Below are 57,671 nucleotides of genomic sequence, written 5' to 3' on the forward strand. Positions count from 1 at the left end.
ATTAACACTAAAAACATATTTATTAGAGGCTTTCATCATCAAATCAATAATACGAGATGCAGAGAAATAGAAATACCCAAGAAGTCGCAAAAGAACTTAAATAATTATTGCTACTAATAACTATTTTTATTCAAGAAACGCTATCATTAATCATCACTATTTTTTTGTTCCAAAAGATGGCCAACAGTCATTCTTATAAAACCAAAGAACAGCGTTATATAACAGAAAAATCATAGAATAAATAAGCTAGGATAGCCATAGACAGTTCAAGATATGTCGGTTCAATTTAGAGGTAGTACAAGACAACCAAATATAAAGATATATTTAATGTTTAAAGCGAGGCTAAAGCAGTCGTACTTTTATAGTGGCGGGACAGGTATCTTAACCCTCCTATGTATTGAAGCAACTATAGCCATTAGAAGAACCATGGTCGCATACTCAACATGCTCTAGTTATTTTTAATATTTCATGCACAAAAAAAAGCCTCACTGTTAAGTGAGGCTTTTTAGAATTTGGAGCGGGAAAAGAGATTCGAACTCTCGACCCCAACCTTGGCAAGGTTATGCTCTACCACTGAGCTATTCCCGCTAATTATCAAGTTATAATAGTTAACTACTACGTCTCGATAGGATGGCTATTTTAGCAAAAATTCTGAGTGTGTCAACACCTTTTTCAGTATTTATTTCTAATAAATTTACCGACGTTATTTTCTTACTATATAATATCAACTAAGCATTTGATTTAATGACAAATACCTACCGTAAGAGAGTAAAAATAATTTTACGGTAATAAAAGTAGTCTAAGACTATCTAATCAAAAAAGTACTAAATAACATGTATCGCCATCACTTGATTCTGTTTTTGAAGAGAACAAGGCATAAATATTACGTCTTTCTCCTAATTTCATGCTTATACATGGCTGTTTTGCTTACAATCATACCTTGTATTGTTACTTTTTCTACATTGGTTTTGCTGCATTCACATTATTATACTTAGATGGAGCTTGTGTCTTAAATTCGCTCGCTAATCATCTAAATAAGCTAAAAACTAAGACACGCCCTAATAACAGTTCAAGTGATTTTTTATAATTGAGGCAGAACAACATATGTTAGCCAATTATCGATAATTAACTGACTTTCGACTTATGCTACCTCCCCATACTTTGTTCAACTTTTCCTTTTATCATTTACAGCGAGGATGTTTTTATGAAAAAACTACTGACTACTACCGTCATGGCAGTATCATTATCAACATTGACTTTAGCCGGTTGTACTAGCACAACTAATACAGGTACCATTGGAGTTGATCGTCAGCAGCTGTTATTAGTTTCTAGTGAGCAAGTTTTAGAATTGTCAGCACAAAGCTATGCTAATACGATACAAGAAGCCAAGTCGAGTGGCGTACTAGATACCGACTCTGCACAACTCAATCGCCTAAAAATTATTGCCAATCGTTTGATTGGTCAGGTTGGTGTCTACCGCACAGATGCGGCAGCGTGGGATTGGGAAGTACATACCATCAAATCCGATGAGCTAAATGCTTTTGTGGTACCTGGTGGTAAGATTATGTTTTATTCAGGGATTATTGATCGCTTGAGCCTAACTGATGATGAGATTGCCGCGATTATGGGACATGAGATGTCACATGCACTACGAGAGCACTCACGTGAGCGTCTCTCTCGTGAATATGCAACGCAAACAAGTATCGGTGTGGCTGCCAGTATATTTGGTTTATCACAAGGACAAACCGAGTTAGCAGGTACTGCCGGTAATTTAGGCTTAAGCTTACCTCATAGCCGTACTCAAGAGTCTGAAGCCGACCAGATTGGTCTTGAGCTGATGGCGCGTGCAGGTTATAACCCACAAGCAGCAGTTAGTTTGTGGCAAAAAATGCAGAAGGCAAGCGAAGGCGAGCCGCCACAGTTTTTAAGCACTCACCCATCTAGTAGCAATCGTATTTCTCAGCTGCAGTCCCTAATGCCTAAAGTGATGCCACTGTATGAAAAGGCTCGTCGTTAATTTATTATGTCGTTGTAGACTCTGTACACTAAGTCAATACGAATTACGCTTTAAGAGCAGAGTGCACCTATCTATTGTGCCCTGCTCTTTTTCTTTTTTAACAAAATATGATAATACTCAAAAACCTTGTTGCTTATTACCATATTTTGTAGCAACTTGACTCAAGTAATGATTGAACATGACCGCAAGGTATGCAAATTAATAGCCCACTGTTCAAATAACGACGTCTGCTATAATACATATAATATATTATTCACATAATACTAATGGCTATTAGGGCATTTCCTCAACTTAATCGATAATTATCTCACTCATCTAAAAGTGAGGTCACACTCTAAGTAAAATATATAAAAGGACTGCTATGAGTACCACACCAATCGCTGATGCGCTCAATACCGAGCTACAATCTTTACAGCCAAAACATTTAGAATTGATAAATGAATCGATGGATCATGCTGGCTATTTTGACGGCAAAGAAAGCCATTTTAAGCTCACTATTGTCAGTGATGCTTTTGAAGGTAAACGATTAGTCGCACGCCATCAGCTCGTATATGAACGGGTTAATTCACTGCTAACATCACAAGGTGGTCAAGTACATGCATTGGCTATCCATGCCTATACACCAATCGAGTGGCAAGGACAAAGTCCTAATAGCCCATCATGTGCCGGACAAAATAAACAATAAAAAACTAAATAGATATTAAGGTCTGTTGAACGTTCAACAGACACTATTTGAGCAACATTTTTTAGACGATAATTGAATTCTATAAACCAGCTAAGAACATGCCACTTTAAGGAAAACGATATTCAATGAAACATTTACATATGCTCATAGCCTTGCTGATCGTTGTGCTATTCTTATATCAAAGTTATTTGGTATTAAGCGCGAATAGACGAGCACCACGTCCAGTTAAGATAATCTCTCATATGCTCTATGCCTTTTTGATTGTATCAGGGGCTGTTATGCTAATGCAGCTAATGAGTGTCAATGCGCCTGTACAGTGGGTGTTCGCCAAAATAATTTTACTCTTTGCAGCTATTAGCTCTAGTGTAAAAGCTTTTAATAATCACTCCACACCTAACCAACAGAAGGCAGGTATTCTCATTGCTGGTATCGCATATCTAGGTATTGTGGTACTTGCCTTTGCAAAACCTGGCAACTTATTTTGATAGCGCTTTAGCAGGATGATATGCTCTATATTTGTAGAAACAGCTATACTACTAAGAGCATTTAGGGGTGTTGATTATTCAACCATGGCACTGACAGAGACTATTTGTGAATGTTCAACACGCCCTATATTTAATAGTCGATATATTTTCATTATCTTAATTATGTTATTTTTGCTATCTTAAATAAATACAACTACAACCATTTAGCCTCATGGAGCTACGATGAAAACTCTTGCGACAGCGACACTACTTGCGACTACTGGCATTTTCGGGCTCTCAGGCTGTGCTTCTACCGGCAATGTAACGCCACAGTATGTACCACCAAGCACTTATCAAAGCTACGACTGCCAAGCACTCAACCAAGAGTATGCCCGCGTCAATCGTTATGTGGATGCAGCGCTAAACGAGCAATCAACTCTATCTAGTACTGGTGTGGGTATCGGTGTCTCGGCAGGTAGTTGGGGTATTTCCCCTAACATCAGCTTTGGTCTGGGTAAAAGCGAAAACACCAAAGCACGCGATGCAAAATTATCGCGTCTCTATGGTGAGCGTGATGCAATTGTGCAATCTGCCCGTATTCAAAACTGTGACTTTGTCGATGGTATCAAAATTTATGGCGAGTAATACTCAAAGTAGTATCACTGATGGTTCACATTGAACTTAGCTTTACATTGTCATCACTAAAAAAAGCCAATACGCGATATGCATATTGGCTTTTTTGTATTTATATGATGATATCAGCAAAAAATCCGAGCCTTATCCTAAGCCTTTAAGCTCTGCACCCACCGGACGATTTGATCACTTGGCAACGCACCTGATTGTCGTGCAATTTCTTTACCATGTTTAAAGGCCACCATGGTTGGCAAACTACGAATATTATAAGGAGCGGCCGCTTGTTCGTATTTATCGGTTTGTATCTTCGCAAAAACGACCTGCGGTAGTTGGCTAGCCGCTTTTTTGAACTGCGGTGCCATTATAATACAAGGCTGACACCAACTTGCCCAAAAATCAACGATAGTCAATACATCATTTTTATGAATGATTTTGTTCGCAGTTTGCGTATTCATTTCGTGAGGACTGCCGGTCAATAAAAGCTGACCACATTTACCACACTTCGGCGCCGCATCTAGTTTTACTGCTGGCACACGGTTGGTCGCTTGGCAGTGTGGACATACCAAATAATAGTCTTGCATCTTTTTTTCACTCATATGATGACTCCTATACTGACCATGTATGTCTTGAACAGAGCTACTTTGACCCACACTCTTAACTTGTTTATTACTTTATCATGACATCACTTAGTAAGTGATTCATGTTAACGTTTACAAGTATTGGCACCCAACATTTTGTATAGTGGACAGAAACGAAACAATCCCGTCAATAGTGGCACCAAACCAACCACACCCCACCAACTTTGATAATAGACACCAACCGAAATAATGATGACACCAGCGATAATACGAAGTGTACGATCTGTACTACCAACATTAATACCCATGACAATCTCCTTAACAAGACTAAAAAAACAACAGTGACGATAAACATTCAGTCGACAATAAATCATGCTTGAATGCAACAAACAGATATTATGACAACTGACTCTCACCTTGTACTTACATAAGATTTCAGTTCTTACTTACGCTTATATCAATTCACTGTCCAAGAACATTAATTGGTACTTTCAAATAACGAGTGCCATTGTCTTCTGCCTTTGGAAAATGACCCGCATCAATATTGACTTGTACGGATGGAATAATCAGACGCGGCATATCAAGAGTCGCATCACGGCGTTCACGCATTTGTACAAACTCTGCTTCATTGATACCATCTTTTACATGGATATTGCCCATCTTCTGCGCAGCAACAGTAGTGGTTGGGCAATGCTTGCGACCTTTGCTCGGATAGTCATGGCACAGATACATAATCGTATCTTCAGGTAGTGCAAGTAGCTTTTGAATTGAGTGATACAAAGTTTTGGCATCTCCACCCGGGAAGTCACAGCGAGCCGTACCCACATCAGGTGCAAACAAAGTATCGCCGACGAAGACCACTGTTTTTTCATTGTCAGAAGCCACATAAGCCATATCAGCCGGCGTGTGGCCAGGTACATACATGACTGTAATGGTGATGTCGCCAAGTGTAAAAGTCTCACCATCATCCGTTAAAATATCAAACTGACTGGCATCAGTGCGAAAGCTGGTGTCAAAGTTAAAAATCTGCTTAAATATTTTTTGTACTTCGGTGATATGTTGACCTATGACGAGCTGCCCACCAAGTGACTCTTTTACGTGAGCAGCAGCTGATATATGATCTGCATGGGCATGGGTTTCTATGATATAGCTCAGTTTCCAACCATGCTCACGCACAAACTCAATCACCCCATCAACGCTAATAGTACCAGTACGTCCTGACTTGGCATCAAAATCTAATACTGGATCGATGATGGCACATACTTGATTCTGAACGTCTGCGAGTACGTGAGTATAGGTTTCTGTATCGCTGTGTAAGAAAGAATGTACTTGCATGGCTACCTCTTTTCTTTTGTATGAATATTTTATTTTTTTATAAATTCTTAAGTATAATATGCGCTTGGTTATCGTATTTACCATTACATACTGACTTACTATGTATGCTAATATAGCAATTACCAAACAATTTATCAATTTATATAATGTAAATAAACATAACTTGATATGCCTTACAATATCATCGATAATTAAGTATGTTTATTCATAAATTTCAAACTTCACCATTTATACTCTATATAAGGAGCTCGCTCTGAATACCTCAGTACTGAGCACATCGAACATTAGCGCTAGCGACAATATCTCACCCAGTGAAGCAGACCTTGTACCTTCAGACCTTGCTGAGCAAATGCAACAAGCCTCTATGCAAGCTAGCCAGCTACTAAAGTCACTCTCGCATCCTGATCGCTTGTTACTCCTATGTCAGCTGACTCAAGGAGAGTACTGCGTCAGTGAGCTTGAGAAACTGGTTGGCGTTGGGCAGCCAAGCTTATCACAGCAACTAGGCATCCTACGTAAGGATAAGCTCGTCTCAACACGCCGCGAAGGTAAGCAAATCTACTATAGCATCGCCAGTGATGATGCTTTAGCAGTACTAGACCTACTTTATCAACGCTTTTGTGCCAAAATAGACGGATAGTTTGTACACTAAATACCCAGATATGGTTAAATTTTTTCTTATGATGGCGACCTATTGTTATGCCTTCTATTGCCGCTCGTCTAATACCTGCTTGGCTACGCCAATACAAGCTGTCTGCGCTGCCGACTGACGTCATCGCAGGGTTGGTCGTTGGTGTGCTTGTAATTCCACAAAGTCTGGGCTATGCCGTGTTGGCAGGACTGCCTCCAGTTTATGGCTTATACGCCGCTATAGTGCCCGTTATTGTTTATGCTTGGATAGGATCAAGTAACGTCCAAGCGATAGGACCTGTGGCTATCACAGCAATCATGACGGCCAGCAGTCTACATCCCTACGCATCAGATAGTGCTCAGCAATATGTGTTGATGGCCAGCTTACTGTCATTAATGGTGGGGGCGATGTTATGGCTAGCAGGTTGGCTCAAACTTGGCTGGATTATGCAGTTTATCAGTCGGGGCGTTTCTGCTGGTTTTATCAGTGGTGCTGCGGTACTTATTTTTATTAGTCAGCTTAAATACTTGACCGCCATCCCTATCTCAGGGAACGGATTATTCGGTTATTTATCGAGTATGCAACTGTATTTCCATCAGCTACATCCGCTAACCTTGCTTATCGGAATCATCGCTTTTACTTTACTCATTGCTAATCGTTATGGCAGTAAATGGGTATGGAAATCTTGGTTACCACTAGCTTATGCCAAATGGGCAGAACGTTTATTTCCGCTTATTCTGCTTGGTATAACGATTATCTTAAGTATCAGCTTACACTGGCATACGAGCGGTGTGGCAACGATTGGTAGTATTCCGCAAGGACTACCCAATTTCACCCTTCCCTATGTGCCAAACTTTGATGTCGCGCTGAACCTATTACCTAGCGCAGGACTGATGGCACTGATTGTATTTGTTTCAAGTAGCTCAGTTGCGAGCAATTATGCGCGCTTACGTGGTGAGACCTTTGATGCCAACCGCGAGCTAACTGGATTGGGTGCTGCTAATATTGCGGGGGGATTTTTCCAGAGCTTTGCTGTCGCCGGTGGCTTTTCACGCACCGCAATCAATGCTGACTCAGGTGCCAAGACGCCTGTGGCCAGTCTGGTGACTGTGATAGTTATGCTGGCCGCTTTAATCGCTTTTGGCAATACCTTATCACCACTTCCTTATGCCATATTAGGCGCGACCATCATGGCCTCTATCATTGGCCTCATTGATATAGCAACCTTAAAATCAGCATGGCAACGTGACCGTATCGATGCGGCTAGCTTTATGGCAGCCTTTGCTGGTGTTTTGATGTTTGGGCTAAATACTGGCTTAGTGATTGGTTTGATGGTGTCTTTTGCTAGCTTGATTTGGCAGTCAAGCAAACCGCACGTGGCCATTGTGGGGCAATTGGCGGGCACAGGACATTTTCGTAACATCAATCGTCATGATGTGGTGACATTCGACAACTTATTGATGCTACGTACTGATGAAAGCTTGTTTTTTGGTAATAGCGAAGCGGTTCATCGCCGTGTGATACAAGCCACTCAGCAGTATCCAAAAGCTCATGAAATCATCCTTATCATGTCAGCTGTCAATCACATTGACTTGACTGGACAAGAGATGCTGATCAGCCTTAACAAAGAACTTCTCAGCCAAAATAAGCACTTAAATTTTAGCTTTATTAAAGGGCCTGTCATGGATATCATTGAGCAGACACCTGTGATCACTGAACTCTCAGGCTATGTTTATTTGAGTACCATGGATGCAGTAGAGGCTCTAAAAGATAGTTAATTCTAGCCATACTAAAAGCTGTGTTATGCTACTCCCTAAAAGTACAATCTAAATGACAACTTTAAAAAACATTCTATATTCAAATGCCTTTTAATATCTGCGACCGAAGTAATTTATGACCGATAACTTAACCATTTATAAGCAAATTTATCCAAGCCAATGTAACAAAATTGCCGATCTTGGCTACCGCTCTGTGCTTAATATCCGTCCTGATGCTGAGACAGAAACGCAGCCAAATAGCTGTGACTTTGTCCATGCAACTGAAGATGCCAACTTGACCTATCATCATCTACCGTTTGATGATGAGCGCCTAAGTATGAAAACGATAGAGCAATTTGCCAGTTTTTATCACTCTATGCCCAAACCGATACTTATGTTTTGTGGTACTGGCGCACGTGCCAAGCTGCTTTATCAAAGTGCATTAATGCAAGGGCTACTATAGCCTATACTCTGTAGTATAGTGATAATTTTTACATTACTGAGCTTTAACGTTTTGCTGGTTCAGTTTAGGCTTAGCATGATAATCACATAACAAACTTATCACTTACTTATATAGAAAATAATAAGGAGCTTTTATGAGCCATCAAGTTAGCTTTACCGGACAAATCACCCCAGACCAAGTACCAATGATTGCCGAAAACGGCTTTAAAACCATCATCAATAACCGTCCAGATGGTGAAGAACCCAATCAACCTACCAGTGCAGAGATTGAAGCAGCAGCAAAAGCAGCTGGCCTTGCTTATAAAGAGGTTTCTTTTGCAGGTAGTGAGCTGAACCAAAACCATGTCGAAACCTTTGCTGACTTTTTCAATCAAGCTGAGCAGCCAATATTGATGTTTTGTCGTACAGGAAACCGCTCTAATGGTATTTATGAAGCCGCCAAGCAAATGGATTTATTAGACGATTGAGTGATCACTCATAGATTGTAAATAGTTATCACACACTATCGATAATTGCGCCCGTCCAAAATTTGGATGGGCGTTTGCGGTTATGACCATTTCGATAATAACCTCAGGCAGTTTTGGTAACACAAAAGGCAATGGATTATTAGCATTTGTTAAGGCAGTCATCTGCCCTAAACTGCTTTTAGCCACAACGGTTATTCCCTGTCCTGTCAGTACTAGACTACTTATTGCGCCAACGCTATTCGCGCTACAGACCACTTGGCTAGCAACATTGATTTGGCTTAAGCCTTGAATAGCGGCATGATGGAAATGGCAACTTTCATCAAATAAAATCAAAGGCACACCAGAGTTATTATTATAGCTTTTTGCCAAGTGACTCGTGTTGCCATCAAATGCCCAAACGCCTTTGTCTTGCTGCAAAAACTGCCCTGCTTCTTTAGCGGATGAACGTGACACGATAGCAGCGTCCAAAGCACCAGTGCTTAATAGCTCACGTAAGCGAATTGAATTATGACAATGAATATGTACGGGCAAATTAGGTACGCATGCCTTAATATATTGGATAACTTTAGGCAGAATTACCTGTGCATAATCATCAGGACATCCTAACTGTAAAGGTCTAATAATCTGTTTGCTCTCATGCATTTGTCTCAATGCATCATCATGTAAACTAATGATATGACGCGCATAGCCAAGCAAAAACTTACCGTCTTCAGTCAACTCAAGCACACGTCCTGACTTAGTGAATAACGACTTATTTACCTGTTCAGCCAGTTTTTGCATTTTTTGACTCACGGCACTTTGACTACGGTGCACCTGCTCGGCTGCCTGCGTATAACTGCCTGTCTCTACCACTGCGATGAAACAACGTAATGCCTCTATATCCATTCGCCAATCCTTTGCATGTCAATATTTTGTATGTATTAGAGATTAGCACATTGTCATTTTTAATAAACAAAACTAACGCTGCGAATCTCTTATAGGTACTATTAATATTTTGCACTGGCAACCTACAGTTTGTGGAGACATAATAAAACTCCATTCAGCAGATTATAGGGAATTGATATGCAAAAACCTCTACTCATTATCGGTAATAAGAACTATTCGTCGTGGTCGTTACGGGCTTGGCTGTTGCTCAAGGCTTTTGGTATTGATTTTAATGAGCAATTGATTGAACTTTTTGATAATTCCGCACGTCCTATTCTCGACGAGCATGCACCAACGGGAAAGGTGCCCGTTTTGGTTTATGGTCAAGGTGATAATAAAGTCACGGTATGGGATACCTTAGCGATTGCCATTCATGTCAATGACTATTTGACAGATAAAAATATTTGGACCGGATTAAGCAAGTCTGATGCTGATGCTCACAACAGCAGTCAGCATAGCATCAGCAAAATTAACAGCGCTTACTGCCAAAGTATCGTATCAGAGATGCACTCAGGGCTGATGGGTATGCGTAGCGAGATGCCGATGAATATTCGAGCCACTGCGAAAATAAACCCTAGCCCTGCTTGCTTGGCAGACCTTGACCGCATTGAAAGTATTTTTTCCGACTGCCTAACAGGGCGCGCAGAAGACAGCTTTTTATTTGGCCACTTTACAGCGGCAGATGCCTTTTTTGCACCCGTGGTACTGAGGCTACACACCTATGCTAATGCCTCGGACATCACATTAAAACCAGTGACTAAACAATACTGTGAGACAATGCTAAACAACCCTCATATACAAGCGTGGCGAGAATCGGCATTAACAGAAACCCGCATCATTGAAGAAGATGAAGCTGGTCAGATAGTCTCATTGGCTGGAGCATTGGCAGGTTAATATAAATCCAACCCACATCAAACATTAGGTGAAAGGTTTACTAAATTTTTAATAACACTTAAGATGTTAGAGGCACAAGGAATGTGTCTCTATTTAGAAAGTCATTTTAATATGGCTTTTAATTTTACAAGGAATGTTTTATGAGTGGTACTGCACTGGCATTACTCCCACTGGCGCTTGCCTATATTATGTTTACTTTAGGCACAGGGCTAAAACCCAGTGACTTTAAGGTTATTATTAATCACCCCAAAGCCTTTGTTGTGGGCCTCATCAATCAAGTTATTTTTGTGCCTTTGATTGCGTTAGCCGTGGTCTTAGTAATGGCACCGCCGCCCGAAATCGCGTTTGGCATCATGCTGATTAGCTTTTGTCCAGGCGGCGTCACCAGCAACATGCTCACCTATTACGCCAAAGGCAATGTCGCGCTGTCAGTCGCCCTCACTGGCGTGGTCAGCCTGTTATCAGTCGTTACCTTGCCTATTCTAATCACCTTAGCGTTTAACCACTTTATGCAAGACCAAACTGGCTCTATCAGCGCGGTAAAGATTGGTGCTGTCATGTTCTTGTTGACGACGTTGCCCGTCACCCTTGGTATGCTCGCTCGCTATAAATTTACTGATTTTATGGTACGTAGGAGCAGTATTCTAAATGGCTTGGCCAGTATCTTTTTCGTATTGATCGTCTTCGCTGCCATCGCTTCTAACTGGGAGCTGCTAAAGTCACAACTCACATCAATGGGGCTTGAGCTGGTTCTTATTATTATGGCTTTATTTATATTCAGTATTTTAACCGCTAAGTTATTAAAGCTGAGCTGGTTTGACACCAAAACCATCTCAATAGAAACCAGTATTCAGAACAGTACGACTGCGATTACTTTAGCACCTATCATTATGGGAACAGCCGTTGGCCTGCCTGCCATCGCCTTACCTGCGGCGGTATATGGCGTGTTGATGTATGTGATTGCATTGCCAGTTATTGCCTTGATTCGGAATAAGAACTAGGCTTGGCCTCTCTTGTAAATTGAATTAAGTATATTTAATCGCAACATTAAAAGAGACTTTTGATGGCAGATTGTTTCTGCTGCCATCATACTTTTTACATATACTATTTAATAAATATCTTTTAAAGGATAATCTTTAGTCTCTTGATAGCCTTTATCTTTTTGATACTTAATATAGTAGGCACTGTCTTTATAGTTTTTGCCTTTGTTGTATCCATCAACGGTTAATTTTAGAGTATAAAAACCATTAACTGTTTTGCTGGTATCAATATCTAGATTAGCTGTCCTATCATTACAAAGACGTTGCCCCTGACCCCCGCAACTATCTGAGCCCTCACTATCAAAACCTGCACCAATCCAGTTTTCTATAATGCCATGGCCTTTGGGCGTCAATACAACATAGCTAGTGCTAGTATAACCTTGATGCGTGTCACTATGCTCATTTACAAAGCCCCATGTATTAGGTGCAAACTTCTCTAAATCCCAACCTCCTAGGCCAAGACCATAATTACCGGCATTCATATAAGGATTGGCCGACTCAATTTGCCAGCCTCTACCTTTAGGCTTTAAAACGAACATACCGACTAAGCCACTATCAGCATGACCTCGTAAAACCTCATCGCCATTTTCATCGAAGCTAACATCGCCTGTAACCAATATATATAAGCGTTTACCCTTATCCGTCTCTACTACTTTTTGCCTATCTATATCTATACAATAGCCAGCTGTATCAGGTTCTCTAGTTAAACCACTGACAGAGCCCGAGGGTGCAATCGCACCGTGACACTGTAATGCTTCATTATAGAGCGGATAATACGGCTTTAGGATATCCATCACGCTATCGGCAGCAGAGGTATTTGTGGCAAAACCTAATAGTGCAAAACTAAAAAAAAATCTTAAACTAATTATTGATCCATATAATTTGGCGTGGCTCATACATACCTCAATTGAACAATTAAATGACATCACTATAGTGGATACTTCTCAGGCGCTTGATATCCTTTTTTTGGCTCGTATTCTATTCTATAGACCTGATTTTTATATGTCTTTTTTTCTGAACCGTTATAGTTATACTCATAACCATTGACTGTAATCTCTAGCGGATAAAAACCATTTATCAGTGTCGTTTTATCGATATTGAGTTTAGCTTTAAGCAATGTGCAATAATCTACATTTCTATCTTTACTACAGCCAGATGGCGCTATAGAATTGTTTTCTGTTGTTACTTTGGCAGCTATATGACTAGCTATCACTCTTTTTGACTTAGGGTCTGGTGTCAATAATACATATTCAGAAAAAGATTGAACATAATGCGAGTCACTATGAATATTAATAAATCCCCATTTGTCAGGAGCAACCTGTATTAGCTTCCAGTCTTTTAAGCCTTTACCATAGCTACCTGCATTCATCACTGGATTAGCGTATTCCACCTCCCAGCCTGAACCTTGTGGCTTTAGAATAAACATACCTACTAGACCAGTATCAGCGTGAGAACTATATGACGCGGCACCACTTTCATGAAAAGCGACGTCACCAATGACTGATATATATAACCGCTTACCTTGCTTGCTTCGTACCTCTAGTTGTCTATCAGTCTCAATGCAATATCCGCTTTGATGCGGTATTTCTTCGCCAGATGATGAACCGTTATTGGCAATAATACCTCGGCACTGCTTAGCTTCATTATAAATAGGATAATATTCATTCAAAATTTCATCGACCGTTTGTGCTGCATAAACGTGAGTAACACTGAATATTAGAGAGATAAAAACCACGTATTTGAGCCAATTTCTTTGTTTAGTATTTGAGTATTCGTCTTCCTGTTTCATTCTTTCAAGTTTCTCTTAACATTTATTAATAAACATAAGTTAATTTTTAAGATTTCACAAGCCATAAATCATTTTCCATAAAAAAACCACCTCAAAAGAGGTGGCTTCTTAGACTAACTTTAGTATTTTACGGTTTGGATCTGAACAGCTTATTGCATGACTAAATACTCGAACGCTGCTAATGCTGCTTTACTACCTTCACCCATCGCAATATTAATCTGCTTAAATGGTACAGTCGTTACATCACCGCAAGCGAAGATACCTTTGCGATCCGTACGGCAGCGCTCATCAATCTCAATCTCACCGAAACGATTCAAATCAACAAAGCCTTTGATAAATCCAGTATTCGGTACTAAACCAATTTGTACAAATACCGCTGCCAAATCTAATTCTTTAGTATCACCAGAGTTGCGATCTTCGTAGACAATAGAGCTAACTTTACCGTCTGTGGCTTTAATTTCTTTGGTAGCCGCGCTGGTAATAATATCAATATTGGCTTTTTCTTTGGCTTTATTGATGAGTACCTGATCTGCTTTTAAATCATCAGCAAATTCAAACACTGTCACATGGTTCACAATACCTGCCAAATCAATCGCGGCTTCAATACCAGAATTACCACCACCAACAACTGATACATCTTTGCCTTTGAAGAAAGGACCGTCGCAGTGAGCACAGAACGCCACACCTTTACCGATGTTCTCTTCTTCACCTGGTACGCCAAGCTTACGCCATTGAGCACCAGTGGCTAGGATAATACTGCGAGTCTCAAACGTCTCACCAGTGTTCAGATGAATACGATAGTTCTCATCTTCAGTTTCGCTGATGTCTTTTACGCTTACATGCTCTTTCAGCGTGATATTGTACTCATGCAAATGCTTAACAAAGTTGTTTGATAACTCTGTACCGTTGGTTAATGGTACTGAAATCAAGTTTTCGATATCTTGCGTATCTTTAACCTGCCCACCGATACGGTCAGCAACCATCGTTACTTTTAGACCTTTACGAGCGGTATAAATCGCAGCTGCTACCCCTGCAGGACCGGCACCAATAATAGTCACATCTTGCTGCTCTAGTTGCTCAGCATCATCTTCATCGGCATCGCTTAACAAATCAGGGAACTGCTCTTGCAATTTCTCAATCAATTTACCCGTGTCAATCTTACCATTGGCAAACGGCTTACCGTTCAAGAACACCGCTGGTACACCTTGAATGTTATTGGCATCAACTTGCTCTTGAAACAATGCACCATCAATCATTTCGTTACTAATACCATCGTTGAGCAGTGCAAACTGATTCAGCGCTTGCACAACATCTGGACAGCTATGGCAAGAGAGCGATACATAAGTCTGAAACTGTAGCGGTTTATTAAAACGTTTGACCAGCTTTTGGATGCCTTCGTCTAGTTTTAACGTATGACCACCCGCTTGCAAGATTGCCAAAATCAGCGAGGTAAATTCATGGCCCCCAGGGATACCACTAAAGACGATACCCGTGTCAATCAACGCATCATCAGCATGACCGCGAACTGCAAAACTGATCGGGCTAGGTAAGCTGTCATCGTTCACCGTCGCATCAAAATCAATCTTATCTGTCGTACCAGCGATTTTAGTCAAAAAGTCAATCAATTCGGCACGCTTACTATGCTCACCGCTACCCAATACAAAGGTGATAGGACGAGTCATGTTTTCACTATAGCTCTTAATCGCGTCTAATAAACTTTGGTCTATCATGTTTGTTCCTCATTATTACTGAATATGTAACGGCAACTATTATATTGCGCGTTTAAATAAGATTTATTTACTACTAATAGTTTGATCTGAAATGTTATAAGCAAGAGACTTATGCCCTTTGATGTCTCTATTATCATAGCTTTCAGCGTTTTGGGCAAGCTGATAAACTCAAATACTATGTTTTGTAAAACAAATCATAAATTATATTTAACACCTAATTATTAAACCATTAGCAATATGATAGTCATGGTACATAGTCCATTTTTTCGCTACAATCGAGTTAAGCAAATAAGAAAAATTCTTATTTGTCTCGTGACAGACTGGCTGTTTTACAGATTTATACAGAGCCTTTCTGCTAGTATTAAGCCTTATCAGTAATGATTTAGTATTTCGGCTTAATATAAATCAACTCTCAAAATCATAACGACAATGCGCGGATGCTTATTGTTAGCTTGCGCTTCATAACAAGGATGAACACATGAGAAAGACTGATACGTTGCAAGACAATAAAGATATTATTACTGAACTTAGGCAGAAAGACAGCCATTTCGCCAGTATTTTTGATGAGCATACTCAGCTTGATCAACAAATCAATCAGCTTGAAAAAGATTTGGTGAAGCATGCTAGCCGTGATGAAGAAATAGAACAAATGAAACGGCGCAAGCTGCAATTAAAAGATGAGATTTATAAGATAATTGATAAAAATGAACTACAGTCTCAGGCTTAGTGCTTTATTGATGATTAAGCAATAAAGAACCTGATTAGAGCGTGTCCTCATTTTGAAAGTGGTGATAAAAATGAGATAAATGGTAGCCAAACAAGGAAATTAGTAAAGATAATATCGAGATACTAACAAGCTACTTGACGCAGTTTGGCAAAATTTAGCCATTTTTAGCCCATTTATAGTCTATTGTTCAGATTGAGGACACGCCCTAGCGAACGACATAAAAAGACCCCATCAGCAATCGCTAATGGGGTCTTTGTTTATAGCATTGATATAGTCAATATCTCTATATACAACACTACATACATCTAAATCGTTTGACTAATTTAGCCAATATTTAGATTTTACCAACTAGATCTAGACTTGGTTTTAGTGTTTCTGCGCCTTGTTCCCAAGCAGCTGGACAAACTTCACCGTCGTTCTCACGAACATACTGTGCTGCTTTTACTTTACGTAGCATATCTTTTGCGCTACGGCCGATACCGCCAGCATGAATTTCAGCAACTTGGATTAGGCCATCTGGGTCTACTAAGAACGTACCACGTTCAGCTAGACCAGCTTCTTCAATCATAACGTTGAAACCACGAGTGATTTTACCAGTAGGATCGCCGATCATTGGGTAGTTTACTTTACCAATAGCGTCTGAAGAATCATGCCATGCTTTATGCGTGAAATGAGTATCCGTCGATACTGAGTATACTTCTACGCCAAGGCCTTTTAGCTCATCGTAATGAGCTGCCATGTCTTCTAGCTCAGTTGGGCAAACAAACGTGAAATCAGCTGGGTAAAATAAGAAGATTGCCCAGTTGCCTTTTACGTCTTCTGAAGTAACGGTTTTGAATTCGCCGTTTACATACGCATCTGCTGAAAATTCTGGGATTTCTTGATTGATAATAGACGCCATGAGTGGCTCCTTTATAGTTAAGTTAATTGGAATTTTTGGTATAAGTATCTTTGTTAAGCCTTTAATAATTTGGGCTACCTGACAAACTATACGCGAATTTTATTGTTAATCCAGTTAAAAGTTTTTAATGTGATGTTTTGTTTTATTAAACTTGTTAAACTATTATCTCTATTTTTTATCATCAGTGCGTGATATGTCATTGATTATATAACCTATAGATTACATTAAGATGAAATCGAGTGCAGAAATCTCATTGTCACACTACATGAGTCAACACATATATCGCGTTAAAAGCCCATTAATAGAGAGATTTTATGATTACTTTACGTCAGCTTGAGTTTGCCTTAGCAGTGGCTAAACACCGTCATTTTAAACGTGCAGCGGAAGACTGTAATATCTCTCAGTCCGCGCTGAGCTTGGGTATTGCCGAGTTAGAAAAACAATTGGATACGCAGATTTTTGAGCGTAATAATAAACAGGTATTAATCACTCCTATTGGTGAGGATATTTTAGCGCGAGCACAGCGTGTGTTTTCTGAAGTCCATGATCTAACCACACGTGCTCATAGCCATCAATCGCCGCTTGCTTATCCAATGACTGTCGGTATCATCCCAACGATTGCACCGTATTTACTACCAAAAGTATTACCAGCCTTACGAGCCAACTATCCAGAATTCCGTATGACCATCGTCGAACAGCAGACAGAACGCTTGTTAGAACAAGTACGTTACGGTCATATCGATACCGCTATTATTGCCCTACCTTATGCAGTAGAAGGCTTACACAGTTTTGAGTTTTGGACAGAGGATTTTTTTGCAGTATTTCCAAAAGACGATGTACATGCCCAGCTTGAAACCATTAATTCCGATGAGCTCGCAACTGCCAATCTCATGCTGCTCGGTGAAGGTCACTGCTTGACTGATCAAACGCTCTCTGTCTGTCATTTCGATCGTGCACAAATGAAATCAAGCTTTTCAGATGCCAGTTTAAACACGCTTATTCAAATGGCACTTGCCAACATGGGGACGACATTGGTACCCGAGATGGCATTGGATCAGCTTCATCTACAAAACCAAAACGCTGTCGCGGTACCACTAGCAGAGCAAGGACCACATCGCCATATAGCCTTTGTCACTCGTCTAAATTATGCTCGTGTCGATGACGTCAATTTGCTTGGCAAAGTATTTAAGCAAGCGCTTGAAGAAGATGCTAATAAAAAGTAAATATGAATGAGATCTCTCAAATAAATACTGAGTTAAGCAATCATTTTTACTTGCACCTATCTGCTATCGATAGCGATATCACGCCAGAGAAGTCGCAAGCCCTTTGGCAGGATATCGCTGGGTATTATGATGAGCGTCAACGCGCTTATCATACCTTGCAGCATATTCAGCAGTTATTTTCTCAGTTTGAACAGGTTAAGCACGATCTCAATGAGCCACATATTATCGCTTTGGCATTATACTATCACGATGTAATATATGAGCCGACACGCTCAGACAATGAGCTAAAAAGCGCAAGACTTGCAGTAGAAGTGTTAGAACCTTACTTAAATATTGAACAATGCCAATATATCTACGCGCTGATTATGATGACCGCCTCTCATCAAATTAATGATGAGATGGGTTCTAACAAAAATAGCGATGCGGCTTATTTATTAGATATGGACTTGAGTGTTTTAGGAATGCCGTGGTCAGAGTATGAGCAGTACGCAAAATCCGTACGCCAAGAGTATGCGCATGTCGCTGATAAGAACTACCAAAAAGGACGGACTCACGTATTAAATCAGCTTTTGGCACACCCAACCTTATATCTGACAACCCACTACCGTAGTCGACTAGAAGCGCAAGCTCGGGATAATATCAAGCGTGAAATCATGCTTTTACTTGCATCGTAACAAACATCTCATTACCCTGACGCGCAGCATGTGAGTTATAGCTAGACTCCATAATTTCAATATTAAAGCGTGTTTCAAATCGCTGTTGGTATTCAGCTTTTGTACCACCAAACGGCGGCTCATTTCGCCCAAAATCTTTATCAAACAATAGACCAACCAGCTGACCTTTAGGTTTCAATAGCGCAGCCATTTGCTCGACATACTCATCACGACGTGCTGGATTTATCGCACAAAAAAACGTCTGCTCTAATACCCAATCAAACTGATGTTGCTCAGGTGATAAACCAAAAAAATCTGCGCAGATTAAATGCTCAGTCGGAAAGTCAGGATAACGCCGAGCAAAGGCCTCAATCGGAGCAGGTGCAAAATCAACCAACGTAACATTGGTAAAACCTTGCTCATATAGGTAGCCGACTTCATAGGCATTGCCCCCACCTGGTACTAAAATGGCCTGACCTTTCGCGGTCTCAGGTAATTGATCAATATAAGCTTTAAGCGGTGGTGAGACTTCTCCCATATCCCAACCAATACTATCTTGCTCATAACGCTGCTGCCAAAAACCAGCCTGATTCACACTTTCCATATGACATCCTTATCTATCTAGTTTCATCATTGAAACACCAAAAATTATAACAGCACAAAATGTGCTAATTGATAACACACCCTAGCTACCCTGTTTTACCTGCCAGCATATCATGCCACCGCTGATAATCTGGCATCGCTGTCGCTACTGTCTGCCAAAATGCTGGACTATGATTGGCATGATGCAAATGACACAGCTCGTGGACGATGACATATTCCGTACATTCAAGGAGATAGGCAGGAAGGTAGACAGATAACCAGACCCGACGCGCACGCGTATTGCAGCTACCCCAGCGTGTGTGCATTTTTTTAGACGTATCTCATTGGCTTGTGCGCCGACCACTGGTTGCCATTTTTCCAACAAGGTGGGGATTACCAAAAGTAATTGCTCACGGTAATGGGCAATTTTTTGATCATGACTCAGCGTAGTTGATTGCTTTACACCCCATAAAAAAAAAGGACTATCAGCAGTTGAAGATTCGCTTAAAGAGTGCTGTTTACGCTTGTATTTCTCCAATACTTGCCCATGGTTATCGATAGCCCACGCCACGCGTTGAGCCACAGCCTGTGCAATCTGCACTGTATTCATAAATAATGGCACAGACACCATTAGCAGATAAGGCTTCAAACGAAAATTGATATTTTTAACACGCTTTTTAGTAACCTGTAGCTCAATGCCTGCTTGTGCAAGTTGTTGCTTCGAGAGTATTAATAACGATGCCGTCTCCTGTATAGCCATCGTTATACCCTACCACGCTCACTGATCACAACAGTGCCTGCAAATGGTTATCGAAAGACATTTTATGGCGTTCACTGTCTTTAACAACACTATTAGCTAACGCCGTTCTGTCAGCTGACTCTTCATCTGGCTGGATTTCCATTTTCGAGGATGAAACCACCGTCAAAGTTGTCAGTTGCCCTTGTCCATCACTGACGATAAAACCTGATCGCTGTTTATTTACTGTCTGGCTGCCAACGGACTGACTATCATAAGATAATACAGATGCACCTGCACAATCTGGCAGACTAACATCATCAATCAACTGCCGAGTATTTAAATCATACACCGCTGCACATCCACCAATCGGTGTCGTCACACATAACAGGTTACGCTCACTGTCCACCGCCACACTAGCGATATACTGATGAAAACGTTGCCATTGATTGTTTGGCATCATGAGGGGCTTAAAGTCAGTATCACCGCGCTGATGCGTAAGTACCAAAGGTACGTTAATATGACGCTCACCTTGAAACTGAATGCCAATCATCACAGTACCGTCGTCATGCATAGCTAAATGGCGTACGCTCATCTGATTGTGTACAGGAATGACCTGTTCGAGCAATGCCCCATTATGACGGTTTAGATACACCAGTGATGGTCGCATAGTATCTAGATTAAGCTCCTCACGAGAGGCTTGCTCAGTCTTGATACCACCATTGGCAATAACAAGCGTCTCACCATCTGGATGCATAATCAGCTCATGTGGACCGATACCATATGAGTCAAATTCCTCAACTTTTTGATAACCTTGGCTAACATCGTAGATACCGATTTTACCCGCTAGATTGACGGTATTGTTTTCGGTTACATATAACAGCATACCATCCAAACTGTAACAAGCATGTCCATAAAAATGACGATCAATAGATGCGTCAATAGCGAACTTTACTTGCCCAGTTGCCGTATCCAACACCCAAAATTTCTCACTAGGGCGACGACCCATAACGACGACATCGCGAGTTGCTTGGCTATTAGCGTCATTTAAAAATGGCTGAACAACAATATCATGTACACGCTCTGGCATCGTCGTCTGCCACACAATCTGACGATCTGCATCAATACCGACGACCCCATAGCCATCGACAGAGTCTTCATCGCTCGTTAACGTCGCGGCTTGTGGCATGGATGCCACACCACTCACCCAACACACTGGTCGCCCTAACATGGTCGTCGTATGTACTGCTGAAAAATTTGAAATTACACCAGCACTATCAACATGGCTATGACTATCATGATCCATACCCGATGGATAGCTTTGATAAGCCTGATGCCAAGCATTGGTAGCCTGCTTATAGGCGTACTGTAACCTTGATAATTGTTGCGTAGCAGCTGACTGGGGCGACGTCACTAATGATAGCTGTGATGACAAATGTAACGACAGTGACTGCCATTGCGCACCCACTCCTATCACATAGTCTTGCAAACGCGCAGATGGATAACGTTGCTTACGGTAACGATGATGCACTCCAACTAGTGCTGCCGTACTAAGCGCTGTCAATGCCGAAGTTTTAAACAGCTCATTCTTAAAGCAGCTATCTAATAGACCTACAAGCTTGCGACTGTGTGTTTCGGCAGCTTCTTTTGCTGTATCACCCTGTGTCTGCATTGTTTAATCACCATCTGTGCTATTAAATCCGACACGAATACCGAGTGTTGGGATTAATTGACGTTTAATCAGGCGTGTTATCGTCGTTAAATGGTCATACAATGCTTGTTGCGTGTCTTTATCTGCAGTCGCTAAATCCTCTGGCATTTGCGCCAATAGCGTGGTGGTTTCAGCCAAAGCAGTTGATAAGTTATCACCCACCGCACTGTCATCATTGCTATTTAGTATCTCTGTTAATACTGGATCCGTCAGCGCTTTATTCAGCGTGGCCAACTTCGCATTGATAATCGCACGGCTTTGTGCAGCTGTTGCAGCAGGTAAATGACCTTTTGCTTTACCAGTTAGACCCAATGGCTGATCGATAGCATTAGACTTCATGGTTTCAACCAACGAAAGCAAAGAGTTGAACCATTGATTCAATCCTTGGTCGCTGTCAGCCACTTTGTCAATGGCCAATAGCTCAGTTGAGCTCTGCTGCCAGTTGGCTTCAATCTCTTTTAAACGTGTGCTTAATGCACTGCTTGCACTGATCACATAAGCACATTGACCAGCATCCAAACTGTCATTGGCATATAGCGCTTCTTCTAGTCCTGGTACACCTTGAACAATCGCACTTTCATTAGCCAAATGCTCAGGAGTCAACTTGGGGTTAGCAGCGATTAGATCTGCCACGCCACTATGTACCAAACCGCGTTCGTCGGGATAATAATTGATATACAGGTTGCTCATACTGGCAGTCGCAGGACCAAAATTGATCATCTCAGCACGTGCCCATGCCTGTGCCAAAACTAGCCACTGATCGCGCAGCGCTTGCAATTCATCTCCACTGACTGACTCTGACTGACAATGGGTTTGAGCTAAATCATGCAATAAATCACTTTGTTTGGTCACATCAGCATACGCTGGAATGACAATATCATTAGCCACATGGGTCAGATAAGCGGTTTCAGTATCAGTACTGATGTCTACTACATTAATTGTAGCAGTAATATCATTATTCTCTTCTGCTGAACTATTAACACTGTCTTGCGCGACCTCTTGGCTATCCGTCTCTGGTGCTTTATTTTCATCAGCAGGCTTGGCACAGCTGATAAGCAACCCAGCACTTAGGGCAGACAATGCCATTGCTAAAGCATGATTTATTTTCATAGGTTTCTCGGTATTTATATAAGTAATTGTATCTATAATAGATAAGGCAGATCATCTGATTAATATCTGCCTATTTAGGGATTAACAGCGAATAAACAACAGCATTTTTATAGAGACTGTAAGAACGCATTCAATTCAGCACGCCCTTGTTTATCAAGCTTAAGCACTTCTTTCTGTTGTTTTTCAGCTTCTCCACCATGCCATAGAACCGCTTCCATCAAAGTACGCGCACGACCATCGTGTAAAAATGTCGCTTGCGAGTCAACAGTCTGCGCCAGACCCACGCCCCATAAAGCAGGTGTGCGCCATTCATAAGAGTTGGCCAAAAACTCAACTTGCGCATCTTTAGGTGGTAGATTGCCAGCAATCGTACGATCAGCAAGACCATCACCCATATCATGCAACAACATATCGGTATAAGGATAGATCACTTGTCCATGCTGCTCAAGACGATCATCGTTAGTGTGTGGCAACTGATATCTAGGTGTATGGCAGCTTTGGCAGCCGATGTCATAAAAGCGTTTTTTTCCAGCTAAGACCAATTCATCATCAGCATTACGACGATGCGGCACGGCTAAATTACGTGTATAAAACTCAACAAACTTGGTCACTTCATCATTGACTTCTACAGGCGGTTTACCATTACCTTGCTCATCAGCACCCGTTGTTGCATTCACACAAGCCGTCTGCGTTGGCATACAGGACTCATTAGGACGGATATTTGATGTTAGTCCCATATCTTCATTAAAGGCACTTTGGTTTTGGGTAATCAGCTTGGTTTGACCTGCTTTCCAGCCAAAGCGTCCGAGTGCCTTCTCGCCAGTTTGTGGATCCATCACCCAGTTAAATTTTCCGCTAATATCACCGTCTGCCTGAGTAGCTTGTTGTTTAATAGCCTCATCTGGAATTTGCTCGAGCAAACCAAGCCCAATCATAGGTAATGCCACACGTGGTGAAACCATTAATTCATCATCGAACTTACCATAACCTGGTTGGGTTAAGTTAAAAGTAGGATCACGCAACGTTTCGACATAGCCATCAGCAAAAGTAATTGGTTTGTCTGCCCACTGTACTGAAATTTTTGCCTCAGCAGGCACACCTTGAATACCACGGTCTTGAAGCTGACCACCATACATAGGGTGCACGACTTTTTCGATAAGAGAGTTATTTAGCTGTTGACGTTGTTCATCAGTGGTCGCAGGCATAGCAAGACGAATGAGCAAGCTATCGGCATCATCATCAGCATTCATTGGTGCATGCCCTCGACCATCTTTTATATGGCAAGATTGACAAGCAGCAACATTAAACAATGCACCCAAACCATCGCGGCTATCAGTACTGGCAGGTGCAATGACCCAAGGCTGCTTAAAGAAGGCATTACCAATAAAAAACGACCCTTTACGTGAGGCGGTCAAGTTAGAAGAAGGTTTAGAGTAGCTCTCTGCACTACTGATACTGATACCTGTATCACCACCCTGTTTGACCTCTTGCGGATCAAATTTCACTAACTGCTGCATGGATACGCCAGCGAGCTTTTCTATCGTTTGGAGACGTTCAGGGACTAAAGCTTGAGATTTTTCATTACTTTCTGTAGCTTGCTCTTCATTAGTAGTATCGTCAGAATTACTGTCATTCGGCTGACAAGCGCTGAGAGATAGGGCACACAAGATACCAAGGGTCAGTTTTGGTAGTACACCATTAATGATGGAAGCAGAATAAAATGAGGCAGATTTTTTGATTTTTAAAACGTTTGCGGTGTTCATAGAAAAAGTACCTTAGTTCTAGCGTAGAACCATTAAAATCGCATGCTGTAAAGTGTTTCACTTCTAATCAATAAGGTTCAGCGAAGTACCAACCTATCAAGCTATTTTAATACGGTAAAAAAACACGTTGCCAACTGTGGTCGACAACGTGTTTATTATACCTAAATTACTATGCTATGAAAATAATTCTCATTAGCTTATAACAAACTCTTCAGGCATTAATAAATAACATGTAGCTGTTGGAGTTCAGATGTTTCAACTTAAAACTGTGAGCCCGCATCAGCATCTAAATTGTCGATACCGACGGCTTTAGCAGCATTTTCAATACCAACGGTCAGCTCTTGCAAACCAGTGATACCAGCCTCAACCCATCCGCGGCGAACGTTTTGTTCTTCAGCAGAGATACCGTCTTTGCTCACCTGACCTACGGTAGCGATCATTTGATCAATCTTGATACCCTCTTTTTCACCTTTTTCTACGAGTACATCAAAGGCAGATTCTACTTTAGCAAAATCAGCAACCAATTGGTCAGCTACCGCTTTGTTGTCAGTATCAACGAGATAGTCTTTAAGACCGTAACCGCCAACTGTTTGACCATCGACTGTTTTATAGCTACCGTTAAAGACGTTTTGAATACCGCGAGCATTATTCGCATAGCTTAGATGTGTCAAATCACTAAAGCACTCATGCTCATCTTCAGTAGAACCAGTAACAAACGCGACCTGCATACGCTCAGATGCAAGCTCACCTAGTGCAAGACTGCCCATTTGATACATAATCTGGCGTAAACCATTATCATATTTACGTGCCATCAGATCGCTACGCAACGTGTTTTCACTTTCTGGCTGCCACTCGGCTTCCATCGCCGTTAGATCATCTACCAATAATTGAGCAGCGGCTGTTAAGAATTCACCACGACGCTCACATATACTGGCATCATCATTGACAGTATCGCCACTAGTACATTGACCTGTTTCTGTTGCATAATCCGTCACAGGGCGGTTGCCTGCACCTTCGCTAACACCGTTTGTATCTTGACCCCATAGCATAAACTCGATAGCGTGGTAACCAGTTGTCACATTGGCTTCACTACCGCCAATCTCATTCATTTCTGCTAACAGTTCAGGAGTAATGCTACTGGTATCCTGCTCGACACTACCAACCGTAATACTGTCGCTATTGATGATATTGTTTTGACTATCGTACTCACCTTCGTAGCTGTCACTAACATAATCAATCAATGCTTCATCAAGTGGCCAAGCATTCACTTGTCCTTCCCAGCCATCAACGCTGCCAATTGCACGCTGATCATTGGCAGTGACGAAGCCTTCGTCAAAACGGAAAACTTCCGTTTGCGAGTACGGCTGACGGGCAACTTTATAGGCAGCTTTTGCTGCTTCTAGATTTTCCTGTGTTGGTGTGGCTACATATGCCTCTACTGCAGCTTGCAACAATTTGGCAGTATCTAAAGAGTCTTTATAAGCCGCATGTGCCATGTTTGCATAGCTATCCATCAATCTATCAGTATCGGCCTGCTCAGTGGTTGACAAGTCTGTAGTATCGGCAGATTCTGTACTTTGTACTTCTGCTTGAGTCTCAGTATTTGCATCTGTATTTTCTTCGGTTTGTTTGGTACAACCTGACACCATCAGTAACCCTGCAAGCGCAGCAGCTAAGGTAGTTGGTAAAATTTTACGGTTCGTTACTGTAGTAATCGTCATACATATCCTCGGAAATATAGCAAAAAAAGTTGATGTTTGTGACTCGTTATCAATGATATTAGTGTGTGTTGTCACAAGATATTCTAACGATGTATATGGTGTATTTATCATGTGCGATAAAAATATTGTATTGCAACGTTAAGAAAACTTTACAAATTATAATATTATTGATAATCATTATCAATATTTAATTTTAAATAATAATATACTTAATGATAGAACAATAAGGCAGTGCCTTAGAAATACGTTTTAAACAAATAACGATTATCAACAACTTCATATCAACCATGCTTTAGGCATATAAAACACGTTAAACCAAATCATCCAATGAAAGACATAAAAAAAGACCAGCTGAACGCTGATCTTTCTTATATTGGCATTTGATACATCTAGCCATCACATAACTATCGTTATGTAGTGAGTTAGTTTACACTCTGTGGCGCATTAACCGTTAGCTCAACACGACGGTTTTGCTGACGGCCATAATCTGTACTGTTGTCAGCTACTGGACGTGACTCTCCGTACGCTACAACATTAATACGGTTAGAAGCCACACCCTGAGCGGTTAGATAGTTTGCTACTGAGTAAGCTCGATCACGTGATAGACCCATGTTATAAGAATCTGAACCTTGGCTATCAGTGTGACCTGCGATAGTAATAGTATTTTGGTTATATTGATTCATGGTGCTAGCCAGCTTATCAAGTGTTGGCTTGAAAGATGAATTTAGCGTTGCATTGTCAAAAGAGAAAGTGATGCTACCTGGCATAACTAAATCAATATTACCTGTTGTGGGATCTTGCTCAACAGTCACACCTGTACCGGCCATTTGCTGCTCAAGCTGCTTAGCTTGACGCTCCATATAGTAGCCAACACCAGCACCTAGCGCAGCACCAATAGCGGCATCACGGCCAGTCTCTTCACCGCCAGTCGCTTTAGAGATAGCAGCACCACCAAGTGCACCCGCTAAACCACCAATTGCAGTCTTATTCAGACGTTGTTGACCATCTGCGGTAGTGGTACAACCACTAAGGACTAAACCTGATGCTACTGCTGCAATCATTAATTTATTACGCATAATATTTCCTCTGAATTTTAGATAAAAGTTTAAATAATTGTGAACAAGCCGTGCTTTTTTTAAATATTTTCTATTAGTTAGGGACTACTTTTTACAGGTACTCTCCATTATTATGGCAATTACAATCTAACTATATGTAATATTTTGTCACAACTGTGTATGAGAAGTGCGGATGAATTTTTAGGTATTTACGCCCTTCTCATTTGTTATGACCCATCATAAGTTGCTATCGTAAGTCACGTTTACACTCTTACACTCTAATTGATTTCTGCTAAAATTACGTCACGCTATTTATCAGCGCTAAGCAATACAGTCGATTCAATTTAAAAGTAGTACGAGGCAAGCGAGGTCAACGCAGTAATGTTTTTATAGTGGAATGACTATACAAATTACCTTATCGACTAAATACTCGTCTTTAACGGTAGTTTCAGGTTTTTCTCTAGCCGTCTAAAAGCATAAACCTCTTTGAAAGCCTTTTGATAAAAGCAGTATCAGCAATGGATAACTTATAGACTCGTAAGATAGATCAAAAAGGATTTAGTATGCGCCTGACCGCTACTATTAAAAAAATACATCAAAGCACGCCTAAATTAGGAAAAGCTATCTCGCTAGCGACAGCCACAGGCGTCATTGCGGCCAATAGTTTTGGCGGCAGTATTCCTCTATGGTTGATGGGCATGGGGAAAATTATCACGGGCGCCCCTATTGCAGATAAAACTGTGATTAAAATTGCCACTCATTGGATTAGCAGTAATAATGCTTTAATTGATAATATGCTACCACGCAAAGACTGGCGTATCAATTTGCCTGACGAGGTGCATACCGATGGTAAATACTTACTCGTCAGTAATCATCAATCTTGGGTCGATACTAGCATCGTGCAGTATATTAGTGAAAAGCGCTTGCCATTAACGCGATTTTTTACCAAATTTGAGTTAATTTACATTCCAATTGTGGGGCAAGCCTTTTATTTTTTAGACTTTCCAATGATGCGTCGCCATTCAAAAGAAGCCGTGGCCAAGAACCCTTCATTAAAGGGTAAAGATATTGAAGAAGCAAAACGTGCTTGTGAGCTGTTAAAAGACAAACCTTTTACTTTGTTAAATTACTTAGAAGGTACCCGTTTTACCAAAGCTAAACATGCTCAGCAGCAATCACCTTATACTCATTTATTAAAACCACGAGCAGGTGGTTTATCGCTCGCCATAAATGCCTTAGGTGCAGATATCGATGGCATATTGGATATGACTATTGTTTATCCTGATGGCGTACCAACATATGCTGATCTGTGGAAAGGTAATATCAAGCGCTTGGGGGTTGATGTCAGATATATCGAGATACCTGACTCGTTGTTTGTCGGAATTCAAAACGGTGGCTACGAAAACGATGAAGCTGTAAAGAAGCAAATGTTTGATTGGGTTGAGCAAATATGGTACAACAAAGACCAACGGATTACCGAGATGTTGGCTGATTTTGAAACCAACCCTCAAGCCTAAAATAATTAAAAAAACAAAGTCAAAAAACTGCCACGTTATTTAAGACAGATTAAAGTCTGTTGAACATTGACGATGTTAATAGCGCTATACTGCGGCATGCCTTCAAGCTGACCATTGAGCTTTAAATAGGGTGAATTTTACCAAACTGCGTCAAACAGCTTGATCATACCTCGATATTATTTGTGCTATTCTGTTCGTTTGACTATAGTTTATTGTTTAACTACAGTTTATCCCAGTTTCATCATTATCTTCCAAATAAGAACACGCCCTATACCCACTGCTTATTTTTTATACCATTTATTATTTATAAGGTTTGACTGTGCCCGCCTCTATGACAACTACTAACCCGCAGCTCGACTCAGCACCAATATCTAATCAATCACATCACCTCTCGAACAATCAATCACCGCAACCCCACCACCCACAACCAAGTCGATTAAAACTTACTTATGATATTTTGATGATTATCATCATTAGTATCGACCTGTTGTTGATTAGTGTTGATGCAATATTGATGAGTAACTTTAGTACTCATGCCGCCGAATGGCTGACGATTGGTGAGTCATTAAGCTGGTATCAAAATACTGTGCATGTTCCATTACGTACTGCCGGTGGTTTTTTTACCATATTCTTAATCGCTGAGTTATTTGTGCGTTGGATGATTGCCATCACACAACAAACCTATTACCGATGGTTCTTTTTTCCTTTTGTACATTGGTATGAAGTATTGGGTTGTTTTCCGCAATTACGTGCGTTACGTTTGTTTCGAGCAGTGGTCATCGGACATCGTTTATACCAATTAGGCTACCAAGTACTACCACAGTCTTGGATCGATCGGATTAAGTTCTATATTGATCTATTGCTAGAAGAGCTCTCTGACCGTGTCATCTTGACAACCATCCAGAACTTCCGGCAGGAATTGACCAATTCAGATACTCACAAATCATTTATCGAATCTACAGTTGCACGAAATCGCGATGAGATTGAAGCGGCATTATTGTCTGTACTACGTACCGAGCTGGTACCAAAACTACAGGCGTTAACGACCGATTCAGGCGGTGGTAATATATTGGCCAATGAAGTGGGTAACGCTATTGAAGAAGGTTTGGCTAATACACCTGAACTACGTCGTTACTTACGTATGATTCCCATTGCCGGTGGTCTGATTGAGTCACAGTTGCAACATGTAGGACATAATATAGGTGAAAACGTTGTTTATGCCTTAAATGAACGGCTCCTTGATCCTAAGATTCTAGACTCATTAATGGTAGAAATTGCTCGTGGTGTGGCACAAATAAATACTGATAATACAGCGCTAGACACCTTAATTTCTAGTATCATTGATGACAGTTTGACGGAATTGGAAGCGCAGGTAAAAGTACAGCAATGGAAACATCAAGATATGCTCAACCTATAGTCGGTACGTCTAAGGCTTGTCTTCATTAAAAAAATGGAGGCACAAATGAGACAAACGGTCAGCAAACGAGAAAATCAGCACAGATAATATCGAGATATTAACCAACTGTTTAGCAAATTTAACCATTTTAAAGTTCTTTGGCTATAACAATAAAGTATGACCCAATAATAAAAACAGCACCGTGAACACAGCGACAGAATTATTTCTTGAGGATTTATATATGACAGTTTCAGATAACGAAGGCCAACCCTCGAACGCCGCACCAGCGTTAGCATTTTATGGAAAAATGCTGACTTTTTCACGTTTACAGTTCAATACAAATGATCTAAACACAATTGAAACACAACTTAATGAGACGTTTAGTAATAAATCTAGCAACATACCTATTCTCATCGATAGCGAGATAGAGCAAGATTTATCAGCATTGGTAGAGTTGTTATGGTCGTATGGCCTTCAACCCATCGGTGTGGTAACCAGCACAATGGACTCACAGGCACGTGAGCTGCACTTGGCAATATTCCCAGCTGATGGCAAACGCATCGAGCGTATCGTATCCACTAAAAAAGCCGCTACTCAAAATAGCAAAGTATCAGAAAACAGTAGCGCAGATGCTGCTACTAATGAGCAAACCACTGTCGTCAACGAGTCACCTACTGAGACAACGATATCTGAAGTCTCAACAGAGTCTCTAGTAAGTGACGAGCAGATGAGCAGTATGATTTATGATCAAATGCTACGTTCAGGACAAAGCCTCAACCACGTTGGTGGCGATCTGATTTTGACCAATAGCGTCAACAGTGGTGCTGAAGCAATCACTGATAACAGTCTGCATGTTTATGGTCGCGCTCAAGGTCGCTTGGTTGCAGGTGCTACCGGTGATAAAGATGCACGGATTTTTTGCCAGGTTTTCAACCCTTCATTAGTATCGGTTGCAGGGACCTATTGCCTACGAGACAATTTACCTCCGCATGTTGTGGACAAGGCTGTACAGGTCAGATTTGTAGAAGGCGAAGGATTGGTATTTACCGTGATAAATGAAGCATAAGCCGAAAAACTTTAAATAACATAGCAAGTTTATTTAACAAAACTGTTCTATGATGAATCATTGTTTATGACAATATTTATACTTTTCATGAGCATTTATTTTATTATTCATCATAGACAGTATTGACTAACAAATTTTAGGTAGCAAAGCCTTATAGCTTATATAGAAGTTGTTTGCTTGCTTTAATACAGACTCGCTATAAATTTTTGTTTATTTATGCTAGGCTAGCTTCGCAGGGAGTACATATATATAATATTATGAATAATATACAATTGTGCTCTTTTACAAAAGATATCCCATTGATTCATAGGAGTGTGCCATTGTGGCGAAGATAGTTGTAATCACTTCAGGTAAAGGTGGTGTGGGCAAAACCACAACAAGCGCCTCTTTTGCTGCTGGTTTAGCATTGCGTGGCTATAAAACAGTCGTTATCGATTTTGATGTAGGTCTACGTAATCTAGACTTGATCATGGGTTGTGAAAATCGAATTGTTTACGATTTTGTTGATGTTATTAACGGTAACGCGCGCTTGTCGCAAGCACTGGTTAAAGACAAACAGCTTGAAAACCTATACATATTACCTGCTAGCCAAACACGTGATAAAGATGCCTTAACAGATGAAGGTGTAACAGAAGTTATGGATGAGCTGTCTAAGCAGTTTGACTATATTATCTGTGACTCACCTGCTGGTATCGAACGTGGTGCGCAGTTAGCGATGTATCATGCTGATGAAGCGATTATCGTCACTAACCCTGAAATTTCTTCAGTGCGTGACTCGGATCGTATTATTGGTATTTTACAAAGCCAAACTAAAAAAGTTAAAGAGAATCAAGGCTCTGTACGTGAGCATTTGGTTATCACTCGTTATAATCCTGAGCGTGCAGCCGCTAATGAGATGATGGATATCGATACGATTTCTAACGACATCCTAAAAGTGCCTTTACTGGGAGTTATCCCTGAAAGCCATGCAGTACTTGAAGCTTCTAACCATGGTGAGCCAGTTATTCACTATACCGACTCTGTTGCCGGTCAATGTTATGATGACATTGTCGCCCGATTCTTAGGTGAAGAACGTCCACTACGTCATCTTGACGTGAAGAAAAAGAGTTTATTACAGCGCTGGTTTGGGGGTTAATAATGAGTAAGAAAAAAGGATTCTGGAGTAGCCTATTCGGCACTGACGACAGTAGTAGTAAAGGTAGCGCTAATTTAGCCACTGAACGTCTTAAAGTAATTGTTGCTAGCGAAAATCGCCTAAACAACCGCTTAACTGTTGATCGTATCGAAAAAATGAAACGTGAAATTTTAGAAGTCGTTAATAAATATGTCAACGGTGTACAGATTGATGATGTTAATATCAATCATCGCTCTGAAGACAGTTTGGATGTGCTAGAGATGAATATCAGTTTGCCTGAGCATAAAAAATAAAGTCGTAGTAATTGACTTAAATTATTATAAATTATCCTAAAAAAGCCCTAAGTAATTATACTTAGGGCTTTTTTTTAGGATATATCATGATATTTTACAAGAATAAATTTTTGAAAGTACACTATTTCATACGTGCCATTAAATTGTCTTTTTTGACAAACTGATGATACAAGGCTGCACTGATATGAACAAACGTGAATGCAAGAATGGCTTGCCAAATAACATCCGTATGTAGATTATTATAGAATCTTGCCAAACTTCTATCAGGTGTGACAAACACAGGGATTTGAAACAAACCAAAAACATCAACAGGTCGGCCACCATAGACAGACATCAATAGACCGACCATTGGCATTGCTATCAACAAGGCATATAATCCAAAATGAGATAAATGAGACAATAATAATTGCCATTTAGGCATCGATATAGAGGGTGGCGCTTTAGTAACGACACGGTTAATTACCCGCGCTATCATCCAAAATAATAGACTAACACCAAAAGATTTATGCAATCCAATATAAAGGCTGTTATCAAAATTATTGTTCAAAAACATCATTGCCCAGGTGATCAATAATAAAAGTGCACTGATCCAGTGAAAAATACGGCTACTTACTGACCACTTTAATACGTTTGAATTCGTATTGCTCATACTCTACCTTATTACCTTCATCGCTGGTTATTTATCATTAAAAATATACAAAAGGACATCTACTTATCTAGCGATTAAAGACCATTAAGATGATTAAATCATTTACTTAATAATAAATATTTATATAAATATTAGGCTATAACTTTGCTATAAATCAACTAAATGATGCGCAATCTTATCCAAGTCTGGTACCAAATAAGCGGTATCACCTATCATCACAGTTTGAAAAAGGTAGGATAGCACAACATTTTCCTGAAAAGCTATCGCTGCTTTATCAATATTTTTATCTTTAAATTGTTCGGGCATCTCAACATCTTTAACCTCTGAAATACGAACTTGTAGTTGGCGTAACTCACCTGCTGTTTGTAACGCTAAGCGATGTTCTGTGGTATTACCTTCTAAAACAATCATTTTCTCTGCTGTCATATCTTGTGCCAGTAAAGAAAATACAGCCACTTCCTGCTGCTGCCAAGTATAAGTTGAAGTGCGTTCGTTATAATCATCCACACTCAAAACTAAGCTGCTTGGAATTACCCAGTCAGGCTGGTCAAATGCCGGAATAATAGTAACATCCAACGTGCCGTTGGTCGTGGTCAACAAACTAACTGCTTCAAACGAATGTTTCAAAATTTGTTTCATACATCACTCACAATAAGTTAATGTGAAGAGGCTGCATTTGCCTTTTCACCAATATAATCTGTCAGTTTCTGTGCTAAAGCCGTTGGACTACCAATAAAACTACAATATCCTGAATCAATGATAGCCTGAGGCTGACTCGGACAGGCACTTACACTAGGATCCTGCGCCCACAATTGACTATTATTATCTTGAATGAGGTCCAAATATTGAGAGCCATCATTACCCATACCTGAAAATATAATATTAATAAGCTCACTACCATAAACATCGCTGGTATTTTTGAGAATCTGACCAATCGCGGGCTTATACTCGCCTTCCCAAGCTTGTTCTAAAAGAATAACTCGGCCTGTCGAGTCACACACAATTTGCTTATCAATAGGCGCAATAAGACACTTACCTGCTCGTAGCCGTTGCGACGATGTAATGACCTGACAATGCCAATCATTATGACGGTTGAGTATGCGTGGTAAGGTATCAATCATGGTTTTGTTGAAATGATGCGCCAATAAGATACAAACAGGCAGCTTGACTGATAAATTATCCAAAAACTCTTTGATCGCGCTAGGACCACCCATAGAAGCACCCAAAAACACCACATAATCCCAGTCTGTATCAATCTTATTGGGTTTGTGAACAGGCGTATCTATCAGCACTGGTAATTCAAGCATATGCGCAAGCTTACGCTTTAATTTACGCTGCCATTTAGCATATTGTGTGGCTTCATTAAGATATGGTGCTTGACTAAAACCTACCAATACGGTTGCTGGTTTAGAAACAGTGGTTGCAGTCACAATACTTTCATCAAAGTCACTATCTATTAGCCATATATCAATAACTAAATCCGAGAGCACAGGTTTTTCTTGCAACTGCTCCCGTGACATACAGCCAACAAGGGTAAAGCCACAACTACGGACAGTATCAGAAAAGGCCATACGCTGATGATGCTCTTCTGCAACGACCATCACCTTGATATCAGCTTTGTCTTTATCCTTCAGTGCTAAAACACCTATATTATCCTTCATGAGTTAGACTGACCTTTTGACCCAGTATCTGTTGGATCTTACTAAGCAGCGCTTGTTCTTGGAAAGGCTTACCCATGTAATCATTCACTCCAATCTCTAGTGCACGTTGACGATGCTTTTCACCAGTACGTGATGTAATCATGATAATTGGGATATGCTGTAAGCGCTTATTATATCTAACTTGGGTAGCGACCTCGAAACCATCCATACGTGGCATCTCAATATCTAGCAACATCACGTCTGGTGTCATGTCTTGTAATATCTCAATCGCATCAACACCATCTTTCGCAACTGCCACGTTGAAGCCTTGACGTTCCAAGAAGCGCGATGTCACTTTACGTACAGTAACAGAGTCATCAACCACTAAGACAGTAGGCTTAGCCTCTAGACTATTTTGTTTCACATTGCTAAGTTGCGGTATGTTTTTGACCATCTGCGCATTACGCATTAATGCAATAAGATCCAAGATTAGCATCACCGAACCATCACCCATGATGGTAGCTGCGGAAATACCTGGTAGGTGCGATAACTGTTGTCCCAAAGGTTTTACAACCACTTCGATACGTGATCCTGCAATTTGATCAACTTGTAGCGCAATATTTTGTCCAGTACGGTTTTTAATGATAATGAGCGGTAAGCTTGTATTGGTGCTAACAACTAACTCATTTAGTTTATTGCCTGACAGGATCTCATTTAAATAACGCACCCGATAATCAACATCTTCAAACGTTAAAGTTGCATCACCTGACTGATAATAATCGTAAAGCTTTTCTGGATTGATACGAACCACACGCTCAATCTGAACCAATGGTATCGCATAGTAACGATCTGCAGCACGAACGACCAAAGCATCAGATACTGCGACAGTCAAAGGTAAGCGCACAGTAAAGCGTGACCCTTTACCTAGCTCCGAGACCACTGATACTGAGCCGCCTAATTGACGAATCTCACTGATCACAACGTCCATGCCTACGCCACGTCCAGAAATCTGTGTCACTTGTTTACTGGTCGTCAATCCCGCATTAAAGATATATTGCATAATATCAAGGTCTGTGAGACTTCTATCATCTGCATCAATAAGGCCTTGAGATATTGCTTTAGCACGAACGGCTTCTACATCAATTCCTCGACCATCATCTGATAACTGAATGACAATCTCACTACCCTCGCGATTGACTTCGAGAGTGATATGTCCACTACGTTCTTTACCTGCTTTCAGACGTGTTGAAGCATTTTCGATACCATGATCGACAGCATTACGAAGCATATGTTCAAGTGGAGATGTCATACGCTCTAGAATGGTTCTATCCATCTCGTCATCAGCATTGATGATCGTTAACTCAACAGACTTGTTCAATTCATTAGCAGTCTGGCGTACGATACGTTCAAGGCGCGGAGTCAAACGCGTAAACGGTACCATACGTGAGTGCATCAGACCATCTTGCAACTCAGTTTGCGTGCGTGATAGTTGCAATAAAAGACTTTCACTATCACGGGTCTTTTCTAACAGTGTTTGATTAATATCAATCAAATCCGATGCCGACTCTGTCAAAGACTTTGATAGCTGATTCAAAGAGGAGTATTGATCCATTTCTAGAGGGTCAAAATCTTCATTCTGAATAAGTTCATCATCTATTTGAGACAAAATTTGCGCTTCAAGCTCAATTTCCATTCGGCGTAACTGGTCAGCCAGTCGCTGTACTGTCGTACCCATCTCTTCGAGGCTGTTAGTCAAGCTACTCATGCCCATATCGATACGAGCACGGTTAATGGCTGACTCACCAGACAAGTTGATCATATGCTCAACCAAGCCTCCTGAAATACGAATCATCTCGCTATTGCCAACACTCTGATCTTCTTCGTTCGTATTGATAAGCATAGATGGCATTTCACTGATATCTTCTGCTAGATATTGTGAATCCTGCTTTTCTCTAGCAATCAAGAGTGCTTCACGTTGTACTTTTAGAGATTCTTTAGGTACTTGCTTTAAGCTGTCAGGGTTTTTACTAAATTGCTGCAATGCTTCAATTAGTAATGCCGGCGTTGGCGGATTGACTTGTTGTCTAAGCACAGAAACTGCATCAGCTAACCAATCATGACTGGCAACCAGTAACTCTAATACTTTTTTAGTAGTCGGACGGCGGTTATCAACAAAGTCTTTATAAACCGATTCCATCTCATGCGCCAGATCTGCGATACCAGTAGCAGAAACCATTCGCGCACCACCTTTGATGGTATGCAGGTCACGCTGTAATGCTTGTAGTGCTGTTTTATTTCCTGTGTTTTCTAAGAATAGTTGTAGATACTTATTACGATTAGTAAGCTCTTCTGCTTCTTCTAAGAATACCGCTAATATATCAGGGTCTGGTAAACCATTAGCCCATGACTGCTTAATCATGCGATCCAGGCTTAAGCCATCTAATACTTCATCGCTACTGTTGTTCGTATTTTGGTCAACAGTGTTTTGTACCTCAGGTTCAAAATGATTTTTGGGTACAGGGACGGTCAGCTCTACCGCTTCTGGCAGGCTTTGTGCTTTTAAAAGCTGTTGTAACTGCTCAATGAGTTCTGAGGCAAAAAAAGATTTTTTATAACTCACAATATGCATCACTTGCAATGACATTGTGTCTTGCACTATCTGCATAATATCGAGCCACTGAGTGGTTGGTATTCGTCTGTTTTCTACAAAGGCTTCATAGACACTTTCAGCTTCGTGGGTCAGATCACCAATACTACGGATACCTGCCATCCGTGCGCCGCCTTTGATAGTATGCAAATGACGTTGCAACACTTTCAGTGCGTTAACATTACTAATATCCGAACGCCATTTATTGAAACTTTCGTCTAATGCAGCATCAAGCTCCTGCGCCTCTTCTAAAAAGATCTCTAAGAGTTCTGCATCAGTATCAATAGACTCAAGTTGCAACTCGGGTGCTGAGATGGCTCGAACCACAAAATCATCTTCAACTTCACGACTGTTATCTGCTTGACAAATACTCTGCAAGTCAGCAAGAACCTGTTGATCGATTTTTAATGATGTACTACCTGCCAATGCATCGAATAAGCCAACTAACTGAGCATGACCAGTATGCAAGATTGCTTGGTTATCTGCATCTCTTGCTTTTTCAGGATTGTCATTTAAGTAACTATAAGCGTTACCTAACGCATTGAGAATGGAAGTGAATTTTGGAAATTCTTGCGCTTTCTTAGCTAAATATTTTATTTGTGATAGTTGCTGCTCTATATATCCCTCAATATCAGCTATTTCAGCTTGATTAAGCGCATCATCCAGTTCCCATTGAGCATCCAATAATTCATCAATATTATTATCTAAGAGCTTCGCTATCGTTGGTTTATTATCAGATAGGACTTTAGTATCAGAAGCGATATCTTGCTCATCAAGCATCGCTTGCAATGATGCTATCTCTTGATCTTGTTGGTTTGGTATATCTTCTGCTAAGATATGTTTCGATTGAACATTTTTCTTATAGCTATTTAGATAACTATAAATCAGTGTAGATGACTTGGCTAAGGCCTCTAAGTGCTGAGCGTTCATAGCCTTATCTTGCTGTTGTAATAACTCTAAACTGTGCTCTATAGTCGCACTCACTTCACTAATGGCAGCAAGAGCTCTAGAGCCAGAAGAACCTCTTAAAGTATGAAAAGCACGGACAATATCATCCGTTACTTCAACATGAGATTCACCTTGATGTTCATCGACGAATTGGTCAACTTTTTGCAATAATCCCTCTGCCTCATCGATAAATATCTCACAAAATACTTTTTCTTCATCGCTTTGAGGTGCCAAAACAATAGAAGCCTCTGCAATCATTTCATTCACAGAATTGATTGTTTCCAGCGTAGCATCTATCCTTTCTTCGCCATTATTTTGGTTAAGGTTGTCCTCTTCTAAATCAGACGGTAACAATGATTCCTGCGTGGTTTTGGCAGCAGATGTATTTGACAATGTGTCATTATGATATAAATCAGAGTAACTGAAGTCATCACCATGCTGTTTACTATAAGCATTTGCACAGGCAATCCAGAGCGGTAACATACTAGGGTAATCTTGACGATTATTTTCGAATACTAGCAACATCGAAGGATAGGCTGCTAATACATCTCCAACCAGCTTTCTCATATCTACTGAGGCAGCGATACTATTATCCAAGATGCGATTAAGCATGTTTTCTATCGCCCAAGCCAACTCAGCAGTGTAGTTAGCACCTACCATACGGCCCGAACCTTTTAAGGTATGAAAACCGCGGCGGATATCTGCCAATCCACTTAAATCAGTTATTGACAGGCACCAGTTTTCATATAAAGGTAAGATTTCAACCAATACTTCATTGGCCTCTTCTATAAATATCTCTTTAATATCTGGATCTGCATCATTAGCATCAGCAGCCAACTGTTCTGGGGTCTGCATAAATGGTACGAGTGCCGATGGAATCTCGATATCAGACAGTGATGCGCTCATATCTCTACTGTCACTGTCATCATTTATTTTTTGAGATTCATCAGTCGTGTCATTATCAGCTACTAACTCAGTATCATGAACTGTTACGCTTGCTTCTTCTTTTAAGCTACTTTCTGATGCAGAATCGACTGACTCAGGTTCAGGTAGACCTAACCCGCTATTAATTGGTTGCTGCGTCATTAAGTTATGGCTTTTTAGCATAATAATAGCAGGATCAAAGCTTGGTACTTGTTCCGCTTCAAAATCTGTGACCAATACTGGTAAAATTTTTGCCGTTTCCATTACTAGGCTGACGACATTATCGGTTACAGGTAATGTCTTATCTAACAAACGATTAAGCAGGTTTTCGATTGACCACGCCATCTCACTGATACTGAAGGCGCCAACCATACGGCCTGAACCTTTTAAGGTATGGAAACCTCTACGCACTTCGGTAAGTGGTGTAAGATCTTGCGCATCTTGCTCCCAAATGGGTAGGAAGTCCTCCAGATCAGTGATTACCTCTCCCGCCTCCTCAATAAAGATATCCCTGATATCTGCATCCATCTCAAACTCATCAGGCTTAACTTGCTCTCTTACTGCTGCTAACGCCTCACTCTCTATGTTATCAACTGCCGTGTCCTCTAGCTGTTGCGTCATCTCATCATCTTCATTAGAGTCAGTCACAGCTTCATCTTGAAGATTCTGTTCACTAGCAGGGGCAATTTCACCACTATCATCGTAACGCAGTACATTGGTTGCCGCTGGTTTTTGAGTAAGAAAAGTATCATTGACCGTATCTGGTGCTGCAATATAATCATTAAGCAGCTGCGTCGCTTTGGCTGTATATTCATTTGCCTGAGTGAGTAGCTTTTGATCAAAGACTTGCTGCGCAAGGTAATCAAGTAACAACTCAATAGAGGTCAACCCTTCAGCCACTGCCTGTGTTACATCCCAACTAAGCGCCTCAATCTCATGATCCACCAATTGTGTAAATATATTAGACAGCATGTTAATGGTTTCACGTACCTCTGGCACACCCATATCAGAAAAAGCGTCACCAATACTAGAAAAATGGGTAGCAGTAGGCAATAAATGGCTGTCTTGACGCTGTACATAATCATTGAAGCTTTGCTTGACGTCTTCTACTGCAGTACGCAGCTCACGCAAATCACTATTAGCAGTGCTCGTAACCTGATAACTGTCAGACGGTGTATCAGTATTATTAAGCGTGTCAGGCAATGTGACAAAGGAAGCCGCATCTCCTATCTTAAGAGATATTGTCTGTTCAGTATTATAAATGGCGTTATATAACTCTTGCAGCTGCCGCTCAATTTGCCACTTGCCTTGTGTAAAGCCATTCTCTGATGAGAGTACATCCTCGATATTAGTAAGAATTGACTCCACTTGTCCCACATAATATATCCAACCTCGACGCTCAAGCTGACGTTGAATTTTTTGTAAGTGGTTTAGCAGTGTGTCTGGCTTATCCAAGTTAAAGATAAGCATTTCCAGTTCACTAAGTATTCGCGGTAAAAAACGTGGTGCTGTACCTGTATTTTGCAATAAGTTATTTAGTATAGACTGTGTGGCTTTGCTACTTTGTGCAAGACTACTTAATTCAAAGTAGACTCTAATAATTAGATTTCTGATAGCGGTTACTGACAGTTCAGCTTGCTCAACACGAGACTCTATCACTTGTTCCAACTGGCTTAGCACTGGTGCATAATGCTCAGGTAACGGGGTATCGTTATCAGCAAGATCGTTTAACCACAAGTCGGTTAAATACCAAAGTCGTTGTACGTCTTCGTCTTGAGCAGTTTGCCATAAATACTGGCTAACGCACCCTAGCACTGTTAATACAGAAGATTGATTCGTATTGGCCACCAATAGCTCTCTTACTTGCTGTCGCCAAACCAATAACAACTGTTGATAATGATGATTATCCAAAGGTGTAGTAATGTTACTGACTGGAACCATTACGTCTATACTATCGATAACATTATCATCAACGGTATTATTATCTGAATCCTCATGCTGTCTATCCACAAGGCTTGCCGATGGCTCTATGACAACCCCTAGCGCTGACAATGCTTGATCAAGCTCATTAGCAGCATTATTAATTAACATCGTATTGTAGCTACTGGTACGCAAGTATTGATTCAGCTCGCACTGTAGCAATCTATGCGCAAACTGACCGACACGGCGGTTGTTGACAGAAATACCGTCATGATCACTTGCTTCTACAAGTGAACTCAACTTATTGGCAAGATCCGCTAACAAAGGAAGACGAATCATAGTCAGCGCACCGCTAACCTGATGATAAGACTTCACCATCTGCTCATTATCGGTGTTGCCATTATCTAACTGCCAGCCATTAAATACCTGTGATAACTGCTGATTAAACAGTGGTAACAACCACTCAAGCGTTACTATGTCATTGGGCTGGTTTTTCATAGGGTTATCCTAACTCGTCTAAGCACTAATTTAGGCATTGATTTTCTGCCACACATTAACCTGTGGGTGCGCAATACGGCGCATATTTGAAGGACGCCAAAATAGCGCCTCACCTGGAGCCAATATAATGTACCCACCTAACACGCACTGCTCTGATAGCCTCGCTAAAATGTCACGCTGATCAAACTTGCGAAAATAGATCAACATATTTTGGCAAATTATGATGTGCTGAAGGTGCGAAGTAGGTGGGGTTTTTTCCATAATATTATGTAAAGCAAAACTAACATTTTGTTGCAAACTTGGTGCTATCTGCCAGTGTGCTTGATGACTTGTTATCGCTTCATTAGTTGTCGCTGAATTACAAACGTTCGGCTTTCTAATCACACTATGCTCATACAATGGCTGAACAAACTGCTGATAACTGTGAGGTATCAATAACTTTTGTCTATTATTATAGTACCCTAGTTCTGCATTTATAATAGCTTGTTGGCTAACATCAGTACCTAGTATTGTGTGGTTTTTCAATTGCTGTGCAGCTAAACTCATAGCCAATGACCATACTTCTTCACCACTTGCACAACCAACACTCCAAATTCGAAACAACTCATCAGAAGTATTGACAACACTACTAGTACCGCCTGATGCAATCCTTAATCGCTGATTGTCTAACGCACATTTTGTGACAAATTCTATAGAAGGCATGTAACGGAAAAACCGACTTTCATGAATCAATACGTTATCTAATAGCTGTTGACGCATCTCATTATTTTTTGGTAACTGATTCCATAGTTTTATAGCAGTCAATCCATAGGATAATGCAGTATTATCAATCGCATTGATCAACCATTTCCGCTGAACATTGGGTAGCACAAAACCGATCTCTTGCTCTATGTACTGTTGCCACTGCTGCACATCAAGACTATCGTCCTGCGACGATGCATTAACCAGTGTTGGCTTGTTGCTCTTAGTAACATTGCCGTCTATTTGAATAAATTTATCCACGTCACCTGCTATAGTTACTGCTACAAAATCGCTATTCGCACAGCATTTTAATTAACATATGAATATGAAGTATGATAAATCCTCTAACACTCACTTAATGCTAGAGCCTATCATTGCACATCTACTGATAATGTTTATTCTGTCTCTGATGTTTCACTATCTAACGGCTCATCATCATTCGATATTTTAAAGCCAGTCACTGACTCTTGAAGCGCTGCTGCCATTTCACTCAACTCACCAATAGAACGTGCAGTTGCCATCGTACCAGATGAAGTTTGTGACGTAATATCTTGAATGATATTCATTGTGTGAGAAATATGGCCAGCAGACTCAGCTTGTTGTAAAGCCGCATTTGAGATGTTTTGAATCAAGTCAGCCAGCGTATTAGAGACGCTCTGTACTTCTTCTAGTGCCTCACCAGCATCTTTAGCTAATCGAGCACCACGTACAACTTCAGAAGTCGTTGATTCCATTGATACAACTGCTTCATTAGTATCTGCCTGAATGGTTTTTACCAATGTTTCAATCTGTTTGGTTGCATTAGCTGAACGTTCAGCAAGACGTTGAACCTCATCAGCAACAACCGCAAAGCCTCGACCTGCTTCACCAGCCATCGATGCCTGAATAGCAGCGTTTAATGCCAAAACGTTAGTCTGGTCAGCAATGTCATTAATCAAACTAACGATATCACCAATCTCTTGCGAAGACTCACCAAGACGTTTGATACGTTTTGATGTCTCTTGAATCTGATCACGAATGACGTTCATACCTTCAATAGAACGCTGTACAACATCTGCTCCGTTATAAGCAATAGCAACTGAACGCTGAGCAACTGTCGCAGATTCCGAAGCATTATTTGACACTTGGTCAATTGATATCGTCATTTCATTAATAGCAGCTGATACACCAGCAATTTCTTGTGCCTGATGCTCAGATGCCTCAGCAAGCTCAACCGCATTCATCTGCGTCTGATCTGAAGACTGCGAAACACGGTCAGCGGTATTGTTAATAACCAGTACCAATTGGCGCAATTGGTCAATCGCAAAGTTCACTGAGTCAGCAATAGCACCAGTAAAATCTTCTGAGACAGTTGCATTAACGGTCAAATCACCTTCTGCCAAATCGCCCAACTCATCAAGTAAGCGTAAAATAGCTATCTGGTTACGTTCGTTCTCTTCTTGAATTTGACGTGCTCGCTCAGACTCTGTTTCTGCTTCTTGACGACGACGCAACGTTTCTTTTTCGATAAGTAATCGTTCTGATCCACCACGCTGTTTCAGTAGCTGATACGACGCAAATAAGATCCCTAATACACCTATCACAAATACAACTACTGGCAAGACAACAGACTGATTAAAATCAGGGAAGTATTGACTCACTGATGATAAGGAGCTGCCCAACCAAATCAAACAAGCCACACTTATCGAAGCAAAAAGTACTAATAATAATTTCCACTCACTATTAGCATCTTTGCTAAGTGCTGCTGTATTAAGCGTACCAGCTGCAGGGTTTTTTATAACATCACTCATCGTGCGTATTCCTTTCAAACAATCATCAAAGTCTGATCTTGATTGACTTTGACAATCTCATTGTTATAAAAACAACAGTGATTAACAAAGCCTGTGTGAATGTTGACATCCAACCGTATTCTGTCATTCGCTACTATTTCATCATAGCTCTAACAGCCAGATATCTGTTATTGATAACTATACTGCAGCATCAGTATACTGCTTGTCTTGTGCAAGTAAGCTTGGCATGAAAACATACCAGTCTTGCTCATTTTTAAAAAACTTACCATGATTATAAGGGGCAAAGGGCGAGTTAGGCTCAATTGCCTCTGCCCTGTATTGGTCATGCGTAAACTGCTCAATACCAATAACATGATCTACTACCAGTCCTGAAAAGAGATTGTCATGATCGATGACAATGACTTTGCGTTGGCTCATTTGCGTCAAACGACTAGGGACCTGAAGAAACTTGGATAAATCTGTTATGGGCAGTAGCCGTCCACGAATATTGGCGATACCTAGCATCCAAGGCTTTACTAAAGGCAAGCTAGTATACTCTGGCATGGCTAATACTTCTGATATCTGACCCATTGGCGCAACTAAGCGTTGCCCACCAATTTCAAACACCACACCTTGCCAGTCATACTCTTGTCCACCGCGGCGACCACTTTTGCGCGCACGTGCTAAATCTGCTAGACGCAGAAGCTCAATAAACCCTCTGGAAGCCACAAGCTACTCCGTTACTTTGCGAATGATATCAACCAAGCTATTTTCTTCAACCGGTTTGTTCATGTATTCTTTAGCGCCTTGGCGCTTGCCCCAAACTCTATCTGTTTCCTGGTTTTTGGTACTGATCATAATCACAGGAATATGAGCAGTGGTTTTACCACGAGTAATTTTTCTCGTGGCTTGAAAACCATTCATTTCTGGCATCACCACATCCATCAAGATGACGTCTGGCAGGTGATCGGCAGCCATCTGACAACCTTGCTCACCATTTGTCGCCTCTAAAACTTGAAAGCTATGTCGAGCAAGCATATCGCGAAACTTCGCCATCTCAGATGGTGAGTCGTCAATGACTAAAACAGTAGTCATAGAAATTTCCTTTATTTTCGAATAATATCCAAAAGGATATGTTGTTATATTATTGATACAACCCGAGTAAAATCATTTACCAAAAATAGTAGTATTGATTTCTCAACAGTTGTTATTGAATATTGAGCAATTATCGTAAATTGTCACTCATATTAGGTCTTTAAATCTAGCAACCTAACCTTAAGAAAACTGCAAAAATCATACCAACTATAATCGTATATCAAGACTTTCACTGACAAAGGTACATATTCCATGGCTATTATTAGCAATTTTTATACTAACGGTATTGGTTGATTGCCTCAAACAGCTCGTCTTTGCTGAATGGTTTCGTTAAATATTCGTCAGAACCAACAATACGACCACGCGCTTTATCAAATAAACCATCTTTAGATGACAACATAATTACTGGTTTGTTTGCATAATCAGGATTGTTTTTTATCAATGCACAAGTCTGATAACCATCTAAACGTGGCATCATAATATCAACAAAAATAATATCTGGGTTGTTATCAACAATCTTTGCTAAAGCATCAAAGCCGTCAATAGCAGTCACTACTTCGCAACCAGCTTTTTGTAGCAGTGTTTCTGCGGTACGGCGAATGGTTTTTGAGTCATCAATTACCATCACTTTCAAACCATCAAAATCATTTTCCATTATCATTGTCCTATAAACGACTATTTATTCGTAATACTATCTATCAACACAAAACGTCAACGTGTCATACCATTCATTATTGGGTTAATACGAGCCGCTAATTTTGTGTTGCCATGTGTTATGACAGTGAACCTACCATCTGTCAACATTTACCTATTAAACATGCTATCAGCATAGGTCACTATACGCACTTTTTTATTAATAAGCTTACAAAATCGTTCCCAATTTTTAGCTTTTTGAACAGACAGTTTTGCCTGACTCTAACGGTTAAAAATCTGGATTGTTTTTATATCATTAAAAGCACGTCCCTACTGACCATGATAATTGCTATTTGAGCACAGAAAGTTCAAATCAGAATAATCATCAACTTCATGATATTTCTACATTATATAGAAACGATAAAAATATTGCTGAATAATCTTATATTGTAATAAATATGTATCAAACTTTCTCTATACTAAAGTTGTTTTAGCACAATTATCGGCCCGTTTCCAGTCATAATCAAATCAATATTCAAACTAACTGGTAATATAAAAATGTATCTGAAAAGCTATTACTATTAATTTTGATACTTATTTGTTTTAATTGCCATATATTCATAAGTCTAGATAAGTGTTTAATGATCATTTCACCTCACTACAATTCACTATATAATAAAATAATGATTACTAAGGTGAGTGTTATGACAGCTTTTAGAATATTAAAAACCAGCAGCTATTTATCAGGCGTTTTGCTGCTTCTTGCCTGTCAGCCGCCTCTACCTGTTGATGAGAGCGCCGCCGACGAAGACAGTGCAGTGGTAGATACGCCAGTGGTCATCACCAATGATAGCGTGACCATCACACCTGAGCATATTTTAAGCATAAAATCCTCACGTTACCAGCCCAGTCTTGGCTTACAAGGTAAGATCAAACCTATCAGACAAACCACATTCATCACAGCATACCCAATCAACGTAGAAAAGGTATTAGTGACTAAAGGTCAATGGATAGAAAAAGGTACGCCGTTACTCATTGTTCGACGTCTAAACACAGAAGAGAAAACAACGAACCTACCCAATACATCAGAAGGATCTGCCCCACAATCAGATAACTCTGAACAAGAGACTCCAGCTCAGCATGCCGAGTTGACTAGTGATACAGCTAATATCAAACCAAAAAATACTGAAGGTGCTGAAAATACTGAAAATACCGATGCAAATCTGACCCATGCAGAGACTACGACAAATAATAGTGACACAACCGCAAAGAGTAACTCCGTTGATACAGAAAGTCCGGCAACAGCGAACTCAGCGATAGAAGTAAATAATGCCGATATCAACGCTCATGATAAGCAAGTAAATGGTAATAACAGCCTAAAACATTCACAAGGTCAGTATGGCTTAACGACTGTTTATGCTAGTTTTTCAGGGCGCGTAGAAGACCTATATGCCAAAGTAAACCAAACGCTAAAGGCTCGAACACCGCTGCTAACGTTTAACGATGAAACTCAATTATACTTTACATCAACGCTACCGGTTCAAGCTGAACCACAGCTTTCAGTAGGCCAGACGGTCAATTTCACTGTTGAAAATATGTCAGAAAAGTTTACTGGACAAATCAGTAAATTGACAATAACCAGTCAACCAAAAAAACTCTTAGTTAATGTAGATGTGATTGATAACGAAGTAAGTCGTGATAAGTTATTACCTAATATGAAAGCAACAGGACGAGTTAATTATGGTCAAATAGATGTCGGTACTACTGTACCTAAGCGTGCTCTGCACGATGTTGACTTGACAGAATTACAAACGCCGCCATATAAACCACTTGTGCCATTAACTGCTAATGTGTGGATTATTGGACAAGATCAACGATTAAAACAACAGCCTATTGAAGTGGTCGAGTATAACCCTGATACCAACCAATATTTGATTGCAGGCATTAGCAATGACAGTTTGATTTGTTTGGCTGACTTACCAGTGAGTTCAAGTGGCAAGATAGTCAAGGTTTCATAGCCCCAACACCGGCTGTTACATTGTATAGAAACATTAACAAAGTCTATCTTGTTTTGTAACAGCTTAATTAGGCAATATAGCCATATGTCATAGAGCATTATATTTTATATGTTTTTAAATCTTAGAGGCTTAACGGTTTGCATGCTTGAGCAGTTGAACATCATTGATGTATTGATGATCATGAGTAACACATGACAGCACGTTAGACTTTTTACAAACCATAACAACAACTAGAGGACAACCCATGAGTAAGCAAATTTTATTGATTGAAGACGATCCTGATTTGGCTGAGTTAATCAGTGACTACCTGACGATGAATTATTACGATGTACATCATGCAGGTCTTGGTCAAGAAGGGCTTGACTTATTAGACACCAAAGAACGCGATATAGACTTGGTTGTCCTTGATTTGATGCTACCTGATATGGATGGTATGCAGGTGTGTCAAAAAATTCGTGGTAATAAGAACAATATGACCAACAAAGTCCCAATTATTATGCTGACAGCGAAAGGGGATACGACAGATCGCGTCTTAGGTCTTGAGATGGGTGCTGATGATTATATCGCTAAACCTTTCGAGCCACGTGAACTACTAGCACGTATTCGTGCAGTGATTCGTCGCCACGAGCAACCCAATCAAGCAGACAGTCAGTCAGACAGTTTAACTTTCGGTCGTTTGAGTGTTTTTCCTGATAGTCATGAAGTAACCATCGATGACGATCCTGTACGTTTGACAACGCATCAGTTTCAATTACTGCATTACTTTGCCACTCATTCTGGTAAAGTACTAAATCGCGAGCAACTTTGGCAAGCCATGCCAAATGATGATAGCTCAGACAACATCGATCGAGCTATTGACGTCCATATCTCAAGATTACGAGCTTTGATTGAAGACAATCCACGCCAACCAAAACGCATTATTACAGTACGCGGTGTTGGTTATCAATTTGCCACGGATCAAGTTTGATCATCGTAGGAAACAGCTAACTAATCGAAAAACAACCATGCTATTTGACTTATAAATCAAATAGCATGAGTCGATATAAGCGTCTAATAATAGAGATGGTTTAATGCAGCAATTGGGTTTTCGTTCCGTATTTGCCAAGTTATTTGCCAGTGTCATGCTAGCACTTACGCTATTTGCAGTTGCTATGGTGTTATTAACGCAGCTTGTGCACGACAAAGATGCAGGTATTCGCTCAGAAGTATTAGCCACACAAATTTTGGGACAAATAGACCCATTTTTGCATGAGCTCAATAACTCTGTTAGCCGAGACAATCGCTTACAGTCACGCTTCATGTTGGCAGTGGTCAAAAAAAGCTTTGATATTTTTGATGAGTCATTGCAAGCCAAGATGGGCTTATATGACAGCCAGGGCCGCTTGTTGATGCAAACAGATAACAGTGATTTACCACTAGAGCTGCCACCTCCTCCTTCTTTATTATCACGTGTTTTTCCCTCATTTTCAGAAAAATCTCCTACTCAACAAGCTCAAGTTTATAGCAGCACTGGCTATACCCTTTTATATGAATCACGCTTACCTCCAAAAAAACCCGTACTCTCTTCCGCACTGAATTTGTTCACTGGTACATTACTACTGCTATTCATCATGGCAGGCGTATTATGGTGGATTGCTCGCACCATTACTTGGCGTATCAATCAAATGAGCCAGCAAATGACACAATTGGGTGATGGTGACTTTACAGTACGAGTTAATGTTAGTGGTAATGATGAAATCACTTCATTGGCATGTGGATTCAATCAGGCCGCCCAAAAAATCGAACAGCTTATCGATGCCAATAACTTACTATTAGCACATGCCTCTCATGAGCTACGTACGCCCATTACTCGTATTCGCTTACAGATCGAAATGATGGATATGCTGACTAGTGCTTTACCATCTGACACAAAAGCAAAATTTGATAAGCGGGCTCAGGCAGTCAATCGTGACTTATCAGGACTTAACGACTTGGTAGAGAGCATCCTGTTGGTCAGCCGTATGGATGCAGGTCACGCTTTACAGCAAGTTGAACGTTTAGACTTATACGACCTAGTCAATCAAGAGCGCCAACACTATCCTGAAGCTACGTTGATTGGTGAGCATGTCACTATTGATGGGCAAGCAGCGATGCTGACTCACTTAATTCGTAATCTATTGACTAATGCAATGCTGCATGGCAAACCACCTGTAACGGTATTATTATACGGTGTGCAGATGATTGATGAGGCTGGCACCATTCCTGATTATCTGTTGCAAACAGTGCTTTGTGATGGCTTAATTGATTGTAACGGTGTGGATTTTGAATCTTATGATGAACCAATTGATACTAATGACGGTAGTGTACAAAGTGTTGTGCCGCTAAATAATACATCCACCACTAGTGACAACGGCAAAACTGAAACAACAGATTCGATCGCCACACTACCCGCACCGCTTATTTATAAAAATGGTGAAAGTATTATTCCTGATACTGATACCACAGATCATGAGGCTGAGATAACGTTATTAGACAGTCCCACTAACAAGGATACATCTGAGACAGATGCTACTAAAAATTTAGCAACTCATGAAAACTCATTAGATGCTATTAATGAACCTTTATTGAGCGCTAATCATCATCACTTTACTAATGAATTGACTACTAAAATTAAAAAATCTATTTGGAAGGCCGTTCCTGATACTAAAGATAACTCAACAAACAAAAATGTTAAGACCAAAAAATCTGATGAAACAATTATTGAGTCAACCGTTAGCAGTCATAGCCCTAAAAATAGTACGAATACACAAGACGACTCTAAAAACAATACTCTAAACACGACTGAGGCTTTAAACACTCCGCGTAAAGAAGGCTTGTTTGCCAAACACATGAAAAAAGCCAAAGCAGAACCTGTACGTCCACTACCAAAATATGCAGTCTTGGCAGTCATTGATGAAGGTACTGGTATTCCTGAAGACAAACGTGAAGAAGTGTTTAGTCCATTTGTACGTTTACAGCAAAAAAATAAAGGCTCTGGTCTTGGTCTATCTTTGGTATCACAAATTGTCACTGCCCATCAAGGGCGCATCCTCACCGATACCTTGAATGGTCATACTAGATTTTTAGTTATCATACCCGTCAAGCATGACCCAAATTACCAACAGAACGATTAAAGCGTATCTCCAATTCACTCGATAGTCATCTAAATGCCCTAATTAATGACACTGCCTAGTCAATCACGCAATCACCCTGATAGCATGTGTTACCCACTGGCAGAATCTTGGCTTCAGTGTTCAACGATCCTCACTACTATTGTGACTGGCTAATAGCCATTAGTCATAAGCCTGTCACGGATGCGCATATCCAAAGTACCTAATAATATGCTATATTAACGCCCCTTATTATAGGGTTGTTAACAGTTGTTTTTTAATTGGCTTCTTAAGTAGTAAATAGAGGCAAAACAACACGTTCATGACTATTAAAAAATTATTAAATTTTGAGCCCTCCATGAATGACATGATTGTCTTAAACGATGTGACCAAAAGCTTTTTAAGCGACCGATCAATCAAGGACAAAAACGGCAAACCACATTGGTTTACTGCCGTTGAGCCTACGTCTTTATCTATCCAACAAGGCGAAATCTTTGGCTTAATGGGATACTCAGGTGCAGGTAAATCGACCTTATTGCGTCTGATTAATATGCTCGAGCGTCCAGATTCAGGTCAAGTCATCATCGATGGTACCGACTTAACGACTTTGTCTGCCAGTGAGCTACGTATCGCTCGTCACAATATCGGTATGATTTTTCAGCAGTTTAATCTAATGTCTAACCAGACTGTGTTTGACAACGTAGCATTTAACTTAAAAATTTCCGGTTATCCAAGTCGCGACATTCATAAGCGTGTTATGGACTGTCTAGCAATTGTAGATTTAACCGATCGTGCTGGTCACTATCCTGCGCAACTATCAGGTGGACAAAAGCAACGTGTTGGTATTGCCCGCGCCATTGCGCCAAGCCCAAAAGTCCTATTGGCCGATGAGCCCACCAGTGCGCTTGATCCTGCAACGACCCGCAGCTTACTGACTTGCTTACGTGATATCAATGAGAAACTTGGTGTGACCATTGTCATCGTAACCCATGAGATGAGCGTCATCCGTAGGCTTTGTGATCGCGCAGCATTACTGCATCAAGGGCAACTGTTAGAAGTGGCGAATGTGAGAGATGGTCTGATTGAAGCAACTACCCCAATTGGCCAAGGCTTAGTGCAAGAAGACTAATGAGGCAGGAGAAATAAATATGTTAACTGGTAGCGAATTATCCGCCTCTATAGACAAGCTGTTGGTACTGCGTAAAGAAATTATCAATGCATTTATTGATACCTTTATTATGCTCGGCATATCCACAGCGGTAGCCATTATTATTGGTGGGCTATTTGGGATATTCTTGTTTTTATCAAGTGACCGACAGTTTTTGCAAAATAAGACCCTATATGGTGTGCTTGGTGGTATCACCAACTTTATGCGTGCATTCCCCTTTGTCATTTTGATGATTGCGATGAGCCCATTTACCAAAGCAATTGTGGGCACTGGCATCGGTCCGATTGCTGCATCGTTGGTACTGGCCATTGCAGGTTCGTTTTATTTTGCCCGTTTGGTCGAGCAAAACTTACGTGAAGTACCGCGCGGTATTATCGAAGCAACCGAGTCTATGGGGGCCCGTCCTTTTACCATCATTAAAGTCCTGCTCAATGAAGCTCGCTCAGGACTGGTATTATCAGTGACGATTCTTTGCATCAGCCTACTCTCTTACTCAGCAGCGGCTGGTATGATTGGTGGTGGTGGTTTGGGTGATTTGGCCATTCGCTACGGCTATTATCGTTATCAAACTGAAGTGATGATATTTATCGTGATTGTACTTTCAATTATGGTTATTTCTATTCAAGCCACTGGCAACTGGCTGGCTACTCGTTTGGACAAACGCTAAAACCTTTATCAAGAAATAGCACGAGGTCAAAGCAAGGGCCATCTGAGCTAATGCTAATATGAATAATATTCAAGGTTTGATGCCAATTTATCCTAAGCAAAAAGCTTGACTTTGTTACTGAGACCCTTTAATTTTGTTACTAACTTAACAGCCGTTAACTCAGCAGCATTACTATTGATAATGTTGCTTTTTTAATGGTCGCTATTTAACCTTTTACATCATACCTTTTATTAAGGAAGTTCCATGAAATTAACAGACATCAGCCGTCAGTTGGCCACGGCATTTGCAGCAGTTGGCGTATCAAGCTTAGTCTTAGTTGGTTGCAGCAATTCATCAGCGCCAGAAGCCAATCAAGAGGCTGTAACCGAAGGTTCAACAGCAGAAACTGCGGCAAATGACATCGATCCTGATCATACAAAAATCATCATCGGTACTACCGAAGGTGACTTTGCTGACATGGTACGTAACCAAGTAAAAGGCTCGCTTGAAGCACAAGGCTACGAAGTTGAATTGGTACCATTTACTGATTATGTACGTCCTAACCTTGCGTTAGCTGAAGGTGACTTGGATATTAATATATTCCAACATAAGCCTTATCTTGATAATTTCAAAAAAGAAAACAATCTTGATCTAGTAGAAGCATTCCAAGTACCAACGGCGCCACTTGGTATTTACTCAGGTAAAAAGACCTCTTTTGATGATGCCTATAAAGGTATGAGTGTCTCTGCACCAAACGATCCAAGTAACTTTGCGCGTGCTTTGGTTATGATGGATGATCTTGGCTGGATTAAACTAAAAGACGATATCGATCCACTAACAGCTTCAAAATCTGACATCGCTGATAACAGCAAATACGATATCGATATCATTGAATTAGAAGCCGCTCAGTTACCGCGCGCCCGTGACGAAGTAGACTTTGCTGTCATTAACGGTAACTATGCAACAGATGCTGGCATTGATCTGACCGAAGCATTGTTCCAAGAGCCTAGCTTTGCTTATGTTAACTGGTCTGCTATTAAGTCTGCTGATACTGGCAAAAAATGGGTCGAAGATGTCACCAACGCTTATAACTCAGAAGCTTTCAAAAAATATGCGCATGAGACTTTCCCAGGCTATAAATATCCAAAAATTTGGAGTGCTGACGACAGTGCACATGCACATGCTGAAGGTGATGAACATGAACATGCCGAGCATGCAGAAACAGACGCAGCTGCTCAGTAAGTAAACGAATACTGAAATAGTCAAAAAAGGCTCTTCTAAGTAGATCAGCCATTTTTGAGCTTAAGTAATAAAAGCCCGTTATTTAAAATAACGGGCTTTTTTTGGTCTAAGTTTTAAGGAGAATGACGTTACAGCCTGTTAGCCCTTTGTAGGAAACCGTCACTCACTCTTTCACTTCATGCTGATTTTTTTTATAGTAGATACGCTTAATAACAAACCATAAGGACAATAATATGAGTGTTAAAAACTATAAAATTCGTACTGCTGGACAAGCAAACATTCCTGTACTCGGTCTCGGTACATGGCAGTCAACTGGACAAGACTGCATTGATGTCGTCAAAAAAGCACTAGAAATGGGTTACGAACATATCGACACAGCCCAAGCTTATGGCAATGAAAAAGAAGTCGGTCAAGGCATCAAACAATCAGGGGTGGCTCGCGATAAGTTCTTCTTGACCACAAAAATATTTCCTGATGATATGAAATTCCAGCCAGAGAAACTAATCGCAGCAGCCAAACGCTCTTTGGAAGACTTAGACACTGATTACGTTGATTTACTATTACTACACTGGCCTGATGACCGCGTACCATTATCTGAAACCATTCCTGCATTGTGCGAGTTACAAAAGCAAGGTCTGACGCGCCATATCGGTGTGTCTAATTTTAATATTGCCAATATTATTGAAGCTAAAAAGTATGCTGATGTACCTATTGTGGTTAATCAGGTTGAGTTTCACCCGTTCATCAAACAAAAAACGCTGCAGACTTTTTTGAACAATCACCACATTTTACTAGAAGCTTATTCACCGCTCGCGCGTGGTGATGTGTTTGATAATGATATTATCAAAGAGATTGCTAATAAACATAATGTAACGCCAGCACAGATATCATTGGCTTGGATTCTATCGGACAAACACCGTGTTGCCATTCCAAAGACCTCAAACCCTGATCATCTGCAAGGTAACTTGGATGCTATCGACGTGCAATTGAATGGAGAAGAACTGGATAAGATTGCTAGCCTAGCTCGTAGCGATAGTCGTAAAATTGAACACCCTGATTATAGCCCTGTATGGGATGACTAATATAGTCAAAGAAACATAAAACCGATACGATTGTATTATAGTGCTACTGGTACAAATTGTACTTGCTTGCTGTATTCACAGAGGCTGCGAAAAATTTATCCCAGCAGCACTGTAGCGTTTTAAAAATACTTTGACTATAGTTCACTGCCTAACAGTTGATTGCTTAATAGTCCATTGACTGTATGTCAAAAACTCAAAAAAAATGTTCCATCAAAAAAGCCACCGATACAATCGGTGGCTTTTTTATTTCTACTAAAATAGTCTTAACCATAATAATCGTTATTGCTGTAATGTACTGGTCTCATGAACCTTTTCAGCAGGATTGTATTGCTCAGAAGAAGGTGCGGCACCGCTACGGTTGTTTTCTTTCATTGATTTGGCAACTTCTGGTGGCATATAGTTCTCATCATGCTTAGCCAATACTTCACCCGCCACAAAAGTATCGCCCTGCATTTTTCCAGTAGCCACGACCCCTGAATTTTCAGCAAATAAGTCTGGTAAGATACCTTGATACGTGACTGGCACCGTCGATTGAAAATCAGTAATAGCAAACTCAACATTCAATGGATTATCTTGTGCCCGCTGAACACTACCCGCGACCACCATACCGCCTGCACGAATCCGCTTATCTTGTGGCGCTTCACCCTTTGCAATGGCAGTAGCATCAAAATAATAATCGGTCTGTTGTCCAATAGCATATAGAACCAGCACGACAGCGACTGCGGCTCCTGCAAGCGTAAACATCACCCACATTAGTTTTTTGCGACGAACTGCATTCATACCACTACCTCATTGATGAACCACTGTTTTACAGACATTAATCAATCCTACGTCCATCTATAAAACAGAAAATATTAAAGAACCTACTATTAGCAAATAGTTTATAAAAACATCTTTCTAATCGTACGTTTCTATTGCCTATATAGTAGCATTTTTCGCACAAATCAATCAGCTTTATAGCGAGCTATAAGGTCACACATTTATACATAATAGGTTGCTAATTTGTACGCTAACGCCATGATATTGGATGGTTTTTCTAATGAGAGTGCTTGTTGGTCACAGATGTCGTTTTATTAACACTACGCTGCGCCTGACGCGCTTGCTGAATCGTTAACTGCTTGATAAGCGCTTGTCTCTGCCTACGGCTATAAAGAACAAACACCAGCATGGCTCCAACCGTAATAGCCCAGCACGACCAAACAAATGCACCATGCTTACCCATGGCGATAAACTCAGAGAAGCTATAAAAATAAGGCTGCATAATATTTCCCTAGCGGTTATTTTTGTTGACCACGGATGTGTTCTTTTACCCAAGCTTTACCTTGGTCACGATACAATATAAGCGTGTTGGTACGATAAATAGCTAACGCTGCCACCAATAAATAGCTGCCAATAACCATCAATAATAGCGGCATCCACATATCAGCTGACATTTTTGGCGCAGAGGTCAAACTAAACGTCGAGCCTTGGTGTAACGTATTCCACCACTGTACCGAGTATTTGATAATAGGTAAGTTTACTGCGCCTACAATAGATAAAATAGCAGCGGCCTTGCCACGATTGGCAGTGTGTTCAAAAGCCGCAAACAGTGCCATGACACCCGCGTATAAAAAGGCCAAAATGAGCATAGATGTCAAACGTGCATCCCAAACCCAGTAAGTGCCCCACGTTGGTTTTGCCCAAACCGAACCAGTGATCAGGCTAATAATACATAACAAGAAACCTATCGGTGCGAGCGCTTGCGCAACTAAACTGGCAGTTTTAATTTTCCAGACTAAATAGATTGCCCCTAATATAGCGAGCGCAAAATAGATAGAAATAGCAATACTCGCAGCAGGTACATGAATAAAAATAATGCGGTAGCTGTTACCTTGTAGATAATCAGGTGGTGCAAAAGCAAGACCCCAAACACTGCCTATCAGCAAGAA

General features: G+C 40.6%; 51 protein-coding genes, 1 tRNA gene and 1 pseudogene (1 of these 53 running past the window's edge). 25 read left to right on the forward strand and 28 right to left on the reverse strand.

Features of this window, described 5'->3' with window-relative positions; all coding sequences use genetic code 11:
* Positions 1–513: 513 nt before the first annotated feature.
* A tRNA-Gly gene (locus tag ACT3QP_RS03645) sits at positions 514–588 on the reverse strand.
* A 616-nt stretch (positions 589–1,204) separates the two neighbouring features.
* On the opposite strand from ACT3QP_RS03645, the gene ACT3QP_RS03650 reads away from it, so the two are divergent.
* From ACT3QP_RS03650 to ACT3QP_RS03665, 4 genes are all read left to right on the forward strand, one after another.
* Entirely contained in the window at positions 1,205–2,017 is an 813-nt protein-coding gene (locus tag ACT3QP_RS03650; RefSeq protein WP_192520506.1) for a M48 family metallopeptidase, read from the forward strand.
* 361 nt (positions 2,018–2,378) lie between these two features.
* Complete coding sequence (locus tag ACT3QP_RS03655) at positions 2,379–2,702, forward strand: BolA family protein (protein WP_444524489.1); 324 nt, start codon at positions 2,379–2,381, stop codon at positions 2,700–2,702.
* Positions 2,703–2,827: 125 nt separating this feature from the next.
* Positions 2,828–3,187: a SirB2 family protein gene (locus ACT3QP_RS03660; RefSeq protein WP_444524490.1), complete on the forward strand. Its 360-nt coding sequence runs from the start codon at positions 2,828–2,830 to the stop codon at positions 3,185–3,187.
* A 222-nt stretch (positions 3,188–3,409) separates the two neighbouring features.
* The gene (locus tag ACT3QP_RS03665) at positions 3,410–3,811 is read left to right on the forward strand and encodes a hypothetical protein (RefSeq protein ID WP_444524491.1); all 402 of its coding nucleotides are present in this window, start codon (positions 3,410–3,412) and stop codon (positions 3,809–3,811) included.
* A gap of 137 nt (positions 3,812–3,948) precedes the next feature.
* On the opposite strand, the gene trxA is transcribed toward ACT3QP_RS03665, so the two are convergent.
* The 3 genes from trxA to ACT3QP_RS03680 form a co-directional block, all read right to left on the reverse strand.
* A complete protein-coding gene (gene trxA, locus ACT3QP_RS03670) occupies positions 3,949–4,395 on the reverse strand; it encodes a thioredoxin (protein WP_444524492.1) in 447 nt (148 codons plus the stop codon).
* 107 nt (positions 4,396–4,502) lie between these two features.
* Positions 4,503–4,685 carry a YgaP family membrane protein gene (locus tag ACT3QP_RS03675; RefSeq protein WP_444524493.1) on the reverse strand — a complete coding sequence of 61 codons (183 nt, stop codon included), beginning with the start codon at positions 4,683–4,685 and terminating at the stop codon, positions 4,503–4,505.
* Positions 4,686–4,839: 154 nt separating this feature from the next.
* Complete coding sequence (locus ACT3QP_RS03680) at positions 4,840–5,712, reverse strand: MBL fold metallo-hydrolase (RefSeq protein ID WP_444524494.1); 873 nt, start codon at positions 5,710–5,712, stop codon at positions 4,840–4,842.
* Positions 5,713–6,061: 349 nt separating this feature from the next.
* Here ACT3QP_RS03680 and ACT3QP_RS03685 point away from each other — a divergent pair, with 349 nt between their 5' ends.
* From ACT3QP_RS03685 to ACT3QP_RS03700, 4 genes are all read left to right on the forward strand, one after another.
* Positions 6,062–6,352 carry an ArsR/SmtB family transcription factor gene (locus ACT3QP_RS03685; protein WP_444524495.1) on the forward strand — a complete coding sequence of 97 codons (291 nt, stop codon included), beginning with the start codon at positions 6,062–6,064 and terminating at the stop codon, positions 6,350–6,352.
* Positions 6,353–6,411: 59 nt separating this feature from the next.
* On the forward strand, positions 6,412–8,121 hold the full coding sequence (locus tag ACT3QP_RS03690; protein WP_444524496.1) for a SulP family inorganic anion transporter: 1,710 nt from the start codon (positions 6,412–6,414) through the stop codon (positions 8,119–8,121).
* Between the two features lie 115 nt (positions 8,122–8,236).
* On the forward strand, positions 8,237–8,563 hold the full coding sequence (locus tag ACT3QP_RS03695; RefSeq protein ID WP_444524497.1) for a beta-lactamase hydrolase domain-containing protein: 327 nt from the start codon (positions 8,237–8,239) through the stop codon (positions 8,561–8,563).
* Positions 8,564–8,696: 133 nt separating this feature from the next.
* The gene (locus tag ACT3QP_RS03700; protein WP_444524498.1) at positions 8,697–9,029 is read left to right on the forward strand and encodes a TIGR01244 family sulfur transferase; all 333 of its coding nucleotides are present in this window, start codon (positions 8,697–8,699) and stop codon (positions 9,027–9,029) included.
* Here the strand turns inward: ACT3QP_RS03700 and ACT3QP_RS03705 are convergent.
* A complete protein-coding gene (locus ACT3QP_RS03705; RefSeq protein WP_444524499.1) occupies positions 9,018–9,914 on the reverse strand; it encodes a LysR family transcriptional regulator in 897 nt (298 codons plus the stop codon). The genes ACT3QP_RS03700 and ACT3QP_RS03705 overlap by 12 nt on opposite strands.
* Before the next feature lie 177 nt (positions 9,915–10,091).
* Here ACT3QP_RS03705 and ACT3QP_RS03710 point away from each other — a divergent pair, with 177 nt between their 5' ends.
* The gene (locus ACT3QP_RS03710) at positions 10,092–10,847 is read left to right on the forward strand and encodes a glutathione S-transferase family protein (protein WP_444524500.1); all 756 of its coding nucleotides are present in this window, start codon (positions 10,092–10,094) and stop codon (positions 10,845–10,847) included.
* 140 nt (positions 10,848–10,987) lie between these two features.
* Positions 10,988–11,848 carry a bile acid:sodium symporter family protein gene (locus ACT3QP_RS03715; RefSeq protein WP_444524501.1) on the forward strand — a complete coding sequence of 287 codons (861 nt, stop codon included), beginning with the start codon at positions 10,988–10,990 and terminating at the stop codon, positions 11,846–11,848.
* A gap of 107 nt (positions 11,849–11,955) precedes the next feature.
* Here ACT3QP_RS03715 and ACT3QP_RS03720 read toward each other — a convergent pair whose 3' ends face one another.
* The 3 genes from ACT3QP_RS03720 to ahpF form a co-directional block, all read right to left on the reverse strand.
* Positions 11,956–12,783, reverse strand: a complete 828-nt coding sequence (locus ACT3QP_RS03720) for a hypothetical protein (RefSeq protein WP_444524502.1) — start codon at positions 12,781–12,783, stop codon at positions 11,956–11,958.
* A 32-nt stretch (positions 12,784–12,815) separates the two neighbouring features.
* Positions 12,816–13,676, reverse strand: coding sequence for a hypothetical protein (locus ACT3QP_RS03725; RefSeq protein ID WP_444524503.1), 861 nt, complete (start codon positions 13,674–13,676; stop codon positions 12,816–12,818).
* A gap of 149 nt (positions 13,677–13,825) precedes the next feature.
* Positions 13,826–15,406 (reverse strand): alkyl hydroperoxide reductase subunit F, encoded by a 1,581-nt coding sequence (gene ahpF / locus ACT3QP_RS03730; protein WP_444524504.1) that lies wholly within the window; start codon positions 15,404–15,406, stop codon positions 13,826–13,828.
* Between the two features lie 478 nt (positions 15,407–15,884).
* Here ahpF and ACT3QP_RS03735 point away from each other — a divergent pair, with 478 nt between their 5' ends.
* Positions 15,885–16,133, forward strand: a complete 249-nt coding sequence (locus ACT3QP_RS03735) for a YdcH family protein (RefSeq protein WP_444524505.1) — start codon at positions 15,885–15,887, stop codon at positions 16,131–16,133.
* A gap of 334 nt (positions 16,134–16,467) precedes the next feature.
* Here the strand turns inward: ACT3QP_RS03735 and ahpC are convergent, their stop codons facing one another.
* Positions 16,468–17,034, reverse strand: coding sequence for an alkyl hydroperoxide reductase subunit C (ahpC, locus tag ACT3QP_RS03740; protein WP_192518527.1), 567 nt, complete (start codon positions 17,032–17,034; stop codon positions 16,468–16,470).
* Between the two features lie 314 nt (positions 17,035–17,348).
* Here ahpC and ACT3QP_RS03745 point away from each other — a divergent pair, with 314 nt between their 5' ends.
* Positions 17,349–18,257, forward strand: a complete 909-nt coding sequence (locus ACT3QP_RS03745) for a hydrogen peroxide-inducible genes activator (protein ID WP_444524506.1) — start codon at positions 17,349–17,351, stop codon at positions 18,255–18,257.
* Between the two features lie 2 nt (positions 18,258–18,259).
* On the forward strand, positions 18,260–18,931 hold the full coding sequence (locus ACT3QP_RS03750; RefSeq protein ID WP_444524507.1) for an HD domain-containing protein: 672 nt from the start codon (positions 18,260–18,262) through the stop codon (positions 18,929–18,931).
* Here the strand turns inward: ACT3QP_RS03750 and ACT3QP_RS03755 are convergent.
* From ACT3QP_RS03755 to ACT3QP_RS03785, 7 genes are all read right to left on the reverse strand, one after another.
* Positions 18,909–19,514, reverse strand: a complete 606-nt coding sequence (locus ACT3QP_RS03755; RefSeq protein ID WP_444524508.1) for a methyltransferase domain-containing protein — start codon at positions 19,512–19,514, stop codon at positions 18,909–18,911. The genes ACT3QP_RS03750 and ACT3QP_RS03755 overlap by 23 nt on opposite strands.
* A gap of 85 nt (positions 19,515–19,599) precedes the next feature.
* Entirely contained in the window at positions 19,600–19,818 is a 219-nt protein-coding gene (locus tag ACT3QP_RS03760; RefSeq protein ID WP_444524509.1) for a M48 metallopeptidase family protein, read from the reverse strand.
* 459 nt (positions 19,819–20,277) lie between these two features.
* Positions 20,278–21,900 (reverse strand): DUF1513 domain-containing protein, encoded by a 1,623-nt coding sequence (locus ACT3QP_RS03765; protein ID WP_444524510.1) that lies wholly within the window; start codon positions 21,898–21,900, stop codon positions 20,278–20,280.
* Between the two features lie 3 nt (positions 21,901–21,903).
* Positions 21,904–23,049 (reverse strand): imelysin family protein, encoded by a 1,146-nt coding sequence (locus tag ACT3QP_RS03770; RefSeq protein WP_444524511.1) that lies wholly within the window; start codon positions 23,047–23,049, stop codon positions 21,904–21,906.
* Between the two features lie 107 nt (positions 23,050–23,156).
* Entirely contained in the window at positions 23,157–24,812 is a 1,656-nt protein-coding gene (locus ACT3QP_RS03775; RefSeq protein ID WP_444524512.1) for a di-heme oxidoreductase family protein, read from the reverse strand.
* A gap of 260 nt (positions 24,813–25,072) precedes the next feature.
* Positions 25,073–26,533, reverse strand: coding sequence for an imelysin family protein (locus ACT3QP_RS03780; RefSeq protein WP_444524513.1), 1,461 nt, complete (start codon positions 26,531–26,533; stop codon positions 25,073–25,075).
* Positions 26,534–26,955: 422 nt separating this feature from the next.
* Entirely contained in the window at positions 26,956–27,609 is a 654-nt protein-coding gene (locus ACT3QP_RS03785; RefSeq protein ID WP_192518535.1) for an OmpA family protein, read from the reverse strand.
* A 542-nt stretch (positions 27,610–28,151) separates the two neighbouring features.
* Here ACT3QP_RS03785 and ACT3QP_RS03790 point away from each other — a divergent pair.
* The 5 genes from ACT3QP_RS03790 (at position 28,152) to minE (ending at position 32,995) form a co-directional block, all read left to right on the forward strand.
* A complete protein-coding gene (locus ACT3QP_RS03790; RefSeq protein WP_444524514.1) occupies positions 28,152–29,105 on the forward strand; it encodes an acyltransferase in 954 nt (317 codons plus the stop codon).
* A gap of 331 nt (positions 29,106–29,436) precedes the next feature.
* Positions 29,437–30,522, forward strand: a complete 1,086-nt coding sequence (locus ACT3QP_RS03795) for a hypothetical protein (protein ID WP_444524515.1) — start codon at positions 29,437–29,439, stop codon at positions 30,520–30,522.
* Positions 30,523–30,742: 220 nt separating this feature from the next.
* The gene (minC, locus tag ACT3QP_RS03800; protein WP_444524516.1) at positions 30,743–31,567 is read left to right on the forward strand and encodes a septum site-determining protein MinC; all 825 of its coding nucleotides are present in this window, start codon (positions 30,743–30,745) and stop codon (positions 31,565–31,567) included.
* A 322-nt stretch (positions 31,568–31,889) separates the two neighbouring features.
* Entirely contained in the window at positions 31,890–32,702 is an 813-nt protein-coding gene (gene minD / locus ACT3QP_RS03805; RefSeq protein WP_192518539.1) for a septum site-determining protein MinD, read from the forward strand.
* A gap of 2 nt (positions 32,703–32,704) precedes the next feature.
* The gene (gene minE / locus ACT3QP_RS03810) at positions 32,705–32,995 is read left to right on the forward strand and encodes a cell division topological specificity factor MinE (protein WP_192518540.1); all 291 of its coding nucleotides are present in this window, start codon (positions 32,705–32,707) and stop codon (positions 32,993–32,995) included.
* A 121-nt stretch (positions 32,996–33,116) separates the two neighbouring features.
* Here minE and ACT3QP_RS03815 read toward each other — a convergent pair whose 3' ends face one another.
* The 9 genes and pseudogenes from ACT3QP_RS03815 to pilG form a co-directional block, all read right to left on the reverse strand.
* A complete protein-coding gene (locus ACT3QP_RS03815) occupies positions 33,117–33,644 on the reverse strand; it encodes a cytochrome b (protein WP_444524517.1) in 528 nt (175 codons plus the stop codon).
* A 147-nt stretch (positions 33,645–33,791) separates the two neighbouring features.
* Positions 33,792–34,283, reverse strand: coding sequence for a hypothetical protein (locus tag ACT3QP_RS03820; protein WP_444524518.1), 492 nt, complete (start codon positions 34,281–34,283; stop codon positions 33,792–33,794).
* Between the two features lie 17 nt (positions 34,284–34,300).
* Positions 34,301–35,305, reverse strand: coding sequence for a chemotaxis protein CheB (locus ACT3QP_RS03825; protein ID WP_444524519.1), 1,005 nt, complete (start codon positions 35,303–35,305; stop codon positions 34,301–34,303).
* A complete protein-coding gene (locus ACT3QP_RS03830) occupies positions 35,295–42,221 on the reverse strand; it encodes an Hpt domain-containing protein (RefSeq protein ID WP_444524520.1) in 6,927 nt (2,308 codons plus the stop codon). Before ACT3QP_RS03830 ends, ACT3QP_RS03825 begins: the two co-directional genes overlap by 11 nt.
* 30 nt (positions 42,222–42,251) lie before the next feature.
* Positions 42,252–43,223, reverse strand: coding sequence for a CheR family methyltransferase (locus tag ACT3QP_RS03835; protein ID WP_444524521.1), 972 nt, complete (start codon positions 43,221–43,223; stop codon positions 42,252–42,254).
* A 134-nt stretch (positions 43,224–43,357) separates the two neighbouring features.
* Positions 43,358–44,410: pseudogene (locus ACT3QP_RS03840) on the reverse strand (methyl-accepting chemotaxis protein); the annotation flags it as partial.
* Between the two features lie 519 nt (positions 44,411–44,929).
* Positions 44,930–45,460, reverse strand: coding sequence for a chemotaxis protein CheW (locus ACT3QP_RS03845; RefSeq protein ID WP_444524522.1), 531 nt, complete (start codon positions 45,458–45,460; stop codon positions 44,930–44,932).
* 3 nt (positions 45,461–45,463) lie between these two features.
* Positions 45,464–45,826 carry a response regulator gene (locus ACT3QP_RS03850; RefSeq protein ID WP_444524523.1) on the reverse strand — a complete coding sequence of 121 codons (363 nt, stop codon included), beginning with the start codon at positions 45,824–45,826 and terminating at the stop codon, positions 45,464–45,466.
* A gap of 277 nt (positions 45,827–46,103) precedes the next feature.
* On the reverse strand, positions 46,104–46,481 hold the full coding sequence (gene pilG, locus ACT3QP_RS03855) for a twitching motility response regulator PilG (protein ID WP_192518548.1): 378 nt from the start codon (positions 46,479–46,481) through the stop codon (positions 46,104–46,106).
* A gap of 682 nt (positions 46,482–47,163) precedes the next feature.
* Between pilG and ACT3QP_RS03860 the strand changes: the two genes are divergently transcribed.
* From ACT3QP_RS03860 to ACT3QP_RS03890, 7 genes are all read left to right on the forward strand, one after another.
* Positions 47,164–48,477, forward strand: coding sequence for an efflux RND transporter periplasmic adaptor subunit (locus ACT3QP_RS03860; RefSeq protein ID WP_444524524.1), 1,314 nt, complete (start codon positions 47,164–47,166; stop codon positions 48,475–48,477).
* 244 nt (positions 48,478–48,721) lie between these two features.
* Entirely contained in the window at positions 48,722–49,444 is a 723-nt protein-coding gene (locus ACT3QP_RS03865; RefSeq protein ID WP_444524525.1) for a response regulator transcription factor, read from the forward strand.
* Between the two features lie 103 nt (positions 49,445–49,547).
* Positions 49,548–51,629 (forward strand): ATP-binding protein, encoded by a 2,082-nt coding sequence (locus ACT3QP_RS03870; protein WP_444524526.1) that lies wholly within the window; start codon positions 49,548–49,550, stop codon positions 51,627–51,629.
* A gap of 334 nt (positions 51,630–51,963) precedes the next feature.
* Positions 51,964–52,734 carry a methionine ABC transporter ATP-binding protein gene (locus ACT3QP_RS03875; RefSeq protein ID WP_444524527.1) on the forward strand — a complete coding sequence of 257 codons (771 nt, stop codon included), beginning with the start codon at positions 51,964–51,966 and terminating at the stop codon, positions 52,732–52,734.
* Between the two features lie 19 nt (positions 52,735–52,753).
* Positions 52,754–53,440: a methionine ABC transporter permease gene (locus tag ACT3QP_RS03880; protein ID WP_444524528.1), complete on the forward strand. Its 687-nt coding sequence runs from the start codon at positions 52,754–52,756 to the stop codon at positions 53,438–53,440.
* Positions 53,441–53,683: 243 nt separating this feature from the next.
* Entirely contained in the window at positions 53,684–54,661 is a 978-nt protein-coding gene (locus tag ACT3QP_RS03885) for a MetQ/NlpA family ABC transporter substrate-binding protein (RefSeq protein WP_444524529.1), read from the forward strand.
* Positions 54,662–54,894: 233 nt separating this feature from the next.
* Entirely contained in the window at positions 54,895–55,743 is an 849-nt protein-coding gene (locus ACT3QP_RS03890) for an aldo/keto reductase (protein WP_444524530.1), read from the forward strand.
* A gap of 279 nt (positions 55,744–56,022) precedes the next feature.
* On the opposite strand, the gene ccmE is transcribed toward ACT3QP_RS03890, so the two are convergent.
* The 3 genes from ccmE to ccmC all read right to left on the reverse strand — a co-directional run.
* Positions 56,023–56,523 carry a cytochrome c maturation protein CcmE gene (gene ccmE, locus ACT3QP_RS03895; RefSeq protein ID WP_444524531.1) on the reverse strand — a complete coding sequence of 167 codons (501 nt, stop codon included), beginning with the start codon at positions 56,521–56,523 and terminating at the stop codon, positions 56,023–56,025.
* A gap of 256 nt (positions 56,524–56,779) precedes the next feature.
* Positions 56,780–57,004 carry a heme exporter protein CcmD gene (gene ccmD, locus ACT3QP_RS03900; RefSeq protein WP_444524532.1) on the reverse strand — a complete coding sequence of 75 codons (225 nt, stop codon included), beginning with the start codon at positions 57,002–57,004 and terminating at the stop codon, positions 56,780–56,782.
* A gap of 16 nt (positions 57,005–57,020) precedes the next feature.
* Positions 57,021–57,671, reverse strand: partial view of a heme ABC transporter permease CcmC gene (ccmC, locus tag ACT3QP_RS03905; protein WP_444524533.1) — the 3' portion only. Its footprint extends 138 nt past the window's final position; the window shows 651 of its 789 coding nt (coding positions 139–789); the start codon falls outside the window, past its right edge; the stop codon is at positions 57,021–57,023.

Source organism: Psychrobacter sp. AOP7-B1-24 (assembly GCF_052376215.1).
In the GTDB taxonomy this organism is placed as follows: Bacteria; Pseudomonadota; Gammaproteobacteria; order Pseudomonadales; family Moraxellaceae; genus Psychrobacter.

What these genes read in the sequence shown, in the direction of transcription:
- ACT3QP_RS03650 (WP_192520506.1), top strand. Translation starts at nt 1,205, where the DNA reads ATGAAAAAACTACTGACTACTACCGTCATGGCAGTATCATTATCAACA.
- ACT3QP_RS03655 (WP_444524489.1), top strand. Translation starts at nt 2,379, where the DNA reads ATGAGTACCACACCAATCGCTGATGCGCTCAATACCGAGCTACAATCT.
- ACT3QP_RS03660 (WP_444524490.1), top strand. Translation starts at nt 2,828, where the DNA reads ATGAAACATTTACATATGCTCATAGCCTTGCTGATCGTTGTGCTATTC.
- ACT3QP_RS03665 (WP_444524491.1), top strand. Translation starts at nt 3,410, where the DNA reads ATGAAAACTCTTGCGACAGCGACACTACTTGCGACTACTGGCATTTTC.
- trxA (WP_444524492.1), bottom strand. Translation starts at nt 4,395, where the DNA reads ATGAGTGAAAAAAAGATGCAAGACTATTATTTGGTATGTCCACACTGC.
- ACT3QP_RS03675 (WP_444524493.1), bottom strand. Translation starts at nt 4,685, where the DNA reads ATGGGTATTAATGTTGGTAGTACAGATCGTACACTTCGTATTATCGCT.
- ACT3QP_RS03680 (WP_444524494.1), bottom strand. Translation starts at nt 5,712, where the DNA reads ATGCAAGTACATTCTTTCTTACACAGCGATACAGAAACCTATACTCAC.
- ACT3QP_RS03685 (WP_444524495.1), top strand. Translation starts at nt 6,062, where the DNA reads ATGCAACAAGCCTCTATGCAAGCTAGCCAGCTACTAAAGTCACTCTCG.
- ACT3QP_RS03690 (WP_444524496.1), top strand. Translation starts at nt 6,412, where the DNA reads ATGCCTTCTATTGCCGCTCGTCTAATACCTGCTTGGCTACGCCAATAC.
- ACT3QP_RS03695 (WP_444524497.1), top strand. Translation starts at nt 8,237, where the DNA reads ATGACCGATAACTTAACCATTTATAAGCAAATTTATCCAAGCCAATGT.
- ACT3QP_RS03700 (WP_444524498.1), top strand. Translation starts at nt 8,697, where the DNA reads ATGAGCCATCAAGTTAGCTTTACCGGACAAATCACCCCAGACCAAGTA.
- ACT3QP_RS03705 (WP_444524499.1), bottom strand. Translation starts at nt 9,914, where the DNA reads ATGGATATAGAGGCATTACGTTGTTTCATCGCAGTGGTAGAGACAGGC.
- ACT3QP_RS03710 (WP_444524500.1), top strand. Translation starts at nt 10,092, where the DNA reads ATGCAAAAACCTCTACTCATTATCGGTAATAAGAACTATTCGTCGTGG.
- ACT3QP_RS03715 (WP_444524501.1), top strand. Translation starts at nt 10,988, where the DNA reads ATGAGTGGTACTGCACTGGCATTACTCCCACTGGCGCTTGCCTATATT.
- ACT3QP_RS03720 (WP_444524502.1), bottom strand. Translation starts at nt 12,783, where the DNA reads ATGAGCCACGCCAAATTATATGGATCAATAATTAGTTTAAGATTTTTT.
- ACT3QP_RS03725 (WP_444524503.1), bottom strand. Translation starts at nt 13,676, where the DNA reads ATGAAACAGGAAGACGAATACTCAAATACTAAACAAAGAAATTGGCTC.
- ahpF (WP_444524504.1), bottom strand. Translation starts at nt 15,406, where the DNA reads ATGATAGACCAAAGTTTATTAGACGCGATTAAGAGCTATAGTGAAAAC.
- ACT3QP_RS03735 (WP_444524505.1), top strand. Translation starts at nt 15,885, where the DNA reads ATGAGAAAGACTGATACGTTGCAAGACAATAAAGATATTATTACTGAA.
- ahpC (WP_192518527.1), bottom strand. Translation starts at nt 17,034, where the DNA reads ATGGCGTCTATTATCAATCAAGAAATCCCAGAATTTTCAGCAGATGCG.
- ACT3QP_RS03745 (WP_444524506.1), top strand. Translation starts at nt 17,349, where the DNA reads ATGATTACTTTACGTCAGCTTGAGTTTGCCTTAGCAGTGGCTAAACAC.
- ACT3QP_RS03750 (WP_444524507.1), top strand. Translation starts at nt 18,260, where the DNA reads ATGAATGAGATCTCTCAAATAAATACTGAGTTAAGCAATCATTTTTAC.
- ACT3QP_RS03755 (WP_444524508.1), bottom strand. Translation starts at nt 19,514, where the DNA reads ATGGAAAGTGTGAATCAGGCTGGTTTTTGGCAGCAGCGTTATGAGCAA.
- ACT3QP_RS03760 (WP_444524509.1), bottom strand. Translation starts at nt 19,818, where the DNA reads ATGCACACACGCTGGGGTAGCTGCAATACGCGTGCGCGTCGGGTCTGG.
- ACT3QP_RS03765 (WP_444524510.1), bottom strand. Translation starts at nt 21,900, where the DNA reads ATGCAGACACAGGGTGATACAGCAAAAGAAGCTGCCGAAACACACAGT.
- ACT3QP_RS03770 (WP_444524511.1), bottom strand. Translation starts at nt 23,049, where the DNA reads ATGAAAATAAATCATGCTTTAGCAATGGCATTGTCTGCCCTAAGTGCT.
- ACT3QP_RS03775 (WP_444524512.1), bottom strand. Translation starts at nt 24,812, where the DNA reads ATGAACACCGCAAACGTTTTAAAAATCAAAAAATCTGCCTCATTTTAT.
- ACT3QP_RS03780 (WP_444524513.1), bottom strand. Translation starts at nt 26,533, where the DNA reads ATGACGATTACTACAGTAACGAACCGTAAAATTTTACCAACTACCTTA.
- ACT3QP_RS03785 (WP_192518535.1), bottom strand. Translation starts at nt 27,609, where the DNA reads ATGCGTAATAAATTAATGATTGCAGCAGTAGCATCAGGTTTAGTCCTT.
- ACT3QP_RS03790 (WP_444524514.1), top strand. Translation starts at nt 28,152, where the DNA reads ATGCGCCTGACCGCTACTATTAAAAAAATACATCAAAGCACGCCTAAA.
- ACT3QP_RS03795 (WP_444524515.1), top strand. Translation starts at nt 29,437, where the DNA reads ATGACAACTACTAACCCGCAGCTCGACTCAGCACCAATATCTAATCAA.
- minC (WP_444524516.1), top strand. Translation starts at nt 30,743, where the DNA reads ATGACAGTTTCAGATAACGAAGGCCAACCCTCGAACGCCGCACCAGCG.
- minE (WP_192518540.1), top strand. Translation starts at nt 32,705, where the DNA reads ATGAGTAAGAAAAAAGGATTCTGGAGTAGCCTATTCGGCACTGACGAC.
- ACT3QP_RS03815 (WP_444524517.1), bottom strand. Translation starts at nt 33,644, where the DNA reads ATGAGCAATACGAATTCAAACGTATTAAAGTGGTCAGTAAGTAGCCGT.
- ACT3QP_RS03820 (WP_444524518.1), bottom strand. Translation starts at nt 34,283, where the DNA reads ATGAAACAAATTTTGAAACATTCGTTTGAAGCAGTTAGTTTGTTGACC.
- ACT3QP_RS03825 (WP_444524519.1), bottom strand. Translation starts at nt 35,305, where the DNA reads ATGAAGGATAATATAGGTGTTTTAGCACTGAAGGATAAAGACAAAGCT.
- ACT3QP_RS03830 (WP_444524520.1), bottom strand. Translation starts at nt 42,221, where the DNA reads ATGAAAAACCAGCCCAATGACATAGTAACGCTTGAGTGGTTGTTACCA.
- ACT3QP_RS03850 (WP_444524523.1), bottom strand. Translation starts at nt 45,826, where the DNA reads ATGACTACTGTTTTAGTCATTGACGACTCACCATCTGAGATGGCGAAG.
- pilG (WP_192518548.1), bottom strand. Translation starts at nt 46,481, where the DNA reads ATGGAAAATGATTTTGATGGTTTGAAAGTGATGGTAATTGATGACTCA.
- ACT3QP_RS03860 (WP_444524524.1), top strand. Translation starts at nt 47,164, where the DNA reads ATGACAGCTTTTAGAATATTAAAAACCAGCAGCTATTTATCAGGCGTT.
- ACT3QP_RS03865 (WP_444524525.1), top strand. Translation starts at nt 48,722, where the DNA reads ATGAGTAAGCAAATTTTATTGATTGAAGACGATCCTGATTTGGCTGAG.
- ACT3QP_RS03870 (WP_444524526.1), top strand. Translation starts at nt 49,548, where the DNA reads ATGCAGCAATTGGGTTTTCGTTCCGTATTTGCCAAGTTATTTGCCAGT.
- ACT3QP_RS03875 (WP_444524527.1), top strand. Translation starts at nt 51,964, where the DNA reads ATGAATGACATGATTGTCTTAAACGATGTGACCAAAAGCTTTTTAAGC.
- ACT3QP_RS03880 (WP_444524528.1), top strand. Translation starts at nt 52,754, where the DNA reads ATGTTAACTGGTAGCGAATTATCCGCCTCTATAGACAAGCTGTTGGTA.
- ACT3QP_RS03885 (WP_444524529.1), top strand. Translation starts at nt 53,684, where the DNA reads ATGAAATTAACAGACATCAGCCGTCAGTTGGCCACGGCATTTGCAGCA.
- ACT3QP_RS03890 (WP_444524530.1), top strand. Translation starts at nt 54,895, where the DNA reads ATGAGTGTTAAAAACTATAAAATTCGTACTGCTGGACAAGCAAACATT.
- ccmE (WP_444524531.1), bottom strand. Translation starts at nt 56,523, where the DNA reads ATGAATGCAGTTCGTCGCAAAAAACTAATGTGGGTGATGTTTACGCTT.
- ccmD (WP_444524532.1), bottom strand. Translation starts at nt 57,004, where the DNA reads ATGCAGCCTTATTTTTATAGCTTCTCTGAGTTTATCGCCATGGGTAAG.